Below are 56632 nucleotides of genomic sequence, written 5' to 3' on the forward strand. Positions count from 1 at the left end.
CGGCGCTGCTGTCCTACGATTCGCATGAAGTCATCAATACGGTGGCACTGGCGATCCGCCACGGCATTGCCGCCACAGAGCTACGGGATTCGATCTACACCCACCCGTCGATGACCGAGGGGTTCAACAGTCTCCTAGCGGCGCTTTAGGGCGATCCGGGGCCGGCCCTTACTTCATCGCGGCGACGATTTCGTCGGTGCGAGCCACCGCGTGGGCCAAAAATGCGTAGTTCACCAGCGCCGCCTGGTAGCCGTCACCATGGGTCGGGTGCCGCGGCCCCGCCGTAGCGTCGCGAACGACAGCCACCTCGAAACCCTGCTCGAGCAGATCGCGTAGGTGCGATTCCACGCAGATGTTGGCGAGCATCCCGCACAAGACGACCTTGTTGATCCGCCGTTTACGCAGCTGCAGGACAAGGTCGTTGGTTTGCGGGCCCCACACCTTGTGCGGGCTGGCGACCACGGTTGCCGAGTCCTCGATGAACGGCTTGAGCTCATCGAGCCAGTCAGCACCGGATGCGGTGAACCCGTCCAGGCTCAGCGCGCCAACGCGGGCAAAAGTGTTGGTAGAGAGCTCATCCGATTCGAGTGGGCCGTTGAAGAGCCAGGTGTGGTCGGATGGATAGAAGTAGTGCGGCGAGATGAACACCGCGAAGCCGTGCGCCTTGGCGGCCGTGAAGATTTCGATCAGGTGCTCGACTGTTCGGTTCTCGGTGACGCTGGCTTGCAGGACAGCCCAGTTCTTGCCACTGGGGCTCAGGACGTCGTTCTGTGGGTCGATGACAACGACAGCGGTGTCGGTGGGGTCGTATTTCACCACCCGACTTCATCACAATTGTGTCCGAGGGGGGACTTGAACCCCCACGCCCATTAGTAGGGCACTAGCACCTCAAGCTAGCGCGTCTGCCATTCCGCCACTCGGACAAGACCAACCAGAGTTGGCAGCTAAGGCTAGCGGATCGGTCCGCGCGCACCCAACTTAGCTCGCCGACGATGTGGCCCCAGGGTTCCGCTGCCCGAGCCGGGTAACCCGGGCAGTGGTAGGAAAGGTGGTTGTGACAGTTGAGACCGAAGTTCCCGACAATCCGAGCGACGATGTGGTCGAAGTTGTCAGCAGGTTGATCCGGTTCGACACCACCAACACCGGTGAACCCGAGACCACCCAGGGCGAGGCCGAATGCGCGCTCTGGGTCGCCGAGCAGCTCGCCGAGGTTGGCTATCAGCCCCAATATCTGGAATCCGGCGGACCCGGGCGGGGCAATGTGTTCGTCCGCCTCAAGGGCGCGGACAGTTCGCGTGGCGCGCTGCTGATCCACGGGCATCTCGACGTGGTGCCGGCCGAACCGGCCGATTGGAGCGTGCACCCGTTTTCCGGCGCGGTCGAGGACGGTTATGTCTGGGGCCGCGGCGCGGTCGACATGAAGGACATGGTCGGCATGATGATCGTCGTCGCCCGCCAGTTGAAGCGGGAGGGCATCGTGCCGCCACGCGATTTGGTGTTCGCGTTTGTGGCCGACGAGGAGCACGGTGGCCGCTACGGGTCGCACTGGCTGGTCGACAATCGTCCCGAGCTGTTCGACGGCGTCACCGAGGCGATCGGCGAAGTGGGTGGCTTCTCGCTGACCGTGCCGCGCCGTGACGGCGGTGAACGCCGGCTCTACTTGATCGAGACGGCCGAGAAGGGCATGCAGTGGATGCGCCTGACCGCCCGAGGTCAGGCGGGGCACGGCTCGATGGCCAACGACCGCAACGCGGTCACCCTGCTCGCCGAAGCGGTCGCCCGGATCGGCCGGCACCAGTTTCCGCTGGTGATGACCGACACCGTCGTCGAGTTCCTGGCCGCTATCAGCGACGAGACCGGCCTGACCTTCGACACCGACTCCGCCGATGTGGAGGGGGTGATCGAAAAACTCGGCCCGATGGCTCGCATGCTGAAGGCGATCGTGCGCGACACCGCCAACCCGACGATGCTCAAAGCCGGGTACAAGGCCAACGTGATCCCCGGGAGCGCCGAGGCCGTGGTGGACTGCCGTGTGCTGCCCGGCCGCCAGGCCGCGTTCGAGGCCGAGATCGACGAGTTGCTCGGCCCGGATGTGACTCGGGAGTGGATCAGGGATTTGCCGTCCTACGAGACCACCTTCGACGGCGATCTCGTCGACGCCATGAACGCCGCGGTGCTGTCGGTCGACCCGGACGGCCGCACGGTGCCCTATATGCTTTCCGGTGGTACCGATGCGAAAGCATTCGCGCGCTTGGGAATTCGCTGCTTCGGCTTCGCCCCGCTGCGGCTGCCGCCGGAATTGGATTTCGCTGCGCTGTTCCACGGCGTCGACGAACGGGTACCCGTGGATGCGCTGAGGTTCGGCGTCGAGGTGCTGGCCCACTTCCTGACCCATTGTTAGAACGAACGCCAAACGAGAGGATCGCCCATGAGCTCACCGTCCGACCCCTATGACGCGCTGCCCAAACTGCCGTCGTTCAGCCTGACTTCAGACTCGATCACCAACGGCCAACCGCTGGCCACACCGCAGATCAGCGGCATCCTGGGCGCCGGGGGAGAAGACGTCAGCCCGCAGCTGAGCTGGTCGGGGTTCCCCGAGGAAACCCGCAGCTTCACGGTCAGCGTCTATGACCCCGACGCCCCGACGCTGTCCGGGTTCTGGCACTGGGCGGTGGCCAACCTGCCGGTCGACGTCACCGAGCTGCCCGAGGATGCCGGAGACGGTCGTGAGCTACCCGGCGGGGCGCAGCAGCTGGTCAACGACGCCGGCATGCGTCGCTACGTCGGCGCCGCGCCGCCGCCCGGACACGGTGCGCATCGTTACTACGTCGCGGTGCACGCCGTCGACGTCGACAAACTCGACCTCAGCGAGGACGCCAGCCCCGCGTTCCTCGGTTTCAACCTGTTCCAGCACGCGATCGCGCGGGCTTACCTCCACGGCACCTACGAGCAGACCTGAGCGGAGTCGTTCCGACCCCATTGGCTTTCGGCTCCGAATCAATGTCGTGAAACCTCGCGCGTGTGTGCTCGTCCTGCCGGGCGGCAGGGTGCGCAGTGACGAGGCTTCCCGGTGGTGGCAGTTGGCCAACGTCCGGATGATGCTGGTCGCCGCCGCGTTGCGGCGCCGGCTGGGCCGCGACGTCGAGGTGCGACGTGTCCAGTACCGCGTCCGCGGGTGGAACAGTCCGCGTTACGACGCGGTCACCGACGCCAGCGCGGCGCTCGAGGCTGTCCGCCACCGGTTCGATCCGAAAAGCATTGTCTTGGTTGGCCATTCGATGGGCGGTCGAGTCGCGGCGCGGCTGGCCGCGGGGGGACAGGTCGGCGCGCTGGTCGCGCTGGCGCCGTACTGGCCCCGCAGTGACGTTGACCTGATTCCGGCATCGACCCGGTTGCTGGTCGTGCACGGCACCGCCGATACCCGCACCGACCCGGACAGCTCACGCATCCAGACGTGGCGGGCCCGGCAGCGTGGGCTCGATGCGCACTGGGTAGGCATCGAGGGGGTGGGCCATTTCATGGTGCGGCGGATGGGTGAATGGCACCGGCGCACCACGGATTTCGTCGCCGAATATCTTCAGTGCTGAGCGCCCTGACGGAAATCAGTAAGTGTTCAACATCGGACACATTTGCTTGAGCCAGTTGGCAATTGAGGTGCGATTAGCGTCGAGAGTGGCATCGCTGGGTTGGGCGCCTACCGTGGTGACGAAATGCTCGATCGCGGCTTTAACCGGGTCGGGAGGGCTGTACTTCTCTAGCGTGTCGGCAGCCTTGCGGGCGCTCTCCGGTTTCGACGCGAGCATGAGGTCGTCTTTGGCGCTGCCAAGGTCGTAACACGTGGACGTGTCGGGCGGCTCGGCGTTCGCCGTGCCACTCACGCAACCCGCAACAACCACGGCGATGGCAGTCGTTCCGACAATCGTCAATCGGTTGAATCGCACCGGAGGTCTCCTTGGGGAGGATCGATTGTGGTGCGGTCACCATACAGTTATCGCCGGCGCGCAGAACGGCGAATTAGCAGACCGTTCGTAGCCAACATCGTTTCCAAAATCGCAATAGGTATGCGGCGATTGCTTATCCGTGAAACGCAAAATTGCGCGCCGCCGGAGAAGAAGGTGCGGCCTAGGCCGGCGGGGTGTCCGGGTTGCCCGCCGCCGACCCGACCGCCGCGCTCAGTGACGCGAACCCGCCGTCATGGAGTCGCCTCGCGAGGCCGTCGTGAATGTGCTTGGGCCACAAGCCGCCTCCATAGATGAAGCCGGTATAGCCCTGCAGCAGTGACGCTCCCGCGGTGATCCGCTCCCATGCGTCGTCGGCGGTTTCGATGCCTCCGACGCTGACCAGCACCAGGCGATCGCCGACCCGGTCGTAGAGCCGGCGCAGCACCTGCGCTGCGCGGAGCGCCACCGGCGGCCCGGAGATGCCGCCCGGGCCGAGCTCGTCGACCCCCGGTGTGCGCAGGCCATCGCGCGACACCGTGGTGTTGGTCGCGACGATGCCGGCCAGGCCCAGCTCGACGGCCAGGTCGGCGATGTCGTCGACGTCGGTATCGGAGACGTCCGGGGCGATTTTCACCAGCACGGGTACCGACGTTTCGGCGAGAACGGCCGACAGGATGGGCCGCAGCGACTCGACCGCCTGCAGATCACGCAGCCCCGGCGTGTTCGGCGAGCTGACGTTGACCACCAGATACGACGCCAGCGGGGCGACCAGCCGGGCGCTGGCCCGGTAGTCCTCGACCGCCTCGGCGGCCGGTGTCGTCTTGGTCTTGCCGATGTTCACCCCGATCGGCACGTCGGGGTGGTGGCGGGCAAGACGGGTGGCCAGCGCCCCGGCCCCGTGATTGTTGAACCCCATCCGATTGAGCAAAGCCCGATCCTCGGGCAGCCGGAACAAGCGCGGAGCCGGGTTGCCGGGCTGTGGGTGCGCGGTGACGGTGCCGACCTCCGCGTACCCGAAACCCAGGGCGCCCCAGGTGGACAATCCCATACCGTCCTTGTCGAATCCGGCGGCCAGCCCCAGCGGTGCGGGGAAGCGCACGCCGAACACCGTGCTGGCCAACATCGGATCGGCCGGGCCCAATAGCCGGTGCAGCAGCCGCCGCAGTACGGCGGCGGCGGTGGCGCCGCGCAGGACGGCGAAAACCAGCGTGTGAATGCGTTCCGGCGGGATCAGAAAAAACAGCGGGCGCAGCAGGCCGTACCCGCGAAGACCGCCTTGGCGTCCGGCGTCCGCCGTCACAGTTCCGGCTGATCCGGCCGACGGTCATTGAATCGAGATTTCTTGCGGCGCAACAATACCCGTCTGCTGCCATCGGTATAGAGGCGCACCCGGGTCAGCTCCCAGCCGCGATATTCAGCTTCGATGGACAACCGGATCGATGCGTTGAGCCGGGTCACTTCCGGCGGCAGGCGCAACGGCACCCACTCGTAGTCGTCGGACATCTCCGTGTCCCAGCCCGCCGGCAGCCGACTCCACCGCGACGTGGGCCCGGCACTCAATGGGTGCCCGCCGCGCGCTCGATGACCTGGACCCCGGCACCGGACCCCGACACCACGTACAAGGCGTCCGAAGCTTCGTCAAAAGCCAACGAGTTGGGTTGCTGCACAGTTGGGTAACGCACCTTTTCGACGGGAATTCCGGTTGACAGATCGTAACCAATAACCATATTCGATGCGGTTTGAGACACCCAGGCCAAACCGCGCGAGCCGGCCAATCCGTACGGGGCCTGCCGCACCGGGTAGGCCTGCCGCAAGATCAGCGGGGTCCGCGGCGAACAACAGCCGTACACCAGCAGTTCGCCGCCGCGGGTGTCGACCACCAGGACCCGGCCCACCGGATCGGCGGCCATGGTCGTCGCGCCCTCACCGGCCCGCAGCGACTGCGCGACCCGACCGTCGGCGCCGATCGTCGTCACCGAAGTCTGTCCGCGATCCAGAACCACGGTCGTATTTCCTTGTGTGACAAGCCAATCGACCCGGGCGAAGATCTTGTTGCGGTTCTCGACCGCCGCGGTGCCCGCGCCGCCGGGCTGCGGGGAAGCCAGGGTGTACACGGCGCCGTCGGCGCTGCCCAACACCAGCTTGCCGTCGGCACGGCGCGCGATCGCGGTGAAATCCACGCTCGCCGAATCGGCGACATTCACCTGGCCGATTTGGCCGGTGGACAGATCGACCACGAAGTAGCCGCCGCGGGCGGCCAGGTAGGCCGAGCCGCGGCCGTCGCCGGTCAACGCGGTCGCCGGTCCCGGCATCACGATGGCACGCGGCGCGACCTGCCCTTGACCGAACAACGTGACGCTGGCGGGCGCTCCCGCATCGGCACCGGGAGCCAGCACCACCAGCTGGTGCGTGTCGTCATCGAAGACCGAGGCCGCCACGTGGCCGGACAGCGGTCGCACCGTGCCGGCCGGATTTTGCGACACCGGCGGCGACTCGGCCGGATGCGCCGCTTCGATGGTGGGCGGGGCGGGATCGAGCGAATTCGATGAACAGCCAGCGACCAGCGCCAGCAAAATAATCAGGCCAATGAACTGGCGCTGACCAGTTCGTTTCTCGTATCTATGCCGTGATAGCAACAACCAACCTTGGCTCGGCGAACATGAAATTCACATTCTAAGGAACGGTTCCGCATCCAATGTGGCCATGTTGGCAGCCTCCGGCCGTACTGGAGAGGTATGGTCGAATTATGACCGTCATCGCTGACCGGCATACCGCGGACACAGAGTTTGCTGTCGAAGACATCTCGACAGGAATCTTTGCCAGTGGATACGGGCAAGTCGGTGATGGACGCAGTTTTTCGTTTCACATTGAGCATCTCTCCCTCGTCGTCGAAGTTTACCGGCCGCGCCTGTCCGGGCCCGTTCCGCAGGCCGAAGAGGTGGTCGCTACGGCGGTCCGCACCCTGGTCGACATCGACCTCACCGACGAGCGCAGTTTGACCGCGGCGGTGCGCGACTCGGTAGCGCGCGCGGTACCCGTCGCGCGCTAGTCGCTTCCGGTAACAGCCCGTCACACCAGGTACGGTCGTCGTCGTGACTGCGGTTTTGGCGATGTCTTGGTGGCAGGTCATCGTGTTGTCTGTGGTGCAGGGGGTGACCGAGTTTCTGCCGGTCTCGTCCTCGGGGCACCTGGCGATCGTGTCTCGGGTCTTTTTCGCCAGCGACGCCGGCGCCTCGTTCACCGCGGTGAGCCAGTTGGGCACGGAGGCCGCCGTGCTGGTCTACTTCGCCCGCGACATCTGGCGCATCCTCAAGGCCTGGTTCGCAGGCCTGGCTGTCAAGGCGCGGCGCGATCTCGACTACTGGATGGGCTGGTACGTCATCGTCGGCTCCATCCCGATCTGCGTGCTGGGCCTGTTCTTCAAGGACGAGATCCGCTCCGGGGTGCGCAACCTGTGGGTGATTGCGACGGCGATGGTGGTGTTCTCGGCGGTGATCGCGCTGGCCGAATACCTGAGCCGGCAGACCCGTCACATCGAGCAGCTGAACTGGCGCGACGCCCTGGCCGTCGGCACGGCGCAATGTCTGGCCCTGATTCCGGGCGTGTCACGATCCGGATCGACGATCAGCGCCGGGCTGTTTTTGGGACTCGATCGGGAACTGTCCGCCCGCTTCGGCTTCCTGCTGGCCATTCCCGCGGTGTTCGCCTCGGGGTTGTTCTCGCTCCCGGACGCCTTTCATCCGGTCACCTCGGGCATGAGTGCCACCGGCCCGCAGCTGCTGGTGTCCACCCTGATCGCGTTCGTCATCGGTCTCAGCGCAGTGGCCTGGTTCCTGCGGTTTTTGGTGCGGCACAGCATGTACTGGTTCGTGGGCTACCGGGTGGTGGCCGGAACCGTCGTACTGATCCTGCTGGCGAATGGAACGGTGGCCGCGACGTGACCGTCATCCTGCTACGCCACGGCCGCTCGACCTCGAACACCGCGGGCACACTGGCCGGCCGCTCCGAGGGTGTCGACCTCGACGACAAGGGCCGCGAGCAGGCCGTCGGGCTGATCGACCGCATCGGCGACCTGCCGATCCGCGCGGTCATCACGTCGCCGCTGCTGCGCTGCCGGCGCACGGTCGAGCCGCTGGCCGAGGCGCTATGCCTAGAGCCGCTCGTCGAAGACCGGCTCGCCGAGGTGGACTACGGGGAGTGGACCGGCCGCAAGATCGGCGAGCTGGCCAAGGAGCCGCTGTGGCGGGTGGTGCAGGCCCATCCCAGTGCGGCGGTGTTTCCCGGCGGGGAGGGGCTGGCACAGGTGCAGGCGCGCGCCGTGTTCGCCGTCCGCGAACACGACCGGCGGCTCAGCGACGAGCACGGCGGTGACGCCCTGTGGGTGGCTTGTACTCACGGTGATGTCATCAAGGCATTGATCGCCGACGCGTACGGCATACACCTGGACGGCTTCCAGCGCGTCACGGCCGACCCGGCGTCGGTGAGTGTCATTCGTTACACCCCGTTGCGGCCGTTCGTGTTACACGTCAACCACACCGGTGGGCGGCTGGCCGCCGCGTTGCGGGCCGGACCCCCACCCAAGAGCGAGGCCGAAAGCGACAAACCGGAAGAGCCGCAACAAGAATCGACCGGGGCGGCATCATCGAGCGACGCGGTGGTCGGGGGATCCACAGATTAATACGGGCAATTTCTGATGCGGAGCCCTGGATCGAATCGCGTTGCGACGGCAACAGCCGGTATTTTGGAGGTGCCATGCCTCGTGCAATCCATGTATTCCGTACACCCGACCGCTTCGTGGCCGGGACCGTTGGTCAGCCCGGAAACCGCACCTTCTACATCCAAGCGGTGGGCGATTCCCGGGTGGTCTCGGTGGTGTTGGAGAAGCAACAGGTCGCGGTGCTTGCCGAACGCATCGGCGCGCTGCTGCTCGAGGTGAATCGCCGGTTCGGCACACCCGTCCCGCCCGAGCCCGCCGAGGTCGATGACCTCAACCCACTCGTTACGCCGGTCGATGCGGAGTTCCGGGTGGGAACCATGGGCCTGGGCTGGGACTCGGAAGCCCAGACCGTGGTGGTCGAACTCCTGGCGGTCACCGACGCCGAGTTCGACGCCTCGGTGGTGCTCGACGACACCGACGAAGGTCCGGACGCGGTGCGGGTGTTTTTAACCCCGGAGTCGGCGCGACAGTTCGCCACCCGATCCAATCGCGTGATCTCGGCGGGACGCCCGCCATGCCCCTTGTGCGACGAACCGCTGGACCCTGCGGGCCACATCTGCGCGCGCACCAACGGCTACAAGCGCAGCGCGCTGCTCGGGCTCAACGATGACCCCCAGGAATAACGAGAATGACGAACACGAGGTCTTGCGGAACGGCGAGCTGACGGTTCTCGGACGGATCCGCTCGGCCAGCAACGCCACCTTCCTGTGCGAGTCCACGCTGGGGGAGAGCAGCGTGCACTGCGTGTACAAGCCGACCTCCGGTGAGCAGCCGCTCTGGGACTTCCCCGACGGGACGCTCGCCGGCCGCGAACTCGCCGCGTATCTGGTGTCGAAGCAATTGGGTTGGAACATCGTGCCTTACACGATCATTCGCCACGGTCCGGCAGGGCCGGGCATGCTGCAGCTGTGGGTGCAGCAGCCCGGCGACGCGGTGGACTCGGCTCCCACGCCGTGGCCCGACCTGGTCGATCTGTTTCCCGCCGACAAAATTGAGCCGGGTTATCTGCCGGTGCTGCGGGCCCACGACTACGCCGGCGACGAGGTCATCCTGATGCACGCCGACGACATTCGCTTGTGGCGGATGGCGGTGTTCGATGTGCTGATCAACAACGCCGATCGCAAGGGTGGGCACGTCCTGCGCGACCTCGACGGCCACATCTTCGGGGTTGACCACGGCGTGAGCCTGCACGTCGAGAACAAGCTGCGCACCGTGCTGTGGGGATGGGCCGGCAAGCCGATCGACGCTAAGACCCTGAAGGCCGTCGCCGGCCTGGCCGACGCCCTTTGTGCCGATCTCGGCGACGTGCTGGCCGGGCAGATCACCCAGGCGGAGATCGCGGCGCTGCGCCAGCGGGCGCACACCCTGCTGGACAACCCGGTGATGCCTGTCCCGAATCGGCATCGCCCCATTCCCTGGCCCGCGTTTTAGGGTCCGGCATCTCCGTCGGCGATACTGAAGCGGTGAACCCCGCTGCCGACGAGATGACTGATGCCGCATTGGCCGCCGATCTCGCCGCCGACGCGGGGGAGTTGCTGCTGAAAGTGCGCGAGGAGATCGGTTTCGGTCATCCCTGGATGCTCGGCGACGCGGGCGACAGCTTGGCCAATGAGCTGATCCTGCGGCGGCTGCGGGCCGAACGTCCCGACGACGCGGTGCTCAGCGAGGAAGCCCACGACGATCTCGAGCGCCTCAACCATGACCGGGTGTGGATCATCGACCCGGTGGACGGCACCCGCGAGTTCTCCACGCCGGGGCGTGACGACTGGGCAGTACACATCGCGCTGTGGCAGCGCCCCACCGATGGCCAGCGCGAAATCACCGATGCGGCAGTCTCTTTGCCCGCTCGGGACAACATCGTTTATCGCAGTGACACCGTGACCGACAGCCAGGCGCGGGTCGGTGTTCCGCACACGTTGCGGATCGCCGTCAGCGCCACCCGGCCACCGGCCGTGCTGCACCGCATGCGGCAGAACCTGGCGATCCAGCCGGTGGCGATCGGTTCGGCGGGGGCCAAGGCGATGGCCATCATCGACGGCGATGTCGACGCCTATTTGCATGCCGGCGGGCAATGGGAATGGGATTCGGCGGCGCCGGTCGGTGTGGTGATGGCCGCGGGTATGCACGCGTCGCGGCTGGACGGCTCCCCGATGCGCTACAACCAGCCCGACCCGTACCTGCCCGACTTCGTGATGTGTCGTGCGGAGGTGGCGCCCATCCTGCTCGGCGCCATCCGCGACGCGTGGCGCTGACCGGCGACCGTTACCGGCCCAGGCGCCGTCGCCAGTCTTTGGCCGACAGCACTCTGACCATCGCTTCGACGAAGGTGCCCTTCTTGCGGCTGTAGGGGTACCAGAGCAGTTCCTTTTTCATCGCGACTCGCTCGGCGACGATGCTTTTCTGGCGGCAATATTTGCGGATGCCGTCCGCGCCACCGGAGCGCGAACCCAGCCCCGACTCCTTCCATCCGGGCATGGGGACCCCGAACTGCAGCAGGCCGGTGATGACGTTGTTGATGTTCACTGTCCCGGTATTCATTTGCCGCGCAATGGTATTTGCTTTGTCCGTATCTCGTGTCCACACGCTGCCGGACAGCCCGAGATTGGAGTCGTTGGCCTTCTCGATCGCCTCCGCGACATCGCGCACCTTCATGACCGGCAGGGTCGGACCGAAGGTCTCCTCGCGCATGCAGTCCATGTTGTGATCGACGTCGACCAATACCGTCGGCTCATAGAACAGGCCCCCGCCGGCGGGATCGCTCGACTTGCCGCCGACGAGGACCTTCGCGCCCTTACTGACCGCGTCGTCGACATGGCGGGACACAATCGCCAGCTGCTGCTCGGTGGTCAGCGACCCGACCTCGCACGAGTAGTCGTGTTCGGCGTCCATGCCCTGACGCAGCTGAGATGTCTTGGCCACCAACTTGTTCACGAACTCGTCGTAGACCGGCTCCTCGACGTAGATCCGCTCCACCGAGATGCAGACCTGGCCGGTATAGAAGAACCCTCCCCAGACCGCGCCGTCGACCGCCCGGTCAATGTCGGCATCGGCGCACACGATCATCGCGTCCTTGCCCCCGAGCTCCAGGCTGCACGGGATCAACCGCTGCGCGGCCGCGACGGCGATCCGGCGTCCGGTACCGACTGAGCCGGTGAACATCACGTAATCGACGACATCGACCAGGGCTGCACCGGTTTCGCCGAAACCGAACACGGCGTCGAGCACGTCGGGCGCACCGACTTGCTTCCAGCCTTCGACCGCAATCTGCCATGCCAGTGGGGTGATCTCCGAGGGCTTGGACAACACGGCGCAGCCGGCCATCAACGCCGCGGGTACGTCGAGCAGCGGCACCGACAGCGGACCGTTCCACGGGGTGATGACCCCGACAAGGGGATAGGGCTCGTAGACGATGGTCAGCTTCTTGGCCGCGTTGGCGGCGCCGTACGGGCGTACCGGCTGGTCGGCCAGAAATTCGGCAGCCTTGTCGGTCCACTAGTTGATGATCTGCACCGCGGCGATCTCGACACCGGTGTCGCCCCAGGACTTGCCCGTTTCGAGTTGGAGCGGGGTCAAGACTTCGTCGCGATGGTCGAGCATCCAGTCGCGCCACTTGCCCAGCCACTTCGCCCGGCCCGCGACTCCCATTTGCTGCCACGCCGGTTGTGCCGCCCGCAGCCGGTCGGCTATCACCCTGACTTCGTCGACCGTGGATACCGGGACGCTGCCGACGATTTCGCCGGTGGCCGGGCACTTGACCACTACTTTCTGACGGGCCGGTGTGCCAGCCGGGCTCGTTCGATCCATGGTGTCAATCGACATCGCAATCACCTCAGCCGCGGGCGATCATGGAAGTTGCCCGGTAAGGGCCAGCAAACCACAGATGTCACGGTGGCGATAGCGTTCGCGGTGCTCACGACGCAGGGCTATTCCGCCCTGCGTCGTCGTCACGCCTAGGTTGATTGCCCGCCTCCTCAGCGGGCCGTTCCGGCCCGCATCGTCACCGGGCCTAAAGTCGAAGCATGCAATCGTGGCCTTCCGCACAGGTTCCGGTGATGCCCGGACGCGGCCCGGAGCTACGGCTGTACGACACCTCCGATCGCCAGGTCCGCCCGGTGGCGGCGGGGTCGACCGCGACCATGTACGTCTGCGGGATCACGCCATACGACGCCACCCACTTGGGCCACGCGGCTACCTATCTGGCGTTCGATCTGATTCACCGGCTGTGGCTGGATCTGGGCCACGACGTCCACTACGTGCAGAACGTCACCGACGTCGACGACCCGCTGTTCGAGCGGGCCAAGCGTGACGGCATCGACTGGCGTGAGCTCGGCGATCGCGAGGTGGCGCTGTTCCGCGAGGACATGGCCGCGCTGCGGGTGTTGCCGCCACGCGAGTATGTCGGGGCGACCGAAGCCATAGCCGAAGTGGTGGAGCTCGTCGAAAAGATGCTCGCGTCGGGGGCGGCATACGTCATCGACCCGGAAGTAGGGGAATATCCGGACGTCTACTATCGCGCGGACGCGACGCCGCAGTTCGGCTACGAATCGGGGTATGACCGCGAGACCATGCTGCGACTGTTCGCCGAGCGCGGTGGCGACCCGGACCGCGCGGGCAAGACCGACGAACTCGACGCACTGTTGTGGCGGGCCGAACGGCCCGGGGAGCCCAGTTGGCCGTCACCGTTCGGCCCGGGCCGGCCCGGCTGGCACGTCGAATGCGCGGCGATCGCGCTCAGCCGCATCGGCAGCGGCCTGGACATTCAGGGTGGCGGCACCGACCTGATCTTCCCGCACCACGAGTTCACCGCCGCGCACGCCGAATGTGTAAGGGGCGAAAGACGATTCGCTCGGCACTATGTGCACGCCGGGATGATCGGCTGGGACGGGCACAAGATGTCGAAGAGTCGTGGCAACCTGGTGCTGGTGTCGGGGCTGCGCGCGCAAGGCGTCCCGCCGTCGGCAATTCGGCTTGGTCTGCTGGCCGGGCATTATCGCGCGGACCGGTCGTGGAGCCAGCAGCTGCTCGACGAGTCGGCCGCGCGGTTGCAGCGCTGGCGCACCGCGACCGCGCTGCCCGCGGGCCCGGACGCGACCGACGTCATCGCGCGGGTCCGCGGGTACCTCGCCGACGACCTCGACACTCCCAAAGCAATTGCCGCACTTGATGGTTGGACCACGGACGCGCTCGAATACGGCGGGCATGACGCGGATGCGCCGCGGCTGGTGGCCACCGCGATCGATGCGTTACTCGGGGTGGATCTGTAATCGAGGCGAAGGGTACGTTGGCGGCCATGACATCGCTGCAGGGCAAAGTCGTTCTCATCACGGGGGGTGCCCGGGGAATCGGTGCGGAAGTCGCCCACCGGCTGCACAACAAGGGCGCCAAACTCGTGCTGACCGATCTCGATAAGAGCGCGCTGGCCACGCTGGCCGCCGAACTCGGCGGCGACGAGCAGGTGCTGACCGTGGTCGCCGACGTGCGCGATCTGCCTTCCATGCAGGCCGCCGCCGATCAGGCCGTCGAACGCTTCGGCGGTATCGATGTCGTCGTGGCCAACGCCGGCATCTCCAGCTACGGTTCGGTGCTGCGGGTCGATCCGGAGGCGTTCAAGCGGGTGCTGGACGTCAACCTGCTCGGCGTCTTTCACACGGCGCGGGCCACGCTGCCGGCCCTGATCGACCGGCGTGGTTATCTGCTGATCGTCTCGTCGTTGGCGGCGTTCACGGCGGCTCCGGGGATGGCGGCCTACGACGTGTCGAAGGCCGGCAACGAGCATCTGGCCCATGCGCTGCGATTGGAGGTCGGGCATCTCGGCGTCGGCGTCGGTGTGGCGCACATGTCGTGGATCGACACCGCCCTGGTCCGTGACACCAAGTCCGACCTGCCCTCGTTCGGCGACCTGCTGAAGAGGCTGCCGTGGCCGTTGAACAAGACCACCTCGGTGGACAGCTGCGCGACTGCCTTTGTCAAGGGCATCGAGGGCCGTAAGGACCGGATTTACTGTCCGCGCTGGGTGGTCGCGTTCCGCTGGCTCAAGCCCGTGTTGTCCACCTCCGTCGGTGAATTTACGGTTCGCCGCGCCACCGTGACCGTGATGCCCCAGATGGACGCCGAAGTCGCTGCGCTTGGCCGCTCCACCAGCGCCTACAACCAGGAGCTGGACCACCAGGCCTAGCCGGCGCGGGTGGTCGCTACCCGCTTGCGCACCAGGAACCAACCGCCCAACAGCGCCGGCCCGATGACCACCAGCGATGCCACGGTATACGTGCCGATCGGTCTATCGAACGCCATCAGCACCACAATGCAGGCCAAGAACGCCAAGGTGACGTAGCCGCTGTACGGGGTGAACGGCATTTGGAATCGTGGGCGTTGCATCGTCCCGGCTTGTGTCAGCTTGTAAAACCGAAGCTGACACAACACGATCGTGGCCCAGGATGCGACGATGCCCAAAGCCGCGTCGCTGAGCACGATTTCGAAGGCTTCACCGGGGTTGAAGGCATTGAGCGCGATACCGCCGAGGCAGATGACGGCGGTCATGGCGATTCCGCCATACGGCACACCACGTTTCGTCATCCGCATGGCGAACTTGGGGCCGCTGCCGGCCATCGCCAGTGAGTGCATGACCCGGCCGGTCGAGTAGAGGCCCGCATTCAGGCTCGACAGCGCGGCAGTGATGACCACGATGTTCATCAGGTCGCCGGCGCCGTGGAAGCCGATCTTCGAGAAAAACGTGACGAACGGGCTTTCACCGGCTTTGAAGGCGGTGTAGGGCAGCAGCAGCGCCAGCAGCGCCACTGACCCGACGTAGAACACCGCGATGCGGGCGATCACGGAATTGATCGCCCGCGGCATGATCTTTTCCGGCTCTGCGGTCTCACCGGCGGCGATGCCCACCAATTCGACACCGGCATAAGCGAATACCACTCCCGAGGCCGTCACCGCGAGCGCTATCACACCGGTCGGGAACAGACCGCCATGGGCGGCCCATATCCCGGGTCCGGTGTCATGCCCTTCGATCTGGAATCGCCCGGCCAGGAACACAATTCCCACGACCAGGAATGTGATGAGGGCGAAAACCTTGATCAGCGCCGCCCAAAACTCCAGCTCGCCGAACCAGGCTACGGAGATCAAGTTCATCGACAGCACCACCACCAGGGCGATGAGCGCAAGCAGCCACTGCGGGGCTGCCCCGAAGGTCGTCCAATGGTGCAAGTAGGTGGCGATTGCGGTGGTATCGACGATCGAGGTCATCGCCCAGTTCAGGAAATACATCCAGCCGACCACGAAGGCGGCCTTCTCGCCGAAGAATTCGCGCGCGTAGGAGACGAACGAGCCCGACGTCGGACGATGCAGCACCAACTCGCCCAAGGCGCGCAGTATCAGGAAGACGAAGATGCCGCACACGGCGTACACCAGGAACAGCCCGGGTCCGGCCTTGACCAGCCGAGCGCCGGCGCCGAGGAACAGGCCGGTTCCGATCGCGCCACCGATCGCGATCATCTGAAGCTGCCGGGGCTTGAGGCCCTTGTGATAGCCGGCGTCCTCGTTGAAAGGTTCCGACGTGTGCGGATCGGGTTCAGGCGTTTCAGGCAGGGCGGTCATGGGGGTCCAATCGTCGTTGTTCACCCAACCCGCGGGGTCGCCCCGAATCGCCACGATCGGGGTCTGTTAATCCGGTTGGTTTGCCAGCGATCTTTTCGTAGTCGGCCCGGGACGGCAACAGGACAAGCTGCTCGGTCAGCGCCCGAATCCGGGGCGGCGGCGGCGCAGATACCGCTCGAACTCGGCGGCCAGCGCGTCGCCGTCGATCTTGCCCAGGGCTTCGTTCACGTCGACCTCGGCGTCGCCGCGTTGTTCCAGCGACACCACGTATTCGGCCAGGTCCTCGTCCTCGGTGGCCATCTCGGTGACGGCCTGCTCCCACTCCTCGGCCTGGGCCGGTAAATCGGCCAGCGGAACCTCGATGTCGAGCACGTCTTCGACGCGGCGTAGCAGCGCCACCGTTGCCTTCGGATTCGGCGGGTGCGACACGTAGTGCGGCACCGCGGCCCAGAACGTCACCGCCGGGATCCCGGCGCCCACGCAGGCATCCTGGAACACCCCGGCGATCCCGGTCGGTCCCTCGTAGCGCGTCTCCTGCAGACCGAAACGTTCCGCCGACTCGGGGGAATAGGCCGCGCCCGACACCGGCACCGGCCGCGTGTGTGGGGTGTCGGCCAGCAGCGCACCGAGGATCACGACGGTGTCGACGTTGAGCTTGTCGGCGATGGCCACCAGTTCGGCGCAAAACGTGCGCCAGCGCATGTTCGGCTCCACCCCGTGCATCAACACGATGTCGCGGTCGCTGCCGGGTGGCCGACAGTGGGTGATCCGCATCGCCGGCCACACCAGTTCGCGGGTGACCCCGTCGACTTGGCGGATGACCGGGCGGTTCACCTGGTAGTCGTAGTAGGCCTCGTCGTCGATCTCCACGATCGGATGGGCTTCCCAGATGGCATCCAGGTGTTCCAGCGCATCGCTGGCCGCGTCACCGGCGTCATTCCAGCCCTCAAACGCCGCCACGACGATGGTGTTGTGGAGTTCGGGCAGCGCAGAGGCTTGCGGGCCACGATCGGGCGGAGTCACAGATTCAGCCTAAGGCCTGCCCGCCACGCAGCGACCCCCCGCCGCGCGGCGGGGAGCTCGTCGAACCAGCACACCAGGGCATTTGCATAGGACGACTATCCTTGTGGCGTGACCGCTGCTAGCGACTACGACACGGACATCCTCGACACTTTGGCGCGGGGTGTCGTGGTTGGCGACGGCGCGATGGGCACTCAGCTGCAGGCCGCGAATCTCACGCTGGACGACTTCAGCAACCGGCGTGGACGCGGTCGAGACGAAATACGTTCGGCCGCAATCGAGGTCGAGCTAGGCGTCCACACGTCAGGTGACGACGTAGACTTTTCTGGTCGAGAGGCGTTGCAACGGACATTTTGGGGGGCCTGGGCCCTCCCTGGTATCCGCCACGCTCGGCAGAGTAAAGGACGCCTTCCGTTACGGAAGGAACGCACGTGAACGCCTTAGAGCCGAACATCCGCCCCGACTGCACCGACGAGCTGACGGCAACTCTCGGCCAGCGGATCATGGTGATCGACGGCGCGATGGGCACGGCGATCCAACGGGACCGGCCGGATGAGGCGGGTTATCGCGGCGACCGGTTCACGGAGTGGCCGACCGCTCTGCAGGGCAACAACGACCTGCTCACCCTGACGCAGCCGCAGATCATCGAGGGGATTCACCGGGAGTACCTCGAAGCGGGTGCCGACATCCTGGAGACCAACACGTTCAACGCGAACGCGATCTCGCTCTCCGACTACGACATGGCGGAGCTGAGCTACGAGCTGAACTATGCCGGTGCTGCCCTGGCGCGGGCGGCCGCCGACGAGTTCAGCACCCCGGAGAAGCCCCGGTACGTCGCCGGCGCCCTCGGGCCGACGACACGGACCGCGTCGATCTCGCCGGACGTCAACGACCCTGGGGCCCGCAACGTCTCCTACGACCAACTGGTCGCCGCCTACCTCGAGGCTGCCAACGGCCTGGTCGACGGTGGTGCTGACCTGATCATCATCGAGACGATCTTCGACTCGCTGAACTCCAAGGCCGCGGTGTTCGCCGTCGAGACGCTGTTTGAGGAGCGCGGACGCCGCTGGCCGGTGATCATCTCGGGCACCATCACCGATGCTTCGGGGCGGACGTTGTCCGGTCAGGTCACCGAAGCGTTCTGGAACGCGATCAGGCACGCCAAACCGATCGCGGTCGGCCTCAACTGCGCGCTGGGCGCGCCGGAGATGAGGCCCTACATCGCCGAGGTGGCGCGGATCGCGGACACGTTCGTCTCCTGCTATCCGAACGCCGGTCTGCCCAACGCCTTCGGCGAGTACGACGAGTCCCCGGAGGCTCAGGCCGGCTACATCAAAGAGTTCGCCGAGGCCGGCCTGGTCAACCTGGTCGGTGGCTGCTGCGGAACGACGCCGGCGCACATCGCCGAGATCGCCAAGGTCGTCGAGGGTGTTCCGCAGCGCGAGGTGCCGGAGATCCCGGTGGCCACCCGGCTCTCTGGCCTGGAGCCGCTCAACATCAATGACGATTCGCTGTTCGTGAACATCGGTGAACGCACCAACATCACCGGGTCCGCCCGGTTCCGCAACCTGATCAAGGCCGAGGACTACGACAGCGCGCTGTCGGTCGCCCTGCAGCAGGTCGAGGTCGGTGCGCAGGTCATCGACATCAACATGGACGAGGGCATGATCGACGGCATCGCCGCGATGGACCGGTTCACCAAGCTGATCGCCGCCGAGCCGGATATCAGCCGCGTCCCGGTGATGATCGACTCCTCGAAGTGGGACGTCATCGAGGCGGGCCTGAAGAACGTACAGGGCAAGCCGATCGTCAACTCGATCTCCATGAAGGAGGGCGAGGAGAAGTTCATCCGGGAGGCACGGCTGTGCCGCAAGTACGGCGCCGCCGTCGTCGTGATGGCCTTCGACGAGCAGGGGCAGGCCGACAACCTGGAGCGCCGCAAGGAGATCTGCGGGCGCGCCTACCGGATCTTGACCGAAGAGGTCGGCTTCCCGGCCGAGGACATCATCTTCGACCCGAACTGCTTCGCGCTGGCGACCGGTATCGAGGAGCACGCGACGTACGGGATCGACTTCATCGAGGCCTGCAGCTGGATCAAGGAGAACCTTCCCGGGGTGCACATCTCCGGCGGTATCTCGAACGTGTCGTTCTCGTTCCGGGGCAACAACCCTGTCCGCGAGGCGATCCACGCGGTGTTCCTGTTCCATGCCATCAAGGCCGGTCTGGACATGGGCATCGTCAATGCCGGTGCGCTGGTGCCCTACGACTCGATCGACCCCGAGCTGCGGGACCGGATCGAGGACGTCGTCCTGAACCGTCGCGAGGATGCGGCTGAGCGGCTCCTCGAGATCGCCGAACGGTTCAACAGCGCCGAGAAGGCCGACGATCCGGTGGCAGCCGAGTGGCGCAGCCTCCCGGTCCGGGAGCGGATCACGCATGCCCTGGTCAAGGGCATCGACGCCGACGTCGATGCGGACACCGAGGAATTGCGGGCCGAGATCGAGGGCGCCGGAGGGCGGCCGATCGAGGTGATCGAGGGCCCGCTGATGGACGGCATGAACGTCGTCGGTGACCTCTTCGGCGCAGGCAAGATGTTCCTTCCCCAGGTCGTGAAGTCGGCCCGGGTGATGAAGAAGGCGGTGGCCTACCTGCTGCCGTACATCGAGGCGGAGAAGGAGCAGAACGGCACCGCCGCGAGCAAGGACACCAACGGCACGATCATCATGGCGACCGTCAAGGGCGACGTCCACGACATCGGCAAGAACATCGTCGGGGTCGTCCTGCAGTGCAACAACTACGAGGTGATCGACCTCGGTGTGATGGTGCCTGCCCAGAAGATCCTGGACGCGGCCAAGGAGCACAACGCCGACATCATCGGGCTGTCCGGCCTGATCACCCCGTCCCTGGACGAGATGGTCAACTTCGCCGTCGAGATGGAGCGTCAGGGGCTGGAGATCCCGCTGCTGATCGGTGGGGCGACCACCTCGCGCGCCCACACGGCAGTGAAGGTGTCGCCGCGCCGCAGCGGTCCGGTGGTCTGGGTCAAGGATGCGTCCCGATCGGTGCCGGTCGCCGCGGCGCTCCTCGACGACAAGCAGCGTCCAGCCCTGCTGGAGGCCACCGAGACCGACTATGCAGCCCTGCGCGAACGGCACGCCCAGAAGAACGAGCGGCCGATGCTGACGCTGGAGAAGGCCCGCGCGAACCGGACGCCGATCGAGTGGGATGGCTACACGCCGCCGGCGCCCGCCCAGGGCCTCGGCGTGCGGGAGTTCCTGAACTACGACCTTGCCGAGCTGCGCGAATACATCGACTGGCAGCCGTTCTTCAACGCCTGGGAGATGAAGGGCAGGTTCCCCGACATCCTCAACAACCCGGTCTCGGGCGAGACCGCCCGCAAGCTCTACGACGAAGCCCAGGAGATGCTCGACACCCTGATCAAGGAGAAGTGGCTGACTGCCAACGGGGTGATCGGGTTCTTCCCGGCGAACGCGGTCGGCGATGACGTCGAGGTCTACACCGACGAGAGCCGCACCGAGGTGCTGACCAAATTGCACAACCTGCGCCAGCAGGGCGAGCACCGGGCCGGCATCCCGAACCGGAGCCTCGGCGACTACATCGCGCCCAAGGACACCGGTCTGGCTGACTACGTCGGCGCCTTCGCCGTCACCACGGGGCTCGGCAGCCAGGACAAGATCGTCGAGTTCAAGGCAGCCAACGACGACTACAGCGCGATCCTGCTGGAGTCGCTCGCCGACCGGCTGGCAGAGTCGTTCGCCGAAAGGATGCACCAACGGGTCCGCAAAGAGTTCTGGGGGTTCCAGCCTGACGAGCAGCTCGACAACGAGGCGCTCATCGGGGAGAAGTACGTGGGAATCCGGCCTGCCCCCGGCTACCCGGCCTGCCCCGAGCACACCGAGAAGGCGACGCTCTGGGAGTTGATGGACGTCCAGGAGCGGACCGGCATCGAGCTGACCGAGTCGATGGCGATGTGGCCCGGTGCGGCCGTCAGCGGCTGGTATTTCTCGCATCCGCAGTCGCAGTATTTCGTGGTCGGCCGAGTGTCCCAGGACCAGGTCGCCGACTACGCGAAGCGCAAGGGCTGGACCCTGAAGGAGGCCGAGCGCTGGCTCGGTCCCAACCTCGCCTACAACCCGGAGGACTGAGCCGTACGGCTGCCGTCCCGGCAGGGTCGCCGACTAGATGCGCAGGACCGGACCGAGGGCCGAGAGCGGGATGTGAGCCTGGACGGTGCCGCCGTCCATGTACCACTGCGGGAGGCCGGGCGAGAAGTTGATCGGCTCGTCGTGGCCAACGGGATAATCCGGCATGTAGATGATCAGCTCGTCGGGAGTTAGTGCCCACGCCTTGTATGCGCCGGAGTAGACCTTGTCGGGAGTCCAGCGGTCGATGACAAACGGGTAGCTTCCCGGGTCGTGTGGTGGCGGTGCTTGATTGAGCGCGGTTTCGATGAAGGGCTGCGCCAACGGCGGGATGGCGGTCAGCGGATTCGACGTCGTCAGATCCGACAGCTGCACCCGCCTGCCGCTGGCCATGTCGAACGTGAAGGTCCGGTAGGCGTTGTTGGGCTGAGGGCCGTTGGCGTGGTAGTCCTCATGGAACACCGCGCTCAGCAGGTTGCCGTGCTGGAAGATTTGGTAGTTCTCCTCGCCATAGCTGTCGGCGGCCATGTGCGCGTTGGCGTTACGCCAGTTGTTGACCAGGGTGTGCAGGTAGTCGCGCACCACGCCGCTGGTGGCCGGGTTGTCGATGAGCTCGCCGGGCAGTGCGACCTTGATGTCGCGGACGGCGTTGCGTTCCGACGTCACCGAGGTGTGGCAGTACTGGCCGTCCCAGTCGCCCCCGAGCTCGCCGCAGAACGACGGGGCTGACGCGCGTGCGGTGACCGTGCTGGGAAGTGTTGCCGCGACGGCCAATATGACCGTCGCGATGAGCCTTGGCATCACAGCAACTGAACCTTGCTGGCCCGCCAGCGACCGTCGACCTTCTCCATCGTCATCTTGATTCTGCTGCGGTCGATGCGTGGGTCGGGTGCCGCCGAGTTCGCCACGGTCTGGTCGATAAAGACCAGCACCACAACCTTATTCGTGGATTCGGATTGAATGGCCGAGTCGATGACCACGCCGTGCGCACTCGCCTTGTTGTCGATCAGCAATTGCCGAAGCTGCACGCTGGACTGCGTGTACATGTCCTTGAACTCACCGGTCGCGCCGTCGAGCACCTGCCTGAAGTTCTCGTCGACCTTGTTCGCGTCGATGCTCGTCAGCACTTGCGCGTAGGCGACGGCGGCTTGTTGGGCCTGTTGGCCGGCCAGCTTGACTTGATGCTCTTGCCACTGCTTCCACCCGAGGAAGCCGGAAACGGCAAGTGAGGCAATGAGTAACAGCGGAAGGACGCTGCGCCGAAGGTATTGGCGCCAGGGCCGCTTCGGGCGCTGTGCTTTGGTGCGCTTGCTTTTGAGCAGCACATTGTCTTCGTCGTCCTCGTCTTCGTCGTCCCCGTCGGTCGCTTCGTCACCGTCGTCGGCGGCCGCCGCGTCGACCTCCTCGGAGTCGTCGACCGGTGTCTCATCGGCGGCGGCATCGTCGGTTGTGGCTTCGGGTGTTTCGTCTTCCACTTCGGGGTCCTTCTTGGCTGTCACGACCATCATCATCTCCCTCCTTGGCTACGTGCGGACTTTTGACCTCTAGTGCGGCGGGTCGATCGGCAATGCCGGCCCGCCATAGGGGGTGGGAATTGTGAAGCGGCCGTTCGGTGTCGGATCGGTTCGGCGGCCCAGGTTCGCCCCGGGCGGTGGGCCGGCGGTGTCGTCGCCGCCGGGTCGCGGCGCGTTCTTGGCTCCGCGGATCGAGACGGCCGGGTCGTCGTCGCGGCAGTAGGTGTACATGAATGGCTCGTAGTAGTCGGCGGATGACGGTGGATGCGCGGGCGTCCCGTAGTCGCACACGTAGCGGGGATAGAGGTCGGCGATCGCCCAGACCCCGTTGTCGTGAAAGGCGCTTGACACCGCGTCCAGCACCGAGCCGCGGTAATCGGGAAACAGTGCGTTCAGCGCCGGCACCCGCAGGTAGAGCAGCTGCGACATGGTGGCCATGCTGCCCAGCAACTGCACCATGGTGTCGGAATTATCGGAGAACAAGTTGTCGACCGCTGACAGCGTGCGCGGCGTCTGTGCGGTCAACCGACGGTAGCCGGCCTGCATTCGGGCAACACCGGACAGCGTGTGGCTGAGTTCGGTTGCGGTGGCGGCCAGTCCAGTGTTTTTGTCGCTGGCCAGGGTGAGTACCACCCGGCTGGTCTTGATGATGCTGGTGGTCTGGGGGAGCACCGAATCAAGCGTCGACAGCAGGAAGGTTCCGCCGTCGACGATCGCGGCCAGTTTCGCCGGTCCCTCCTTGCTCATGCTCAGTTCCTTCTTGATCAGCTCGACCTTGCGCGGGTCGACCTGCGCCAGCAACCCGTCGGCGTCACCGAGTAACTTCGCCAAGCTGACCGGGACGGTTGTGTGGGCCACGGTGATCAGGCTGCCGTCGTGGAGATACGGCCCGGCGTCGGATTCGGCTTCGAAGTTGATGTATTGCTCGCCGGCCGGTGATAACGCCGACACGTGCACGACGCTGTTGGCCGGGATCCGCACCTTCGACGCGATGTTGGCGATGGCGTTGACTCCGGTGTCGGTGATCTGCAGCGACTCGACCCGGCCAATTCGCACACCGCGCAACGACACATCCTGATTGGGCAGCAGGCCACCGGATTCCGGCAACTGCACGGTGACCCGGTAGGACGACGCGAACGGTGTCACCCGTAGCGCGCCGATCAGTAGATAGGCGGTCCCCACCACCAGGGTCAGCACCAATCCGGCCACCGAGAGCCAGACCTGTTGGCGGTGAGCGGCCCGCACCGCGCGGACCACCGCGTTGGCGACGTCGTTGATCATGGCGGCGGTCCCGGCGCCGGCGGGGGAGGACCGGGGGCGACATCGATTTGCCCCGGGATATTCGGGTCCGGAATAACGGGAACCTGCGGCGAGTTCGGTCCCCGCCCGACCACGCGTTCTTGCAGACGCCACAGGGTGTACTTCAGGGTGCCGACGAGAAGGTTCATGTTGTAGTGGTGTGGTCCGTGCAGCCCGATGTCGCCCGGATATCCGATGTCGGGAAGGGATCCGAGTATCAGTTTGTCCACGCCCACGTGCACCGAAATCGCGCTTCCCGAAGTCGATTTGACCAACGGGGGAATCATCCGGTTCAACGCGTAAAGGCTGGTATCCGGGCTGACGGCAACGTCATTGGCGGCACCGGCGATCGTGTTCAGGTCGCGGATCACGCTTCGTCCGCTGGTGTCGGTGCCGCCGATCGACGGGAACCTGGCCAGCAACCGCGCGGTGTCGCCGGCCTGTACGGCCAGATTGGACAGCTCGGTGGTGTTGTCGGCCAGCGTCGCGGTGGCGGGCCTGGCCGCGGTCATCAGGTCGGTGATGGTGGCGTCTTTGGCATCGAGTTGGTCCGCCAGACGCGACAATTGGGTCAACGCGGTCGAGATCTGGTCGGACCTGGTGTCGAGCGTTCCGACCAGCTGGTTGGACTTGCGGATCAACTCGCCGAACGCCTGGCCCTGGTCGCCGGTGGCCTTACCGAAACCGTTGATGATGTTGGTAAAATTGCGCACCGCCCCGCCGTTCACCAGGATCGCTGCCGAGCTGAGTACCGACTCCACGGTGGCGGCGGCCGCCGTGGAGTCCAGGCCGATGGTGTCGCCGTTGTGCAGCATCGGATCGTCCGCGGGATCATTGGCGGGGGGCTTGAGTGCGACGAACACGTCGCCCAGTGGTGTGGCGGTGCGCAATTCGGCGGTACTGCCCCGCGGCAGCAGCACACCGCTTCTGATGCGCAGCGTGGTGACCGCGGTGTAGTTGCGTGCGACCATCGATTCGACCTGCCCGACGTCGGCGCCGGCGAGTTTCACCTTGGCGTTCATCGGAAGGTTGAGCGCGTTGGAGAACACGGCGGCCAGCAGGTAGCCCCCCGAGCCCAGCTCTGGCGTCGGAAGCGGAAGGCTGGCAAGACCATTCGTGGCGCATCCCGAAGAAATCACCACCGCGGCCGTGATCGCGGCGGCAGCCTTCGCACGTGCGCAGATCATTTCTGCCCCATCGCGGCCATGCCGTCCAGCACATAGGTCAACCCGAAATCCGGTCCGAAATCCTGGATTGTTCCCGTGCTACATCCGAGTTGCCGAAGGCCCATCAAGTTACAGATCTCTTTGGTGTATTGGCTGTCGAAGACCAATCGGTCGGTGAGGAAACGGGCACGCACGGCGCCGTTGGCCCGGTCGACCATGTTGTAGGCGTTGTCAGCCAGCATCGGTGCCACATCGAGCAGTTCGGCGAGGTCTCGCCGCTTGTCGGTCACCGTCTTCAACGTGGAGTTGCCGTTGAGCAGCGCCTGCTTGAAGGTATCGCGGTTGGCGTCGAGCAGGTCGCCGGCCCGTTGGATCAGCTGGTCGAATCTTCTTCCGGTATTGCCGCTCCCGATGTCCTCGTCGGCCATGATCTGGCTGACTTGGTGGATGGTGGAGGCGAATTCGCGCAGCTTGCCGTCATTGGCCGCCACCGCATCGAACAGCGTGCTGATGTTTTTGACGATCGTGGTGATCTGCTCGCGGGTCTGGGCGCCGCCGTCGCTGGATAGGCGCAGCGCTTTGGACAGTTCGTCAAGCGCCGATTTGATCTGCCCGCCATTGCCTTCGACGACCTTGGTGCCGTTGTTGAGCACGTCGGCGACCGGGCCGCCGCCATGGCCGTCCCCCCCGAGCGACTTGGTCACGCGATCGAGCACGTTGAGCACGCGGCTGAATTCGACGGGCGTCTTGGTCCGGGTCAAGCCGATGGTGTCGTGGTTTTCCAGTACCGCACCGCCGCGGTAAGGCGGGGTGAGCTCGATCTGCCGGTCGGTGAGGATCGAGGTGGACACCGTGACGGCTTGCGCGGTGGCGGGAACCTTGACGTGGCGATCGACGGTGAACTCGACTTCGACGTAGCCGCCCTTGGCATTGATCTTGGTGATCGTGCCGACCGGCATTCCCAGCACCGCGACCACATTTCCCTCGTAAAGTCCGGAGGCGCTGTCGAATTGGGCCGTCACCGTGATGGTGTCCTCATCAGGCGCCAGATACCACCAGCCGGTGCCGACTGCCGTGGCCATCAGGACCACCAGGGCGGCGCTGATGGCCACCGCCTTGGACCTGAGCTTGGATGCCGTCACTTGCAGTCCTTGAAGTATTCGATCATGCCGAACTGCTTGGCGCGGCCGCTGATTGCGCACATCCACGAGTCGACGAGCGGGACGTTGTTGGCGTTGAAGTTGACCGCGTTGCCGTCGCCGGTGAGGTTGGCCGCCTCACGGAAGAAGATCGGGCTGATTTGCAGCATGTTGGCCAGCAGGTCGTCGTGTTGAGCCATCATGCCGGTGAAGTCGCGGATGTCTGCGATCAGCGAATCCAAACCTGACCGGTCGTTGACCACGAGCTGGCTCATGGTGTCGACAAGGCTGGTCAGGGATTGCATCATGGCGTGGAAAACGGCTCGCCGCGCCACGAATTGGCCCAGCAGGTCCTGGCCCTGGTTGATGAGATTGCCGATGCCGGCTTGCTGGCGCCGCAATGTGTTGGTCACCCGTTCGGTGCTTCCCAGCAGCTGGCCCAGTTGGTCACGGCGCACCGCAATGATGGACGACAGCGAGTGGACGTTTTTCATTGCCTGCGGCACTACCGCGGGCAACCCCTCGAGCTGCTTGCCCAGCACCGCAAGGGACTGCGCGAACCTGTCGGAATCAACCTGCTCGAAAGTCGTGGTGGCATCCTGCAATGCCGATTGCAGATCGTAGGGAACCTCGGTATGCGACAAGTCAAAAGTGTTGTGGGGAAGCGAGGCCGAGCCGTTGGGCTCCAGTGCCAGATAACGCGAGCCCAGGATGGTGGTGACCTTGATCTTGGCGCGAGAATCCTTGCCCAGCACGATATTGTCGCGAATCTTCAGCCCGGCTTCGACGTGATCGCCATCGAGCTTCATGCTGGTCACGTCGCCCACCGGAATGCCCGCGATCACCACCGGGTTCCCGGGGCGCAGCGAGGCCGCTTGCAGAAACTCCGCGGTGTAGTGCCGGTATCCGGCGCCGAGCGCATGCACAGCCAGCATGGCTCCGATCACCACCGCAACCACCGCGACGGCGATAAACCCGAGCCACGTCTTGTGGTAACTCTCCAGCGGACGCTTCTTCATCCCCGAAAGTCGAAGCCAAACAGAAGAATCAGCCACCAGCCGTGCTCCTGCATCTCGGGGTGTGCCACATCTTGTTTCCCGGGGTGGCGGCGGCGACGATGATCGGCACGACATCGTTGAGGCCCGGGAAGAACCCCATGAAGTTCACGTCGCACACATAGGCGTTGCCGTAGGCTCCCTGATTGCCCACTCGGACAAGCCCTTTCAGCAGTAGCGGGATGTTGTCGCCGAAGAACGCCACCTGCGGCTCGACATCCATCAGGTGTCTGGCCACACCGGGTTTGCGGTCGACGAATTCGCGCAGTGCCGGGTATACGTCGGTGGCCGAGGCCGAGAGCCGGCCCATCACCCGGGACAGCGAACCCACCGAGGAGACCAGCTCCGGACGCCGCCGGTCGAGCTGGTCAACGACCGCACGGGTTTGGGTGATGACCCCGTCGAGGTTGTCGTTCTGTTGAGCAAGGTTGCCGACCACCTTGTTGAGGTTGGTGATCACGGCGCCGAGGGCCTGGTCCCGTCCGGCGAATGTCTCCGTGAGCGTGGATGTTTGGCTGATCAGCGTGGTCAGCGATGAGGTGTCGCCCTGCAGTGACGCGATGATGCCCTTGGTCAGGTTGTCGGCGTCTTGCGGGTTCAGCAGGCTGAACAGTGGTTCGTAGCCGTTGAGCAGCGCGGTGACATCAAAGGACGGTTCGGTGCGTTCCAACGGCAACGCACTGCCTGGCGGGAGCACGCTCTGATTGCCCTCCGGTCCTAAAGACAGCCCGAGGTAACGCTGCCCGACGATGTTTTGGTATGTCACGGAGGCGACGGTGTTGCCGTACAGGTGCTGATCGGTTTGCACCACGAACGCGACTTTCGCGAGTTTCCCGTCGAGCTCGACGTTTTCCACCCGGCCCACCCGCACGCCGGCCATCCGGACGTCGTCACCTTCGCGCAGCCCGTAGACGTCGGTGAAGACGGCCGAATACCTGGCCGTGTCCCCGCCGACGTCACGTCGCAGGCTCACATACACCAGCCAGGTGAGGGTCAATGCGACGACCATGAATAGGGTGAGGCCGATCAGCGGGGCCCGGAATCTCATTTCGGCCCTCCGGGTGGCGATTTCGGTCCCGGCTTCAAGGAGACGGTGGTGCCGCGGGCAACCGGACCCAGCAGCAACTCGGTGGCGTCGGTGGCGGGCTGGCCGGTGATCACGCTCAACATGTTGCGCTCGTATTGACTGCCGACCGGTCCCACGTTGCCTCCGAAAGACGATTGCGGTATCCACGGAGCTTTCGGCGCCACCGGCGGCACCCACGGAGCGTTGGGCGAAGGAGACGCCGGCGCCCCGGGTGACGGGTTATCGGGGTTGGCGCTGCCCGGCACCGGCGGTGACGGCATAATCCCCGGGGCCAGTGGGGGATTGGGATCGACCAGGTTGGGAATCGGGTTGATCAGCGGCGGGCCGACCGCGACCAGGTTTCCGTCCGCGCCGATAACGGTTCCCGGTGGCGGCGCCAGGTCCTTGGGCGGCTGATAGTTCTGCGGCAGAAGCACTTCCGGCATATCGGGCCGCACCGGAATCAGTGGCGCGGTGAAACAGCTGGGCCCCTTCAGCTCGCCGTAATGTGGACAGTCGGCGCGGGTGTAGGTGGAGCTAGGGGTAAACGACAGCATCGCGCGCATATTGCCGACGTCTCGTCCTGGCACCCAGACGTGGTCCATGAACTTGTTGGCCAGGTTGTCCAACTTGGTGACCGCGGGCACGAAGTTGTTGGATTTCATCGCCAATATGCCCAGCACCGGCGTGAAATCGGCGGTGATCTTGATGAGCTGGTCAATGTGGTTGTCGAACGATGTCCGGGTCGTGCCGAGCGTGTAGTCGGCGCCGGAGAGCAGCGAGGCCAACTGCCCGCGCGTCTCGGCGAAGGTCTGCATCGGCTCGACCGCCTGGTGCAAGGCGTCGAGAAGATCGGGTGCAGTCTGCGCGAGGCCACGCGCCGCGTCGACGAGCGCGGACACGGTCGAGGGGCCGGCGTGGGTGCTGACGATCGAATTGAGCTGATCGAGAAGGCGATTCACCTGTGCCCCGGCATTCAGCAGGGCGCCGCGGCGATGATCGGTGGCGGCACCCAGTGCGGCCAGGATCCCCACGGATCTGTCGTCGCGGCCGCGTCCGGCGGAGGCCAGCAGGTCACGCAACTTGCTGACGGTCGTCTGGAACAGCACGGTCGGAAGCGCGGTGTCTTCCGCGATATGCGCCCCTGCCCTGATCGTCGAACCGGAGCCATTACCCACCAGTTGAACCGACGACACGGCGAACACATTGCTGGGCACCACGCGCGCGGTCACGGATGCCGGAATCGACTTGGCGAACTCTTCTTTGAGGTCGATGTGAACGTAGTTGGGTTTTCCGTTGGAGGCGGGAACCACATCGTCGACCATCCCGACGAGCACGCCGTGATACTTGACGTCAGACTTTTGCGGCAGTCCGTCGCCGACGTTGATCAGGTCGGCGACCACCCGAACGTAGTCGTTCAGCCTGCCCGTGGACTTGACCACCATCGCGACGGTGAGCAGGGCCGCAACCACCCCCACCGCCGCACCGGTGGCAAGCAACTGCCGATCCGAGGGCCCGCGGCCGTCCAGCTCAAAGGAATTCGGCTTACCCATCTGCCTAACCACCGAACCTTGCGCCGGCGTCTACCCCCCACAACGCCATCGTGAGCAACATGTTCACGATGATCACGACGGTGATGCTGGCCCGCATGCCGTGCCCGGCGGCCACTCCGACACCCTCGGGGCCGCCGGTCGCGTAAAACCCGTAGTAGCACTGAATCGTGGACGCGATCCATACGAAGATGACGGCCTTGATCAACGAGTAGACGATGTCTTGGCCGGCCAGCATCAGCGTGAAGTAGTGCAAGTAGGAGCCGGTCGAGCCGCCGCTGCTGATCCCCACCACGGCCTGCGTGGTCAGATAGCCGATCGCCAGGCACGCCACATACAGCGGGACGATGGCCGCCACGGAGGCGATCAGCCGAGTCGTCACCAGATAGGGGATCGGACGGATCGCGATCGATTCCAGCGCGTCGATTTCCTCGGCGATGCGCATCGACCCCAGCTGAGCGGTGAAGCGGCAGCCGGCTTGCATAGCGAAAGCCAGCGACGCCATCAGCGGTGCCAGCTCGCGGGTATTGACCAACGAGGAGACGAAGCCAGTGGCCGGGCCGAGACCCAGCAAGTCGAGGAAGTTGTAGCCCTCGATGCCGACCAGTGCGCCGACGGTCATCCCGAGCACCACGGCCACGCCGGCGGTGCCGCCGCCCACCACGATGGAGCCGTTACCCCAGGTGATGTTCGACAGCAGTCGCAGGAACTCACCGCGGTACTGGCGCATGGCCAGCGGCACGGCGACCAGCGCCCGGATGAAGAAGACCAGCATGTGGCCGAGCCGAATGATCGGTACGGCGCCCCTGCGGTAAAGCCGGACGAGCGGGACGGTTACCGGCGCGAACGGAAGGTAAGGGGAGGCCGTCATGTCATAGCCCCGTCCTGGGCACCATCAGGATGTAGAGCTGGCTGATCGCGACGTTGACGATCATCAGCAGCAGCACCGCTTCGACGACGGCCGCATTGACCGAGTTCGCGACACCAGTGGGGCCGCCGACGGTCGACAAGCCTTTCTGGGCTGACACGACGGCCACAATGGCGCCGAAGATGACTGCTTTCACCAAGGCCAAAATCATGTCGTCGGTCGTCGCGAACGACGCGAACGTTGAGACGAAGCTGCCGGGCGCCCCGTTCTGGAAATACACGTTGAACATGTAGCTCGCGAAGAATCCGACGAAGCACACGACCCCGGTGAGTGCGACGCCGATCATGATTGCCGCGGCAAAACGCGGAACCACCAGACGCCGGATCACCGATACGCCCATCACCTCCATCGCGTCGGTTTCTTCGCGCATCGTTCGCGAACCGAGATCGGCGGTGATCGCCGACCCAACGGCCGAGGCCATCAGAACGGCGGCCACCAACGAGGCTCCCTGCCGAATGACCGCGAGTCCGCTGGCCGCACCGGCCAGCGAGGTGGCGCCCACCTGCCCGGCGAGCAGGGCGAATTGAATGGACAAGGTGACGCTGATCGGCAGCGAGACCAGAATCGTCGGCAACACGGCGGTGCCGGCCATGAATGCGCCCTGGCGGACAAACTCCTGCCATTGAAATCGGCCGGTCACCAGATCGAAGAAGAAGTACTGAATGGTGCGCACACCAAGGACGAATTGTTCGCCGACGGTGGTCAGCGAGGCCAGCGGATGACGTCTGACGTATCCGCTTGCCCAGTCCTGAATGGCGATGACGCCGTCTTGTTGCGCCGTCATCGAAGCGCAACCGGTAGTCCGCCTAGCAAACCCGGGCTAACGGTCATCGCGCACCAGCTACCGCCTTCATTGGCGTTCCCCCCACCAATAAGTGCCTGAGTGCAGAGTAGGTGGAGCCGGGTGCCGTGTAGCGCATCTTCAAGAAGCTAATGTCATCCGGCTCCGTGAACTGCAGTTTTCGATGTGTGCTGAGTCACACTAGCCTACTTGATAGGCACTTTCAATAGTGTAGAGTCAGTCACCTGAGTTCGTCGCTGGACGGCAACGTGGGGTTCCAATGTCGGATTGACGAAGGTGATGGCATGCCCTCAGCAAACACCGCCTCGCTGCGGGACCGACGCCGGGCGGAGTTGCTCTCCCAGATTCAGCTCAATGCGTACCAGCTTTTCACGCAGCGCGGCTTTGCCGCGGTGACGACCGAGGACATAGCTGCTGCCGCCGGAATTTCCATCAGTACCTATTTCCGGCATGCGCCCACCAAAGAGGGTCTGCTGGTCGATCCCGTACGTGGGGCAATCGCCGAGATCGTCGGGTCGTACGGTGCGAGACCGACCGACGAGTCGGCCGTTGAGGCACTGATTCAGGTGTTTGTCACGCGTGCCCGCGACGCCGATGAGCTAGACAACCTGGATACCTGGCGTCACGCCATCGCGACCGCGCCCCACCTGTTGAGTAAAACGATGCTGGTCAGCGAAACCGATCACGACAAGTTCATCGAACAAGTCGCTTCCCGGATGGGCGTGGACCCGACCGCCGACATCCGGCCCGCGTTGTTGGTTCACACCAGCTTGGCCACGGTCAAATTCATTCTCGATCGCTGGCTGACCGCGGATACCGTCGCGAGCCCACCGTTCAATGTCCAATTGGACGACGCGCTGCGGACCACGCTCGCCGGGTTCGACTAGCGCCGGCGCGCCTGAGCGAAACCGCCGTGACTTTGCTCGCTGCCTCGTGAAACAATCGCTGGCCGTGAAGACATTCGAGGATCTGTTCGCCGAGCTCGGCGAACGTGCCCGTACCCGGCCGGCCGGCAGCGCCACCGTCGCCGCGCTCGACGCCGGGGTTCATGGGCTGGGCAAGAAGATCCTGGAGGAGGCCGGCGAGGTGTGGCTGGCCGCCGAACACGAATCCAACGACGCATTGGCCGAGGAGATCAGTCAATTGCTGTACTGGGCGCAGGTGCTGATGATCGCGCGCGGACTGTCCCTCGACGACGTCTATCGGAAGCTGTGAGCATGTTGCGAGTCGCGGTTCCCAACAAAGGCACACTGAGTGAGCCGGCCAGCGAGATCCTCTCGGAGGCGGGCTACCGACGGCGTACCGATTCCAAAGACCTCACCGTCATCGACAACGTCAACCAGGTCGAGTTTTTCTTCCTGCGGCCCAAAGACATTGCCATCTATGTCGGTTCGGGACAGCTCGATTTCGGCATCACCGGACGAGACCTCGTACTCGATTCGGATGCGCCGGTGCGCGAATGCCTGGCGCTGGGTTTCGGGTCTTCCCGCTTCCGCTATGCGGGGCCCGTCGGGAGTGACTGGACGACGGCCGATCTGGCCGGCAAGCGGATCGCCACGGCCTACCCGAATTTGGTGCGGAAAGACTTGGCAGAGAGAGGGATTGAAGCCACGGTCATCAGGCTCGACGGTGCCGTGGAGATTTCGGTGCAACTCGGGGTCGCCGATGCCATTGCCGACGTGGTGGGATCCGGCCGAACCTTGAGCCTGCACGATCTCGTGGCATTCGGTGAGCCGCTGTGTGATTCGGAGGCGGTGCTGATCGAGCGCGCCGGCTCCGACGGCCAGGGCGCGGCGAAAGCGTCGCACGATCAGCTGGTTGCAAGGATTCAGGGTGTGGTGTTCGGGCAGCAGTATTTGATGCTCGACTACGACTGCCCGCGCTCGATATTGGACAAGGCCACGGCGATCACGCCGGGGCTGGAGTCGCCGACCATCGCCCCGCTCGCCGACCCGGACTGGGTCGCGGTCCGCGCGCTGGTGCCGCGTCGCGGCGTCAACGAGATCATGGACGAGCTCGCAGCCATCGGTGCCAAAGCGATTCTGGGCTCCGATATCAGGTTCTGCCGATTCTGATTCCCGCCAGCCCGGCCGTGGCTGTGTTAGCGTCCGCCCTGGGGGACTGCCCGCACGCTGGGAAGGGCTGTCCCTTCTTACCGTCGCCGGGTTGTTTCTCCTCAGGAGGGTTTCGTGACACACGTACTTATTCTGCTGCTGGCTTTGCTGATCGGCGTTGTCGCCGGGTCGCGTTCGTTGACGGCGCCCGCCGTGGTCGCGTGGGGCGCGTACCTGGGTTGGATCGATCTGCACGGCACCTGGGCATCCTGGATGGCCAACATCATCACGGTCGTTGTATTCAGCGTTCTCGCTGTCGGCGAATTGGTCAGCGACAAACTGCCGAAGACGCCGCCGCGCACCGCACCGCCGGCGTTCGGCGCCCGGCTCGTGATGGGCGGGCTTGCGGGCGCTGTACTTGGCGCATGGCCGCACTGGACGTTCACCGCGCTCGGGGCCGGCGTCGTCGGCGCGGTGCTCGGCACCCTCGGCTTCTATCAGGCACGTAAGCGGCTGGTGGCGGCGACCGGCGGGCGGGATCTGCCGATCGCACTGCTGGAGGATGCCGTCGCAATCCTGGGCGGGTTTGCCATCGTTGCGGTGACGGGTCACGTGCTGACCGAGTACCTCCTGACGGCTGTTAGGTGACAGAGCGTTTCGATGCGGTCATCGTGGGTGCCGGCCAGGCCGGGCCGCCGCTTGCCGGGCGGTTGACAGCTGCTGGGCAACGCGTCGCGATCGTCGAACGCAAACTGATCGGCGGCACCTGCGTCAACAATGGCTGCATTCCCACCAAGACGTTGGTGGCCAGCGCGCACGCCGCGCACCTGGCTCATCGCAGCTCCGAATACGGTGTCGCGACCGGATCGATCAGCGTGGACATGGCGAAAGTCAAGGCACGCAAGGACGGCATCATGCTCGCCGACCGTAAGGGTGTCGAGGACTGGCTGCAGGGCATGGACGGCTGCACCGTCTTCCGCGGCCATGCCCGCTTCGAAGATCCGCACACCGTGCGGGTCGGCGATGATGTCCTGCACGCCGATCGGATCTTCCTCAACGTCGGCGGGCGCGCGGTGGTACCGGATATCCCGGGCCTCGACGATGTCGAATACCTCACCAACGTGTCCGTCCTCGAACTCGACACGTTGCCACACCGTCTCGTCATCGTCGGCGGCAGCTACATCGCGCTGGAGTTCGCGCAGATGTATCGGCGATTCGGGGCCAGCGTCACAGTCGTCGAGAGGGGTCCGCGGCTGGCGGCCCGTGAAGACGAGGACGTGTCGGCCACCATCAAGGAAATCCTGGAGGCCGAAGGCATCGACATCGTCCTCGGCGCTGACGATGTACGAATCTGCAAGAGCGACAATGGATTCGAACTCACACCGCGCGCCGGCGCCGACTCCATCCAGGGCAGCCATCTGCTGTTGGCGGTGGGCCGGCGGCCGAACACCGACGACCTGGGGCTCGAGGCCGCCGGTGTGCAGATCGACGCACGCGGCTACATCGTGGTCGATGATCAGCTCAAGACCAACGTCGATCACATTTGGGCGATGGGCGACTGCAACGGCAAGGGTGCATTCACCCACACCTCCTACAACGATTTCGAGATTGTGGCTGCCAACCTGCTGGACGACGACCCCCGCCGGGTGAGCGACCGCATCACCACCTACGCGCTCTACATCGATCCCCCGCTGGGGCGGGCCGGGATGACCGTCGGCGAGGTGCGCGCGTCGGGACGCAAGGCGCTACTCGGTCAGCGGCCGATGACCAGGGTCGGCAGAGCCGTGGAAAAGGGTGAGACGCAAGGCTTTATGCAGGTTGTCGTCGACGCCGATAGTCACCAGATCCTCGGAGCCGCCATCCTCGGGGTCGGCGGCGACGAGGCGATTCACGCCATCCTGGACGTCATGTCGGCCAAGGCGCCGTACACCACGCTGTCGCGCACGATGCATATCCATCCCACCGTCAGCGAGCTCATTCCCACGATGCTGCAGGAGATGTCGCCGCTCGACTAGCCGGGATTCACCTGCGCTGGACGAGGATCGTCTGCGCCGTCGTCCCGATGAACCCAGCCCGGTCGAACACCTCGGCCGTTGTCACCCCGATGCCGTCGGGCCCGATCGACGCGCGGGCCCGCAGTGCGAAATCGTCTCCGTCCGGAAGCCGATGCAGATGAACAACGGTGTCGGTGTTCATGAAGACGAATCGGTCGGGATCAAGAATCCTGCCGACGCCGTTGGCGCAATCGACAATCCCGGCAAGCCGTTGCAGCGCTGTCATGGGCTCGGTGTCGACGATGTGGACCAGCGTGGTGAACCAGGCCACCGCGTCCTCGCCGTCAGCCTGTTGCTGGCGCCAGTCGATCGCGTCGAAGTAACCGCCGGCGTCGGCGAATGGGGCACCAAGCGGTTCTGTTCGCCCTTCCACCAGCGGGGGATACCGGTCGGACGCCACCTCGGCGGTGTCGCTGACCGCCAGTAGCCAGGCGCTGACCCGGGCCACGGCGCGGGGTGCTCCGTCGTCGCGCTCGGCAAGGAGCTCGGCGACGATCATGCTGATCCGCGAACCCGGACGTTCCACCCAGGCGTGGGCGCGCAACGGGCGCACCGGGATCGCCCCGAGGATTTCCAGGCTGAGCCGGCCGATCCGCAGGCCCGACCCCGCCGCCTGCTCCTCGATCAGCTTTGTCAGCAGCGCCAACGGGGGCGAGCCGTGCTGCAGTTCGGGGCCCCAGTTGCTGCGCGTGTCATCGGTGGGACTGAAGGCTTGAAACTGACCTTGCGCGGGCAGTCGACGGTAGAAGCAGCCGATCATGCCGCCGGTTCGGTCGGGCGCGAAATAGCTTGTGCCCGCGCGTGATCCGGCCAGCCGGGGTACGGCGGCGGTGTGCCGCCGAAAACCGGACAATGCTCGTGGTGCGGACACCAGTCGCATAACCGCGATTGGTGGGGACGGAAATCGCCTGTCTGGCCCGCGGATTGGATGGCGCGCCACATCGCCATCAGTGTCTTCTCGAAGCGCAGCAGCTCGTCGAGGTCGGGCGAGTAGTCCAGCACCTGGCCGTCGGCGAGGTAGATCAATCGCAGCCGGGTGGGCGGCACACCGCGGGTGCGCAGTAGCGCCACCGCGTAGAACTTCATCTGGAACATCGCCTTGAATTCGGCCAGTGCCCGCGCCGCCGGCGGTGACTTGCCGGTCTTGTAGTCCACCACGCGCAGCTCGCCGGTGGCGGCGACGTCGATCCGGTCGATGAAGCCACGCAGCAGCGTGCCGTCGGCCAGCTCCACCTCCACCCGCTGCTCGCAGGACTGCGGGTCGAATCGGGTGGGGTCTTCCAACCGGTAATAGCCGGCCAGCAGCGCGCGGGCTTCCGCCAACACTTGGGTCCGTTGGACGGAGTCCAGCTCGCCGACCCGGTCTGGCTCGGCGGCGATCACGTGCTCCCATGCGGGCTCCACGAGCGATGTCGCGGTCTCGGGGCCACGTGAGGCCGCGGGCAGGCCGTAGAGCTGCTCCAGCGCGGCGTGCACCACCGACCCGCGGATCTGCGCCGTCGACGCCGGCTCGGGCAGCCGGTCGATCGCCCGGAACCGGTACAGCAACGGGCACTGCTTGAAATCCGCCGCACGCGACGGTGACAGTGCCGGTCTGGAAGCCGCCCGTGCCTGGTCCTGTGGCTGGTCGGTCATATTCGCAGCCTAGAACTGGGTGCCGACAACCCCGAGCATCGGCTACGGCGAGTCGGCTGGCACGCTGAACGCCGTGTCGATCACCGGTCCATTCACTGTCGGCGAGCGCGTCCAGCTCACTGACGCCAAGGGCCGCCACTACACGATGGAGCTCACTGAAAACGCCGAGTTCCACACTCATCGCGGCGCGATTGCGCACAACGAGGTGATCGGGCTCGAGCAGGGCAGCGTGGTCAAATCCAGCAACGGTGCCCCGTACCTGGTGCTGCGCCCGCTGCTGGTGGACTACATCATGTCGATGCCGCGGGGGCCGCAGGTCATCTATCCCAAGGACGCCGCTCAGATCGTGCACGAGGGCGACATCTTTCCGGGTGCCCGCGTGTTGGAGGCCGGAGCCGGATCCGGCGCGTTGACCTGTTCACTGTTGCGCGCGGTGGGGCCCGAAGGACGGGTGGTCTCCTACGAAGTGCGCGCGGATCACGCCGAACATGCGCGGCGCAACGTGTCCGTCTTCTTCGGCGACGCCCCGGCCAACTGGCAGCTGATCCTCAGCGATGTCGTGGATTCCGAGCTACCCGACGGCTCCTTCGACCGCGCCGTGCTGGACATGCTCTCCCCGTGGGAGGTGCTGGACGCGGTGTCGCGGCTCGTGGTCGCCGGCGGCGTGCTGGTGATCTACGTGGCCACCGTCACCCAGCTGTCCAAAGTGGTGGAGGCGCTGCGGGCCCAGCAGTGCTGGACCGAACCGCGGGCGTGGGAGACGATTCAGCGTGGTTGGCATGTTGTCGGCCTGGCGGTCCGGCCACAGCACTCGATGCGCGGGCACACCGCGTTCTTGGTCGCCTCGCGCCGGCTCGCGCCGGGCACGATCGCTCCGGTGCCGTTGGGCCGCAAACGTCCGGGCCGGGACGGCTAGGCGTAATCCTCACTGCGCAGCAGTGAACGGCGCACCGACAGCAGCTCGAACTCGGGATGTGCGGCGACCAGACGTTCGGCGGCGTCGAGGACTTCGACCGCATGGCCCCGGTCACCGGACACCACGCCCATACCGATGCCCGCTCGCCGATACAGATCCTGCGAACCGGTCTCGGCGGCCGAGGCGCTGAACTTACGGCGCAGCTCGGCGACAACGGGACGGATCACCGACCGCTTCTCCTTGAGCGATCGCACGTCGCCCAGCAACACGTCGAATTCGAGCCAGGCGATCCACATCAGCCGGGCGGAGGTTGCGCGGGGGCGGGCTCGGGTGGCGGGGCTGGCTCGGGTGGCGGGGCGGACGTGGGTGGCGTGGCCGGGGCGGGTGGCGCAGCCGGCGCGGGTGACGGCGGTGGGGCAGGGGGCGGAGCCGGAGTCGGCGCGGGTCCAGCTCCCGGCGGAGGTGCCGGCGCGGGTCCCGGCGGTGGGGCTGGAGCCGGGCTTGGTGGTGGCGGCGTCGGGGCCGGCGAGTTGCCCAGGGCCAGAAGCATTTCCGCGGTTCGTCGGGATAACTGCCAGCCGCCCTGAAGAGGCGCGAACTCCATCGGGAAGGTGAACGTGCCGTTGTTCCCCTTAGCGGTGTTGACGGTGACGGTGGCTACCACGTTGGACGGATTCTTGTCCGACCACGCGATGTTGTTCGCCACAAACGACATCGGCAGGTAGCCGTTGTCACGCAGCGCGGTGGTGAATTTGTCCAGGGTGACCGCGCTCTCTGGCGATGCCCCTTCGACGAGGTTGATTTTGTTCATGCCCGGAAGGGCCGGGTCGACAAGTCGGTTCAGCACATCGACGAGAGCCTCGGGCACGGGCAGGGGAGCTGTCGGGGGAGCCGTGACGATCAACGGACTGGAGGTGGGCGATACCGCCGCCGAACTAGTTGACGGCAGCACCTTGGGTTGGCTGTGCGAACATCCCGCGAGCCCGAAGGCCGCCACGGCGGTGGCGGCGCTCAGTGCAACGGACAGGTATCGAGGCATCCACACGGGTCGGCCGGGCTATTCGGCCACGCCTGATTCTTGGACGGGGTGGGAAGTTGCGGTCGGGTCAACTGGTGCAATAGAAGTCACAGTCGGAAACATTGCGTTGATGACCGCGACCACGGCGATGCCTGTGGCGAGGGCTTTTGCGGTCACGGGGTGTCCTTTCGGTGGTCCCAAATCGACGCCGAGGTTACCAGTGGGAGCAATGACGCAACTTTTCACCGCATTTGACTACACGCATGAAGGGCCAATGGCCGGTAGCGTTGAAGGATCCACCGCATCAATTCGGGGCGGGAAAGGAGCGCAACATGGGTGACTCAGAGCGTTCTGAAGCATTCGGGGTCGATCCCGAAGCCAGCATGTCCAGCGGCGATGCTGCCGAATTGGAACAGCTGCGCCGCGAGGCGGCGGAGCTGCGCGAGGAATTAGAGCAAGCGGCCGGATCGCAGGGTGGCCCGCGCTCGGCGCGCGACGTGCATCAACTCGAAGCCCGCATCGACTCGCTCGCTTCCCGCAATTCGAAATTAATGGAAACTCTTAAAGAGGCCCGGCAGCAGCTGTTGGCGCTTCGAGAAGAAGTCGACCGGCTCGGGCAACCGCCCAGCGGTTACGGCGTTCTGCTTTTCGTCCACGAGGACGAAACGGTCGACGTGTTCACGTCGGGCCGCAAGATGCGTTTGACATGCTCGCCGAACATCGACCTGGTGGCCCTCAGAAAAGGACAGACGGTCCGCCTCAACGAAGCCCTGACCGTCGTTGAGGCGGGGAAGTTCGAATCGGTCGGTGAGATCTCGACTTTGCGAGAGGTGCTCAACGACGGGCACCGGGCGTTGGTCGTGGGCCACGCCGACGAGGAGCGGATCGTGTGGCTTGCCGAGCCACTGGTTGCCGAGGACTTGCCAGACGGTGTGCCCGACGCACTCAACGATGACACCAGGCCGCGCAAGTTGCGGCCTGGCGATTCTTTACTGGTCGACACCAAGGCCGGCTACGCGTTTGAGCGCATCCCCAAGGCCGAGGTCGAGGACCTGGTGCTGGAAGAGGTGCCCGACGTCACCTACCAGGACATCGGTGGCCTGACTCGCCAGATCGAGCAGATCCGCGACGCCGTGGAACTGCCGTTCCTGCACAAGGACCTGTACCGCGAATACGCGCTGCGGCCACCCAAAGGTGTGCTGCTCTACGGGCCGCCCGGCTGCGGTAAGACGCTGATCGCCAAGGCGGTCGCCAACTCGTTGGCCAAGAAGATGGCTGAGGTCCGCGGCGACGACGCCCGCGAGGCCAAGTCCTACTTCCTGAACATCAAGGGCCCCGAGCTGCTGAACAAGTTCGTCGGCGAGACCGAGCGGCACATCCGGCTGATCTTCCAGCGGGCCCGTGAGAAGGCATCCGAGGGAACACCGGTCATCGTGTTCTTCGACGAGATGGACTCGATCTTCCGAACCCGCGGCACCGGCGTCTCATCGGACGTCGAGACCACCGTGGTCCCACAGCTACTCAGCGAGATCGATGGTGTGGAGGGACTCGAGAACGTCATCGTGATCGGTGCCTCCAACCGCGAGGACATGATCGATCCCGCGATCCTGCGGCCCGGACGCCTCGACGTGAAGATCAAGATCGAGCGGCCCGATGCCGAAGCGGCACAAGACATCTTCTCCAAGTACTTGGTGGAGACGCTGCCGGTGCACGCCGACGACATCGCCGAGTTCGACGGTGACCGTGGGGCATGCATCAAGGCGATGATCGAAAAGGTCGTCGACCGGATGTACGCGGAGATCGACGACAACCGGTTCCTGGAGGTCACCTACGCCAACGGTGACAAGGAAGTCATGTACTTCAAGGACTTCAACTCCGGGGCGATGATCCAGAACGTCGTTGACCGCGCGAAGAAGAATGCGATCAAGTCAGTGTTGGAGACCGGGCAGCACGGGCTACGGATTCAGCATTTGCTCGACTCGATCGTCGACGAGTTCGCCGAGAACGAGGACCTGCCCAACACCACCAATCCCGATGACTGGGCGCGGATCTCGGGCAAGAAGGGCGAGCGGATCGTGTACATCCGCACCCTGGTCACCGGCAAGTCGTCGAGCGCGTCGCGTGCCATCGACACCGAATCGAACCTCGGCCAGTACCTCTAGGGATCGACCCTCGCGACACTTAAACCACGCACACGACACGCCGAGCGACGTCGCAGTGGTTTAAGTTTCGGCGAAATGTGACGCCAATGAGGCGTCGGCTCAGTCGAATTCGAACGAGTAGCTGTTTGTCAGGTCGTCCTGCGTGACGCGGGCGGGGCGAGTGGTCGTGTCCACCCGCAGTGTCTCGCTAAGCACGCGCGGCTGATAGCTCCATCCGTCGGGAAGCGTGAGCCGGCCGGCCAGTCCGGGCAGGTCGGCCCGCGACAGGTTGGGGTCGGCGACCTGGCTCCAGGTCTGCATGACCCAGCGTTTTCCGTCGGGATCGATGAGCTCGTAGATCTCTTCGCCGGCATTGAAGACGAAGACCGTATTGCGGGTCACTTCGTTGACGGTGTACGGGGCGGGGTTCATCGACGACAGCTGCACGGTGGCCTGCTTGATCATCTCGATCCCGCCGAACGTCATCCGCTCCTGCGCGCCCTGGGCCTGCTTTTCGATGCCGTTCATCAGCCAGTAGCGCGGACCGTTGAGCAACGCCGCGGCCGCTCCGTGCTCGGAGGCGATGGCCTGCGGGTCGAGCGCTGACCACAGCTCGGCCGGACAGTCGTTGAGCGGGAAGCTGTTGTAGACGGTGGCCTGCGGGCCGGAATCGCCGACCTCGACGAGAAGTACCTCGCCGTAACGCTTCCCGGCGAGGTCGGACTCTGGATGCGCTCCCTGGGTGGACACGAGGGTGAAACTAATGACCGCTTTCTGCGGCGTCAACAACGTCGGCGCTGTCGGATTCGTCCGCGACGTTGCCGAGGTAGCGGTTGCGTGCCGTCAGGGCGGTGTGCAGGTCCTCGACCAGTGGATCGAGGAACATCCCCCGGTATTCGGCGTCGTCGACCGCGCGCGCGCTGATGTACATGAACGTCAGCGCGCCAAGGAACAGGCACATGTGGATCAGCGAATCCGGCGCCGGGAACGTCAGGCCGAACACCGTCGACGTGGCGGAGGTGTTGTGCGTCCATTCCTTGAGCAGCGGCGGCGTGAGGATGATCAGGCCGAGAATCAGGTACATCGTGGCGCCGACCGCCGCCACCACCAGGATCTCGATCAGTTGCGAGGCGGCCAGCAGGAAGACCACGTTGAGGTGTTGCATTCGCGTCAGCGGGGAGCCGGCCGACGGGTCCCGCATCGCCGCAAACGGTGTGCCGGCGAGGTTCTCGCTGTCTTCGGGCAATGACGCCGACGACTTCAGCAGCGGCCTCACCCGTTCCACCGTCTTGGATACGACGAAGGCCCCCGCGATGCCGACCAGAAAAGCGATGGCCAGCGACAGCCGCTGTCCGTTGATGTTTGCGGCCATCAGCCAGACGTAGGTGTTGAAGAACACCAATGCGGTCAGCAGCACGATCGGCAGGGCCCGGACCGCCAGCGTGCCGACCGTCGACAGATGCTCCATCGTCATGCGCACCGCCCAGGCGAGTACCGACCCGACGCCGGAGCCGGTCAGCAGCAGCACCAGGCCCAGGATGACGGCGTCCCGGGTCAGTTGGATCGGGCCGGATTCGATGATTCCGCAGGCGACCGCGAAGGCCAGCGCTGCGGTCGAGACAGTCGCGCGGGTGCGCCCACTCACCATTCGGGACACCAACCAGCCGACCAGGGCGGCCAGCGGGAGAGCGGCCGCCAGAAACGCCAGGATCGCCCATTGGGCGGTTGTCGGTGTCCCGTCGATGAAGACGTCGTTGCCGTCGCTGACGAAAAAGACACCGAGTAGGCAGGCCTCAACCGCCGCCCAGGCCGCCAGCATCGCAGCGCACCGCGGCCAGAGCCGTCGCCATCGGCCCCGCCGGGTCAGCACCGACGGCAAGCCGCGCTCGAGGAACCACCGTTCAGCCGCGGCCGTCGCGGCTTTTTGGCTGTCCGGCGTGCGGCGCAGAGTTAGGTCCACACCGGCTCACCCTAGTGGCGCATCAACCCCCGTGCTGGCTGTTTTCGCGCAGGTCAGGATTTGTCCGGCGGCATGCTCGGCGATGGCACCGCCGGTCCGCGCCGTGGCGGCGCTTGGTTGTCGACGAGCGGCGTCTCGGCGAATCTGCATGCGCCGACGGCTGATTGCGCGCCCTGCGCCCTCGCCATCGCGCGCCGTATCGCGCGTGGTATCGCGGCCGGGCGGTTGCCCCAGCGCGGAACGCATCGCCGCCCCGCCTAGGCTGAACGCATGCAACGGATTATCGGGACGGAGGTCGAATACGGCATTTCGTCGCCGTCGGACCCGACCGCCAACCCCATCCTCACTTCGACTCAGGCGGTGTTGGCCTATGCCGCCGCTGCCGGCATTCAACGCGCCAAGCGCACTCGCTGGGACTACGAGGTGGAGTCGCCGCTGCGCGACGCGCGTGGTTTCGACCTGAGTCGCTCGGCGGGCCCGCCGCCGGTGGTCGACGCCGACGAGGTCGGCGCGGCCAACATGATCCTGACCAACGGCGCGCGGCTCTACGTCGACCACGCTCACCCGGAATACGCCGCGCCCGAATGCACCGACCCGCTGGACGCGGTGATCTGGGACAAGGCCGGCGAGCGGGTGATGGATGCCGCCGCCCGCCACGTCGCGAGCGTCCCCGGAGCCGCCAAGCTGCAGCTTTACAAGAACAACGTCGACGGCAAGGGTGCCTCGTACGGGTCGCATGAGAACTACCTGATGTCCCGGCAGACGCCGTTTTCGGCCATCATCGCCGGGCTGACCCCGTTTTTGGTGTCTCGGCAGGTGGTCACTGGCTCTGGCCGGGTCGGTATCGGCCCCTCGGGCGACGAGCCGGGCTTCCAGCTGTCTCAGCGCTCCGACTACATCGAGGTCGAGGTCGGGCTGGAGACCACGCTGAAGCGCGGCATCATCAACACCCGTGACGAACCGCACGCCGACGCCGACCGGTATCGCCGGCTGCACGTCATCATCGGCGATGCCAACCTGGCCGAGACGTCGACCTATCTGAAGCTGGGCACCACGGCGCTGGTCCTGGATCTGATCGAGGACGGTCCGCAACACGGCATCGACCTGAGCGACCTGGCGCTGGCCCGGCCGGTACACGCCGTGCACGCCGTCAGCCGCGATCCGTCGCTGCGGGTGGCTGTTGCCATGGCCGATGGGCGCGAGCTGACCGCCCTTGCGCTGCAAAGGATCTACCTCGACCGGGTGGCCAAGCTTGTCGACGGCCGCGACCCCGACCCTCGCGCATCCCACGTCGTCGAAACCTGGGCGCATGTACTTGACCTGCTCGAGCGCGACCCGATGGAGTGCGCTGAGCTGCTGGACTGGCCGGCCAAGCTGCGACTGCTCGAGGGTTTCCGGCAGCGGGAGAACCTGAGCTGGTCGGCGCCCCGGCTGCACCTCGTTGACCTGCAATATTCCGATGTCCGACTGGACAAGGGCCTGTATAACCGGCTGGTCGCACGTGGCTCGATGAAGCGTCTGGTCAGCGAACACGACGTGCTGGAGGCAGTGGACAACCCACCGACCGACACCCGCGCCTACTTCCGCGGCGAATGCCTGCGCAGGTTCGGCGCCGACATCGCCGCGGCCAGCTGGGACTCGGTGATTTTCGATCTCGGTGGAGATTCGCTGGTGCGCATCCCGACGCTGGAGCCGTTGCGCGGCAGCAAGGCGCACGTCGGAGCGCTGCTGGACTCCGTGAACAGCGCCGCCGAACTGGTCGCACAACTGACGAGCTGAGGCTGGTTAACCGAAGAACGTCGGGCTTGACCGGTAGGGTAGAGGCACGAGCGGGCATGTTTACGCGGCAGTGAACGAGCCCCGACTAAGCAGGAGGCGGCGATGGCGCAGGAGCAGACCAAACGTGGCGGGAGCGGCGACGACGACGATGACGCCGTTGACACCACGGCCGCGGGTCAGGAGCGTCGCGAGAAACTCACCGAGAAAACCGACGATCTGATCGACGACATCGAAGCCCTCCTTGAAACAAACGCGGAGGACTTCGTCAAGGCGTACGTCCAAAAGGGCGGACAGTGACCTGGCCTTTTCCCGATCGCCTGTCCACTAGCTCGGCTCTACCCGGATTCTCCACGGTAAATACGTCTTCATTCGCTGACCTGTTGCGCCGCCAGTCGCCGGAATTGCTCCCGGCAAGCCTGGGCGGCAGCGGTGGCCAATCCGGTGGTGATGCCTCGCAGCTGCCGCACGGGACCACGATCGTCGCCCTGAAATACCCCGGCGGTGTCCTACTCGCCGGCGACCGGCGTTCCACGCAGGGCAACATGATCGCCGGTCGCGACGTGAAGAAGGTGTACATCACCGACGACTACACCGCCACCGGCATCGCCGGCACGGCCGCGATCGCCGTCGAGTTCGCCCGCCTCTACGCGGTGGAGCTCGAGCACTACGAGAAGCTGGAAGGCGTTCCGCTCACCTTCGCCGGCAAGGTCAACCGGCTGGCGATCATGGTGCGCGGCAACCTGGCCGCCGCGATGCAGGGGCTGGTGGCCCTGCCGTTGTTGGCGGGCTACGACATCCACGCACCCGATCCGGAAAGCGCTGGCCGCATAGTCTCGTTCGACGCGGCGGGCGGCTGGAACATCGAGGAAGAGGGCTACCAGTCGGTGGGGTCGGGGTCGATCTTCGCCAAGTCTTCGATAAAGAAGTTGTATGCCCAAGTCACCGATCGTGATTCCGCCCTGCGGGTAGCCGTGGAGGCGCTGTACGACGCCGCCGACGACGATTCGGCCACCGGTGGACCGGATCTGGTTCGCGGCATCTACCCCACGGCGGTCGCCATCGGCGCCGAAGGGGCGGCCGACGTGCCCGAGAGCCGCATCGCCGAATTGGCTCGGGAGGTCATCCAAAGCCGCTCGCGCGCAGATACTTTCGGCCCAGATGGCGGTGAGAAGTGAGTTTCCCGTATTTCATCTCGCCTGAGCAGGCGATGCGTGAGCGCAGCGAGCTCGCGCGCAAAGGCATCGCGCGGGGCCGCAGCGTCGTGGCGCTGGCCTACGCCGGGGGCGTGTTGTTCGTCGCGGAGAACCCGTCGCGGTCCCTGCAGAAGATCAGCGAACTCTACGACCGCGTCGGCTTTGCGGCCGCGGGCAAGTTCAACGAATTCGACAATCTGCGTCGCGGCGGCATCCAGTTCGCCGACACCCGCGGCTACGCCTACGACCGTCGCGACGTCACCGGGCGGCAGCTGGCCAACGTCTACGCGCAAACGCTCGGCACTATCTTCACCGAGCAGGCCAAGCCGTACGAGGTCGAGTTGTGCGTCGCCGAGGTTGCGCACTACGGCGAGACGAAACCACCTGAGCTGTACCGGATCACCTACGACGGGTCGATCAACGACGAGCCGCATTTCGTGGTGATGGGCGGCACCACCGAGCCGATCGCCACCGCGCTCAAGGAGTCCTACGCCGAAAACGCCGACCTGCACGACGCGGTGCATATCGCGGTGGACGCGCTGCGGGCCGGGAGCGCCAACGGCAGCGACGAACCCAGCCTGGATGTGGCCAGCCTGGAGGTCGCCATTCTGGACACCAGCCGGCCGCGGCGCGCGTTCCGGCGGATCGGCCGATCCACCCTGGAAAACCTCCTGCAGGAGACGGATGCCCACGGCTCGGATTCCGATTCGGAGCCGTCGGATTCCGAAGGCGAATCGTCGGATTAGACGCGCGGGGCGCGGCTTCTTCACCGGCGTGGTTGGACAACCAGTACCCTCGATTATGTGCAGCGACGAATTATGGGCATCGAGACCGAGTTCGGTGTCACCTGCACATTCCACGGCCATCGGCGGCTGAGCCCGGACGAGGTAGCCCGCTACCTTTTCCGCCGGGTGGTGTCATGGGGTCGCAGCTCCAATGTTTTTCTGCGTAACGGCGCCCGTCTGTACCTCGACGTCGGCAGCCACCCCGAGTACGCCACCGCGGAGTGCGACAGCCTGGTGCAACTGGTCACCCACGACCGGGCCGGGGAATGGGTGCTGGAAGACCTCCTGGTAGACGCCGAGCAGCGGCTTGCTGACGAAGGCATCGGCGGCGATATCTACCTGTTCAAGAACAACACCGACTCGGCGGGCAACTCCTACGGCTGTCACGAGAATTACCTGATCGTGCGGGCCGGCGAGTTCTCCCGGATCTCCGACGTGCTGCTGCCATTTCTGGTCACCCGGCAGTTGATCTGCGGGGCCGGCAAGGTGCTGCAGACTCCCAAGGCGGCGACCTTCTGCCTCTCTCAACGTGCTGAGCACATCTGGGAAGGCGTTTCGTCGGCCACCACCCGTAGTCGTCCGATCATCAACACTCGCGACGAGCCGCACGCCGATGCCGAGAAATACCGCCGGCTGCACGTCATCGTCGGCGACTCCAACATGTGCGAGACCACCACGATGCTCAAGGTGGGTAGCGCGGCGCTCGTGTTGGAGATGATCGAAGCCGGTGTGCCGTTCCGCGACTTCTCGTTGGACAACCCCATCCGCGCCATCCGCGAGGTCAGCCACGACGTCACCGGCCGCCGGCCGGTGCGGCTGGCCGGCGGCCGTCAGGCCAGCGCGCTGGATATCCAGCGCGAGTACTACAGCCGCGCCGTCGAGCATCTGCAGACCCGGGAGCCCAACGCGCAGATCGAGCAGGTCGTCGACCTGTGGGGCCGGCAGCTCGACGCCGTCGAAAGCCAGGACTTCGCCAAGGTCGACACAGAGATCGACTGGGTGATCAAGCGCAAGCTGTTCCAGCGCTACCAGGACCGCTACAACATGGAGCTGGCCGACGCGAAGATCGCCCAGCTGGATCTGGCGTATCACGACATCAAGCGCGGCCGCGGTGTCTTCGACCTGCTGCAGCGCAAGGGCCTGGCGACGCGGTTGACCACCGACGAGGACATCGCCGAGGCCGTCGACAACCCGCCCCAGACCACCCGGGCCAGGCTGCGCGGCGAATTCATCAGCGCTGCCCAGGCGGCGGGCCGCGACTTCACCGTTGACTGGGTCCACCTCAAACTCAACGATCAGGCGCAGCGCACCGTGCTGTGCAAGGACCCGTTCCGGGCGGTCGACGAGAGGGTCAAACGGCTGATCGCCAGCATGTAGGCGCGAATCGTCTGTCGCGCTGAAGTTTTAAAAGCCACCCGCGGTGACGAAGCGGTGTGGCCTGTCGCTTGCCAGTGGCAAACTCGATAGTCCGGTTGCATCGCCATTGGGAGGTTAGTGAATGGTGGATCGATGACCCCCGGAGCGAACTATCAGGTCAGTCGCGCTGACTGGGCCGATGTGTGTCCGGATCACTGTGACAATCCATGAGCAACTGCTGGCCGCGGTCGGTGGTGAGCGGCAACTAGGAGCAGGAGACCGGCTGTGCCGGGCCTGCGTGAACATACTCGGGGTCGATGGCGCGGCGATCTCGCTGGTCTTCGATGGTGCCAACGCCGCAACGCTGGGGTCGAGCGGACTGCTGGCGCGGGCCTACGACGAGCTGCAGTTCACCCTGGGTGAGGGGCCGTGCCTGGAATCGGTGGCCCTTCGGGCTCCTGTCCTGGTAGTCGACCTGGCCGACCCCCACGACGTGCGGTGGCCGGCCTATGGGGCCGCGATGCTGGCCCACCAGATCCGGGCGGTGTACGCGATGCCGGTTCTGGTTGCCGGCGAATACGTGGGGGCACTAGATCTGTTTCGTGCCCAGCCGGGTCCGTTGGGCGCCGAACAAATGGCCGGTGCGGTGGCGGCCGCCGAGTTGGCAGCCATCCCGGTACTCGATCTGATGAATTCGGACCTGCAGGCCGCCGTGTCCGATCCCAGCAGTAACGCCTGGGCCGAACTGAATACCCTGTCGCGCGCCGAGGTCAGCCAGGCCACCGGCATGCTCATCGCGCAGCTCGACATCGACGCCGCAGCGGCCCTCGTCCGGCTGCGGGCACACGCGTATGCCACTGACCGCAGCGCCATCGATGTCGCGCGCGACATTCTGGACCGTCAGCTGATGCTGGAGGATGATTGATGTGGTCATCATGTGCAGTGGCGGCGCCCGTTGGCGCGGCACGCGGGGACATCCGAGAAGGAGCCGAAGATGACCGACATTGCCCGCGAGACCAGAGTTTTGGACGCTGTCGTCACGCTCGTCGATAGCCTCCTGGACGACTTTGATGTGGTCGATCTATTGACCGACCTCACCGAACGCTGCGCAGAGCTACTCGATGTTGCCGCCGCCGGGATCCTGCTCGCCGATCCGTTGCAGAACCTGCATCTGTTGGCGGCGACTTCGGAGAATGCGCGCGATTTGGAGCTTTTCCAGCTGCAGGCAGACGAAGGACCCTGTCTGGACTGTTATGCCAGCGGACAACCGGTTTCGGTGGCGGATTTAGCCGCAGATTCGGCGCGTTGGCCTCGGTTCGTTCCGGCGGCTGTTGAGGGAGGCTTCGCCTCGGTGCATGCGGTGCCGATGCGAGCGGCCGGAATCGTGTTGGGAGCCTTGGGCTTATTCGGTACACATTCGGGCGAACTCAATGATGCCGACCTGCTGGTCGGACAAAGCCTGGCGCACATCGCGTCTGTAGCGATCGTGCAGGAACACGCCCCAACTTCCGCTGCGGTGGCGCCACGGCTACGCAATGCGCTAATCGCCCGCGTGGTGATTGAGCAGGCCAAGGGCTTCGTACGCGAAAGACTGGACGTGCCGGTGGAAGATGCGTTCACATTGCTACGTCGTTACGCGCGGTCAAACGACGATCACCTGACGGACGTCGCGCGACGGCTGATCGCTCAGCCCGAGTCTCGTCCGGCAATACTCGCGGCGATGGCGGCGATGAATCCCTCGCCGTCGTAAACACTTTCAGTAATAGTTGAGTGTCAGGAGGAATTGTGGCGGGCGCGGGCGCGCCGCACAGATATCTCGACCAGTCGCTCGGCGACCAGATGCAGTTTGACGTTCTCGTCCTGGCTGATCTTCATCAGCCGAGCGAAGGCCTCCTCGGCGTCGACTCCAGATCGGCCGCGAATGATTCCGATCGCCTGATCGATGACCGACCGGTTAGTCAGCGCCTGCTGCAACCGCTCGGCCCGATGCTGGGCCGCCATCAGCAATCGCGCGTTGTGCACCGCAACAGCCGCGGGCCCCGCGAACTTGGTACCCAGCGTCACCGCGTGCTCGGCGAATGCGTCCAGGGTGTATGCGTAGGCGTTGATGACGCCGATCACCTGCTCGCGAAGGACGAGCGGCAGGGATAACGCCGAATTCACGCCCAGGCGCACAACCGCGCTGCCGAAGCGCGGCCACCGACTGTCATCACTGACCGATCCACTGACGCAAGGACGTGCCGAGCGCAGGGAAGTAATGCACGGCCCCTCCTCGTGGAGCTCGTACTGAAGTGTGTCGATCTTGCGGACGAACTCGTCAGTCACGGCCCACGACTGGATACGCAGTGGCACCACGGACGGGTGCGCCACGGTCACACCGGCACCGTCGGCGCCCGGGATCGCGTGGGCCGCGAATTCGGCTATCTGGGTGAGCGACTCGTCCACCGTCAGCGCGTCCACCACGATCGCGGCCAATCCGCTCAGCCCAGTCTGCAAGTCCTCTTCGTCGGCGTCATGCTGTGCCTGCGTGAGCTCGGGATCCGGCGGGAAAATTCGGCCGGGCTGGCTGTCGTACTCAGCCAACGCCACACCCCTTTCTAGGTTTCGCTGATGACCTGCTTACCACTCGACCGCAGCGCCGGTCAGTGTCCTCGGTAATGACATCGGGTTTCCTGCGCCCGAGTTAATGAAACTCCACTGCACCCCTAAGCTGCTATGCGTGGCGACCTCGAAAGTCGAACGGCTGGTAAACCTCGTCATCGCTCTACTGTCCACCCGCGGCTACGTCACCGCTGAAAAGATCAGAACAAGCGTGGCGGGTTATTCGGAAAGTCCCAGTGCTGAGGCCTTTTCCCGGATGTTCGAACGCGACAAGAACGAGCTGCGCGACCTCGGGATCCCCCTCGAGGTCGGCCGGGTGTCGGCGCTGGACCCCACCGAGGGCTACCGCATCAACCGGGACGCGTACTCGCTGCCACCGGTCGAACTGACCGCGGACGAAGCGGCCGCAGTCGCCGTCGCCACGCAGCTATGGGAATCACCCGAACTGATCACCGCGACTCAGGGCGCATTGCTCAAGCTGCGTGCGGCCGGGGTGGACGTCGACCCCTTCGATGACGGGGCCCCGGTGGCCATCGCCTCCCCGGAGGGAGTCCCGGGTCTGCGTGGGTCGGAGGGTATTCTCGGAATCCTGTTGTCCGCCATCGATTCCCGGCAGGCGGTGCAGTTCCCGCACCGGCCGTCACGAGCCGAGCCCTACACCACGCGCACGGTCGAGCCGTGGGGCGTGGTCACCGAGAAAGGTCGCTGGTATCTCGTCGGCCACGACCGCGACCGCGACGCCACCCGTACCTTCCGGCTTTCCCGCATCGGTGACGAGGTCGCGCCCGTCGGCCCGGCCGGCGCGGTCACGATCCCCGACGGCGTCGACCTGCGCAAGATCGTCGCTGAAACGGTCGCCGAGACGCCGACCGGCGGGCAGGCCCTGGTGTGGGTCGCCGACGGACGGGTCACCGCGTTGCGCCGCGCCGGGCGATCCACCGGTGCCCGGCAGCTGGGCGGTCGCGAGGGCGAGGTGATCGAGCTCGACATCAGTGCCACCGACCGGCTGGCGCGCGAAATCGCCGGATATGGGGCCGACGCCGTCGTACTCGAGCCGCAGACGCTGCGCGAGGACGTGCTGGCCCGGTTGCGCGCCCACGCGGAGGCGTCGGCATGACTCCCGTATCCACCCGGCTGGTCCGGCTGCTCAACATGGTGCCGTATTTCCAGGCCAACCCGCGGATCACCCGCGCCGAGGCGGCCGCGAAGCTGGGGGTGTCCGCCAAACAGCTCGAAGAGGACCTCAACCAGCTGTGGATGTGCGGCCTTCCCGGCTACTTCCCGGGTGATCTGATCGACTTCGAGTTCTCCGGCGACACCATCGAGGTGACGTTTTCGGCGGGCATCGACCGGCCGCTCAAGCTCACCTCGCCCGAAGCCACCGGCCTACTGGTGGCGCTGCGGGCGCTGGCGGACATTCCGGGCGTGGTCGATCCGGAGGCGGCGCGCAGCGCGATCGCCAAGATCGCCGCCGCGGCCGGCGCCATTGGGCACGACGCCACGAGTTCGGTGACGGCAATCGACGAGCCGGCGCCCATCGAGAACCGCGCCGCGGCCGCGGTACGCACCGCCGTGCAGTACAAACACGCACTGGCCATCGACTATTACTCCGCCTCACACGACGCCCTGACCAGCCGGATCGTCGACCCCATCCGGGTGCTGCTGATTGGCGGCCACAGCTACCTGGAGGCCTGGTCCCGCGAAGCCGAAGGCGTTCGGCTGTTCCGATTCGACCGGATCGTCGAGGCCACCGAGCTGGGCGAGCCGGCTGCCCCACCCCAACCAGCCCTGCAGGCGCCCCCGGACACATCGCTGTTCGACGGCGATCCGTCACTGCCGTCGGCCAAGTTACGGGTGTCTGCCTCGGCGTCGTGGATGTTCGAGTACTACCCGATGCGCGACGTACGCGAGTTGCCGGATGGATCCTGTGAGGCGGTCATGACGTATGCCTCCGAGGATTGGATGACGCGTCTGGTGCTGGGATTCGGGTCGGACGTGCGGGTGGTCGAACCGCAGTCACTTGCGGCGCGGGTACGCGATGCCGCCGCGGCGGCCCTGGAGTCCTACCAGGCGGTGACGTCCTGAGCCCACGGCGCGGGGACACCGGCAGTCGACTGTGCTGCGGTAGCATCGGGTGGACGTCTGGAGGTAATGAAAGTGGGCAGTCTTAGTCCCTGGCACTGGGCGATCCTCGCGGTCGTCGTGATTCTGCTGTTCGGTGCCAAGAAGCTCCCGGATGCAGCGCGCTCGCTGGGCAAGTCGATGCGCATCTTCAAGTCCGAGCTGCGTGAGATGCAGACGGAAGGCAAGTCGGAAGCGCCTTCCCTGGAAACCCCTGCTGCGACCCCACAGCCGGTGCAGTCGCAGCGGGTCGACCCGTCGGCGGCCACCGAGCAGGGCCACACCGAAGCGCGCCCCGCTTAGCCGGGCATGGGTCGCGGTGCGCGAGCGCCACTGACCGAGCGTCGTGAAAGCATTCAAGACTTCAGCGCGCACTGCTGCCTTGCTGAAGCGCCTCAACCCGCGCCATAGGCGCAGTCGGGTCAATCCCGACGCGACGATGTCGCTGGTCGACCACCTCACCGAGCTGCGCACCCGGTTGCTGATCGCGCTGGGCGCGATCATGGTCACCACGATTCTGGGATTCGTCTGGTACGGGCATCCGCTGTTCGGGGTGGAGAGCCTCGGCGAGTGGCTGCGCCATCCCTACTGTTCGCTGCCGCAGTCGGCGCGCGCGGACATCAGCGCCGACGGGCAGTGCCGGTTGCTGGCCACCGCGCCGTTCGACCAGTTCATGCTGCGGCTCAAGGTCGGGATGACGGCCGGGATCGTGATGGCCTGTCCGGTCTGGTTTTACGAGCTGTGGGCGTTCATCACGCCCGGGCTGTATCAGAAGGAACGCCGCTTCGCGATCGGGTTCGTGATCCCCGCGGCCGTGCTGTTCATCGGCGGTTCGGTGTTGGCGTACTTCGTGCTGTCCAAGGCGCTGGGCTTTTTGTTGACCGTCGGCAGCGACGTGCAGGTGACGGCGCTGTCCGGCGACCGCTATTTCGGCTTCCTGATCAATCTGCTGGTGGTGTTCGGCGTCAGCTTCGAATTCCCGTTGCTGATCGTCATGCTCAACATGACGGGCATGCTGACCTATCAACGGCTCAAGTCGTGGCGGCGCGGCCTGATCTTCGCGATGTTCGTGTTCGCGGCGGTGTTCACGCCCGGCTCCGACCCGTTTTCGATGACGGCACTGGGCATCGCGTTGTCCGTGTTGCAAGAGGGGGCCATTCAGATCGCCCGCATCCACGACAAGCGAAAAGCCAAGCGCGAAGCCCGAACCACGATCCCCGACGACGAAGCGTCGGTCATCGAGCCGGCTTCGCCGATCCCCGAGCAGGCACCCGAGCCGTCGTTCGTCGCGGGCCAACATGACGACGTCACGTAGATGACCGCACCTGGCGGCGGCGTGGCCGAGTTGACCGAGCTGCCTCGGTTCACCGCCGAACTGCCTTTTTCGCTCGACGACTTTCAGCGGCGGGGGTGTGCGGCCCTCGAGCGTGGCCACGGTGTGCTGGTCTGCGCGCCGACGGGTGCCGGCAAGACGGTGGTCGGCGAATTCGCCGTGCATCTGGCGCTGGCGGCGGGCGGTAAGTGTTTCTACACCACGCCGCTCAAGGCGCTGAGCAACCAGAAGCACACCGACCTGACGGCGCGCTACGGCCGCGACCGGATCGGCCTGTTGACCGGCGACGTGTCGGTCAACGCCGATGCGCCCGTGGTGGTCATGACCACCGAAGTGCTGCGCAACATGCTCTACGCGGATTCACCTGCGCTGCAGGGACTGTCGCATGTAGTGATGGACGAGGTGCACTTCCTTGCCGACCGGATGCGGGGTCCGGTGTGGGAGGAGGTGATCCTGCATCTGCCTGACGAGGTGCGGCTGGTCAGCCTGTCGGCGACGGTGAGCAACGCCGAGGAGTTCGGTGGCTGGATCCAGACGGTGCGCGGCGACACGACGGTAGTGGTCGACGAACACCGGCCGGTGCCGCTGTGGCAACACGTGCTGGTCGGTAAGCGTCTGCTGGATCTCTTCGACTACGAGAACCAGAAACCGGCCGCCGATCGTCATCCGCGCGTCAATCCCGAACTGGTGCGCCACATCGCGCACCGCCGCGAGGCCGACCGGATGAGCGACTGGCAGCCCCGCCGGCAAGGGGGAAGAGGGGGCGGGGGGCGGCCGGCCCGGCCACGCTTCTACCGGCCGCCGGCGCGGCCGGATGTGATCGCGTCGCTGGACTCCGAAGGGCTGTTGCCGGCGATCACCTTCGTGTTCTCGCGGGCCGGTTGCGACGCCGCGGTCCAGCAGTGCCTGCGCTCGCCGCTGCGGCTCACCAGCGAGGAGGAACGCGCCCAGATCGCCGAGGTGATCGACCACCGATGCGGAGATCTCGCGGAAGGCGACCTCGCGGTGCTCGGCTACTACGAGTGGCGGGAAGGGCTGCTGCGCGGGTTGGCGGCCCACCACGCCGGGATGCTGCCGGCCTTCCGGCACACGGTCGAGGAGCTGTTCACCGCCGGCCTGGTCAGGGCGGTGTTCGCCACCGAGACCTTGGCGTTGGGCATCAACATGCCGGCCCGCACGGTGGTGCTCGAGCGGCTGGTGAAGTTCAACGGCGAGGCCCACGTGCCGCTGACGGCGGGGGAGTACACGCAGCTGACCGGGCGGGCCGGCCGACGCGGCATCGATGTCGAGGGTCACGCGGTGGTGCTCTGGCATCCCGGCGAGGAGACCTCGGAACCGTCGGCGGTGGCCGGGCTGGCGTCCACCCGGACGTTCCCGCTGCGCAGCTCGTTTACGCCGTCGTACAACATGACCATCAACCTGGTGCAGCACATGGGCCCGGAGCAGGCGCATCAGCTGCTGGAGCAGTCGTTCGCTCAGTATCAGGCCGACCGCTCCGTCGTCGGATTGGTGCGCGGTATCGACCGGGGCAAGCGGATGGCCGACGAGATCGCCACCGAACTGGGCGGGGCCGAGGCGCCGATCCTGGAATACGCCCGGATGCGCGCACGGATTTCGGAGATGGAACGCGCGCAGTCCCGGGCGTCTCGGCTGCACCGACGGCAGGCGGCCAACGAGGCGCTGGCCGGACTGCGCCGCGGCGACATCATCACCATCAGCCACGG

At 65.6% G+C, this 56632-nt stretch carries 55 protein-coding genes, 1 tRNA gene and 3 pseudogenes (2 of these 59 only partly in view); 33 read left to right on the forward strand and 26 right to left on the reverse strand.

Annotation, left to right across the window (positions count from 1 at the left end; translation table 11 throughout):
• Window positions 1–149, forward strand: partial view of an FAD-dependent oxidoreductase gene (locus ACTXG5_RS17180; protein WP_445159940.1) — the end only. Its footprint begins 1243 nt before the window's first position; only the last 149 of its 1392 coding nucleotides appear in the window; the start codon falls outside the window, past its left edge; it ends in the stop codon at window positions 147–149.
• 19 nt (window positions 150–168) lie between these two features.
• Here the strand turns inward: ACTXG5_RS17180 and ACTXG5_RS17185 are convergent, their stop codons facing one another.
• Together ACTXG5_RS17185 and ACTXG5_RS17190 are read right to left on the reverse strand one after the other, a co-directional pair.
• The gene (locus ACTXG5_RS17185) at window positions 169–816 is read right to left on the reverse strand and encodes a cysteine hydrolase (RefSeq protein ID WP_445159941.1); all 648 of its coding nucleotides are present in this window, start codon (window positions 814–816) and stop codon (window positions 169–171) included.
• A 21-nt stretch (window positions 817–837) separates the two neighbouring features.
• A tRNA-Leu gene (locus tag ACTXG5_RS17190) sits at window positions 838–923 on the reverse strand.
• Between the two features lie 131 nt (window positions 924–1054).
• Here ACTXG5_RS17190 and ACTXG5_RS17195 point away from each other — a divergent pair.
• From ACTXG5_RS17195 to ACTXG5_RS17205, 3 genes are read left to right on the forward strand one after another with little or no spacing between them, the layout of a single operon-like run.
• A complete protein-coding gene (locus ACTXG5_RS17195; protein WP_445159942.1) occupies window positions 1055–2401 on the forward strand; it encodes a M20/M25/M40 family metallo-hydrolase in 1347 nt (448 codons plus the stop codon).
• Window positions 2402–2428: 27 nt separating this feature from the next.
• Window positions 2429–2959, forward strand: a complete 531-nt coding sequence (locus ACTXG5_RS17200; RefSeq protein ID WP_445159943.1) for a YbhB/YbcL family Raf kinase inhibitor-like protein — start codon at window positions 2429–2431, stop codon at window positions 2957–2959.
• Window positions 2960–3005: 46 nt separating this feature from the next.
• A complete protein-coding gene (locus ACTXG5_RS17205; protein ID WP_445159944.1) occupies window positions 3006–3587 on the forward strand; it encodes an alpha/beta fold hydrolase in 582 nt (193 codons plus the stop codon).
• A 15-nt stretch (window positions 3588–3602) separates the two neighbouring features.
• On the opposite strand, the gene ACTXG5_RS17210 is transcribed toward ACTXG5_RS17205, so the two are convergent.
• The 4 genes from ACTXG5_RS17210 to ACTXG5_RS17225 form a co-directional block, all read right to left on the reverse strand.
• The gene (locus ACTXG5_RS17210) at window positions 3603–3941 is read right to left on the reverse strand and encodes a hypothetical protein (RefSeq protein WP_445159945.1); all 339 of its coding nucleotides are present in this window, start codon (window positions 3939–3941) and stop codon (window positions 3603–3605) included.
• Window positions 3942–4122: 181 nt separating this feature from the next.
• On the reverse strand, window positions 4123–5241 hold the full coding sequence (locus ACTXG5_RS17215) for a quinone-dependent dihydroorotate dehydrogenase (protein ID WP_445159946.1): 1119 nt from the start codon (window positions 5239–5241) through the stop codon (window positions 4123–4125).
• Window positions 5238–5444: a DUF5703 family protein gene (locus ACTXG5_RS17220; RefSeq protein ID WP_445159947.1), complete on the reverse strand. Its 207-nt coding sequence runs from the start codon at window positions 5442–5444 to the stop codon at window positions 5238–5240. Before ACTXG5_RS17220 ends, ACTXG5_RS17215 begins: the two co-directional genes overlap by 4 nt.
• Before the next feature lie 53 nt (window positions 5445–5497).
• Window positions 5498–6577, reverse strand: a complete 1080-nt coding sequence (locus ACTXG5_RS17225) for a YncE family protein (protein ID WP_445159948.1) — start codon at window positions 6575–6577, stop codon at window positions 5498–5500.
• 110 nt (window positions 6578–6687) lie between these two features.
• Here ACTXG5_RS17225 and ACTXG5_RS17230 point away from each other — a divergent pair, with 110 nt between their 5' ends.
• The 6 genes from ACTXG5_RS17230 to ACTXG5_RS17255 all read left to right on the forward strand — a co-directional run bounded on the left by ACTXG5_RS17230 (window position 6688) and on the right by ACTXG5_RS17255 (window position 10910).
• Complete coding sequence (locus tag ACTXG5_RS17230) at window positions 6688–6990, forward strand: hypothetical protein (RefSeq protein WP_445159949.1); 303 nt, start codon at window positions 6688–6690, stop codon at window positions 6988–6990.
• 61 nt (window positions 6991–7051) lie between these two features.
• Window positions 7052–7882, forward strand: a complete 831-nt coding sequence (locus tag ACTXG5_RS17235; protein ID WP_445164469.1) for an undecaprenyl-diphosphate phosphatase — start codon at window positions 7052–7054, stop codon at window positions 7880–7882.
• Complete coding sequence (locus tag ACTXG5_RS17240) at window positions 7879–8619, forward strand: histidine phosphatase family protein (RefSeq protein WP_445159950.1); 741 nt, start codon at window positions 7879–7881, stop codon at window positions 8617–8619. Before ACTXG5_RS17235 ends, ACTXG5_RS17240 begins: the two co-directional genes overlap by 4 nt.
• A 74-nt stretch (window positions 8620–8693) precedes the next feature.
• Complete coding sequence (locus ACTXG5_RS17245) at window positions 8694–9281, forward strand: DUF3090 domain-containing protein (RefSeq protein WP_445159951.1); 588 nt, start codon at window positions 8694–8696, stop codon at window positions 9279–9281.
• Window positions 9265–10089, forward strand: coding sequence for an SCO1664 family protein (locus tag ACTXG5_RS17250; RefSeq protein ID WP_445159952.1), 825 nt, complete (start codon window positions 9265–9267; stop codon window positions 10087–10089). Before ACTXG5_RS17245 ends, ACTXG5_RS17250 begins: the two co-directional genes overlap by 17 nt.
• Before the next feature lie 53 nt (window positions 10090–10142).
• Window positions 10143–10910 (forward strand): 3'(2'),5'-bisphosphate nucleotidase CysQ, encoded by a 768-nt coding sequence (locus ACTXG5_RS17255; protein WP_445164470.1) that lies wholly within the window; start codon window positions 10143–10145, stop codon window positions 10908–10910.
• A 10-nt stretch (window positions 10911–10920) separates the two neighbouring features.
• Here ACTXG5_RS17255 and ACTXG5_RS17260 read toward each other — a convergent pair.
• Window positions 10921–12477, reverse strand: a pseudogene (locus ACTXG5_RS17260) (aldehyde dehydrogenase family protein).
• A 200-nt stretch (window positions 12478–12677) separates the two neighbouring features.
• On the opposite strand from ACTXG5_RS17260, the gene mshC reads away from it, so the two are divergent.
• Both mshC and ACTXG5_RS17270 read left to right on the forward strand, forming a co-directional pair.
• Window positions 12678–13922, forward strand: coding sequence for a cysteine--1-D-myo-inosityl 2-amino-2-deoxy-alpha-D-glucopyranoside ligase (gene mshC / locus ACTXG5_RS17265; RefSeq protein ID WP_445159953.1), 1245 nt, complete (start codon window positions 12678–12680; stop codon window positions 13920–13922).
• A gap of 26 nt (window positions 13923–13948) precedes the next feature.
• Window positions 13949–14833, forward strand: coding sequence for an SDR family oxidoreductase (locus tag ACTXG5_RS17270; RefSeq protein ID WP_445159954.1), 885 nt, complete (start codon window positions 13949–13951; stop codon window positions 14831–14833).
• Here ACTXG5_RS17270 and ACTXG5_RS17275 read toward each other — a convergent pair.
• Window positions 14830–16260, reverse strand: coding sequence for an amino acid permease (locus ACTXG5_RS17275; RefSeq protein ID WP_445159955.1), 1431 nt, complete (start codon window positions 16258–16260; stop codon window positions 14830–14832). The two genes, ACTXG5_RS17270 and ACTXG5_RS17275, sit on opposite strands and share 4 nt — an antisense overlap.
• Before the next feature lie 135 nt (window positions 16261–16395).
• A complete protein-coding gene (locus ACTXG5_RS17280; protein WP_445159956.1) occupies window positions 16396–17283 on the reverse strand; it encodes a PAC2 family protein in 888 nt (295 codons plus the stop codon).
• Window positions 17284–17391: 108 nt separating this feature from the next.
• Between ACTXG5_RS17280 and ACTXG5_RS17285 the strand changes: the two are divergent.
• Both ACTXG5_RS17285 and metH read left to right on the forward strand, forming a co-directional pair.
• Window positions 17392–17526, forward strand: a pseudogene (locus tag ACTXG5_RS17285) (hypothetical protein); the annotation flags it as partial.
• Window positions 17527–17783: 257 nt separating this feature from the next.
• Window positions 17784–21446 (forward strand): methionine synthase, encoded by a 3663-nt coding sequence (metH, locus tag ACTXG5_RS17290; RefSeq protein ID WP_445164471.1) that lies wholly within the window; start codon window positions 17784–17786, stop codon window positions 21444–21446.
• A 33-nt stretch (window positions 21447–21479) separates the two neighbouring features.
• Here the strand turns inward: metH and ACTXG5_RS17295 are convergent, their stop codons facing one another.
• Genes ACTXG5_RS17295 through ACTXG5_RS17340 form a run of 10 tightly spaced genes read right to left on the reverse strand, consistent with a single transcriptional unit; the run spans window position 21480 to window position 31944 of the window.
• A complete protein-coding gene (locus ACTXG5_RS17295; protein ID WP_445159957.1) occupies window positions 21480–22244 on the reverse strand; it encodes a mannan-binding family protein in 765 nt (254 codons plus the stop codon).
• Window positions 22244–22954: a tetratricopeptide repeat protein gene (locus tag ACTXG5_RS17300; RefSeq protein ID WP_445159958.1), complete on the reverse strand. Its 711-nt coding sequence runs from the start codon at window positions 22952–22954 to the stop codon at window positions 22244–22246. The genes ACTXG5_RS17295 and ACTXG5_RS17300 overlap by 1 nt, the downstream gene beginning before the upstream one ends.
• A 33-nt stretch (window positions 22955–22987) precedes the next feature.
• Entirely contained in the window at window positions 22988–24238 is a 1251-nt protein-coding gene (locus ACTXG5_RS17305) for an MlaD family protein (RefSeq protein WP_445159959.1), read from the reverse strand.
• A complete protein-coding gene (locus ACTXG5_RS17310) occupies window positions 24235–25443 on the reverse strand; it encodes an MlaD family protein (RefSeq protein WP_445159960.1) in 1209 nt (402 codons plus the stop codon). The genes ACTXG5_RS17305 and ACTXG5_RS17310 overlap by 4 nt, the downstream gene beginning before the upstream one ends.
• The gene (locus ACTXG5_RS17315; RefSeq protein WP_445159961.1) at window positions 25440–26564 is read right to left on the reverse strand and encodes an MCE family protein; all 1125 of its coding nucleotides are present in this window, start codon (window positions 26562–26564) and stop codon (window positions 25440–25442) included. Before ACTXG5_RS17315 ends, ACTXG5_RS17310 begins: the two co-directional genes overlap by 4 nt.
• The gene (locus tag ACTXG5_RS17320; protein ID WP_445164472.1) at window positions 26561–27580 is read right to left on the reverse strand and encodes an MCE family protein; all 1020 of its coding nucleotides are present in this window, start codon (window positions 27578–27580) and stop codon (window positions 26561–26563) included. The genes ACTXG5_RS17315 and ACTXG5_RS17320 overlap by 4 nt, the downstream gene beginning before the upstream one ends.
• A 28-nt stretch (window positions 27581–27608) precedes the next feature.
• Window positions 27609–28664, reverse strand: a complete 1056-nt coding sequence (locus ACTXG5_RS17325) for an MlaD family protein (protein ID WP_445159962.1) — start codon at window positions 28662–28664, stop codon at window positions 27609–27611.
• Window positions 28661–30235 carry an MCE family protein gene (locus tag ACTXG5_RS17330; RefSeq protein ID WP_445159963.1) on the reverse strand — a complete coding sequence of 525 codons (1575 nt, stop codon included), beginning with the start codon at window positions 30233–30235 and terminating at the stop codon, window positions 28661–28663. Before ACTXG5_RS17330 ends, ACTXG5_RS17325 begins: the two co-directional genes overlap by 4 nt.
• Before the next feature lie 4 nt (window positions 30236–30239).
• Window positions 30240–31103 carry an ABC transporter permease gene (locus ACTXG5_RS17335; protein WP_445159964.1) on the reverse strand — a complete coding sequence of 288 codons (864 nt, stop codon included), beginning with the start codon at window positions 31101–31103 and terminating at the stop codon, window positions 30240–30242.
• A gap of 1 nt (window position 31104) precedes the next feature.
• Window positions 31105–31944 carry an MlaE family ABC transporter permease gene (locus ACTXG5_RS17340; RefSeq protein ID WP_445159965.1) on the reverse strand — a complete coding sequence of 280 codons (840 nt, stop codon included), beginning with the start codon at window positions 31942–31944 and terminating at the stop codon, window positions 31105–31107.
• 302 nt (window positions 31945–32246) lie between these two features.
• Between ACTXG5_RS17340 and ACTXG5_RS17345 the strand changes: the two genes are divergently transcribed.
• From ACTXG5_RS17345 to ACTXG5_RS17365, 5 genes are all read left to right on the forward strand, one after another.
• Window positions 32247–32849 (forward strand): TetR/AcrR family transcriptional regulator, encoded by a 603-nt coding sequence (locus tag ACTXG5_RS17345; protein ID WP_445159966.1) that lies wholly within the window; start codon window positions 32247–32249, stop codon window positions 32847–32849.
• 46 nt (window positions 32850–32895) lie between these two features.
• Window positions 32896–33177 carry a phosphoribosyl-ATP diphosphatase gene (locus ACTXG5_RS17350; protein ID WP_445159967.1) on the forward strand — a complete coding sequence of 94 codons (282 nt, stop codon included), beginning with the start codon at window positions 32896–32898 and terminating at the stop codon, window positions 33175–33177.
• Window positions 33178–33179: 2 nt separating this feature from the next.
• Window positions 33180–34037, forward strand: coding sequence for an ATP phosphoribosyltransferase (gene hisG / locus ACTXG5_RS17355; RefSeq protein ID WP_445159968.1), 858 nt, complete (start codon window positions 33180–33182; stop codon window positions 34035–34037).
• A 114-nt stretch (window positions 34038–34151) separates the two neighbouring features.
• Window positions 34152–34664: a DUF4126 domain-containing protein gene (locus tag ACTXG5_RS17360; protein ID WP_445159969.1), complete on the forward strand. Its 513-nt coding sequence runs from the start codon at window positions 34152–34154 to the stop codon at window positions 34662–34664.
• Window positions 34661–36031, forward strand: a complete 1371-nt coding sequence (locus tag ACTXG5_RS17365) for an FAD-containing oxidoreductase (RefSeq protein ID WP_445159970.1) — start codon at window positions 34661–34663, stop codon at window positions 36029–36031. Before ACTXG5_RS17360 ends, ACTXG5_RS17365 begins: the two co-directional genes overlap by 4 nt.
• A gap of 7 nt (window positions 36032–36038) precedes the next feature.
• Here ACTXG5_RS17365 and ACTXG5_RS17370 read toward each other — a convergent pair whose 3' ends face one another.
• Window positions 36039–36830, reverse strand: coding sequence for a thioesterase family protein (locus ACTXG5_RS17370; RefSeq protein ID WP_445164473.1), 792 nt, complete (start codon window positions 36828–36830; stop codon window positions 36039–36041).
• The gene (locus tag ACTXG5_RS17375; protein WP_445159971.1) at window positions 36827–37705 is read right to left on the reverse strand and encodes a RecB family exonuclease; all 879 of its coding nucleotides are present in this window, start codon (window positions 37703–37705) and stop codon (window positions 36827–36829) included. Before ACTXG5_RS17375 ends, ACTXG5_RS17370 begins: the two co-directional genes overlap by 4 nt.
• A gap of 73 nt (window positions 37706–37778) precedes the next feature.
• Between ACTXG5_RS17375 and trmI the strand changes: the two genes are divergently transcribed.
• Window positions 37779–38621 (forward strand): tRNA (adenine(58)-N(1))-methyltransferase TrmI, encoded by an 843-nt coding sequence (gene trmI, locus ACTXG5_RS17380; RefSeq protein WP_445164474.1) that lies wholly within the window; start codon window positions 37779–37781, stop codon window positions 38619–38621.
• Here trmI and ACTXG5_RS17385 read toward each other — a convergent pair.
• Both ACTXG5_RS17385 and ACTXG5_RS17390 read right to left on the reverse strand, forming a co-directional pair.
• Window positions 38618–38917: a DUF503 domain-containing protein gene (locus tag ACTXG5_RS17385; protein ID WP_445159972.1), complete on the reverse strand. Its 300-nt coding sequence runs from the start codon at window positions 38915–38917 to the stop codon at window positions 38618–38620. The two genes, trmI and ACTXG5_RS17385, sit on opposite strands and share 4 nt — an antisense overlap.
• A 176-nt stretch (window positions 38918–39093) precedes the next feature.
• Window positions 39094–39660, reverse strand: a pseudogene (locus ACTXG5_RS17390) (hypothetical protein); the annotation flags it as partial.
• A 311-nt stretch (window positions 39661–39971) separates the two neighbouring features.
• Here ACTXG5_RS17390 and arc point away from each other — a divergent pair.
• A complete protein-coding gene (gene arc, locus ACTXG5_RS17395) occupies window positions 39972–41801 on the forward strand; it encodes a proteasome ATPase (protein WP_445159973.1) in 1830 nt (609 codons plus the stop codon).
• Between the two features lie 99 nt (window positions 41802–41900).
• On the opposite strand, the gene ACTXG5_RS17400 is transcribed toward arc, so the two are convergent.
• Window positions 41901–42530 (reverse strand): hypothetical protein, encoded by a 630-nt coding sequence (locus ACTXG5_RS17400; protein ID WP_445159974.1) that lies wholly within the window; start codon window positions 42528–42530, stop codon window positions 41901–41903.
• A 10-nt stretch (window positions 42531–42540) separates the two neighbouring features.
• A complete protein-coding gene (locus tag ACTXG5_RS17405; RefSeq protein ID WP_445159975.1) occupies window positions 42541–43740 on the reverse strand; it encodes a hypothetical protein in 1200 nt (399 codons plus the stop codon).
• Between the two features lie 270 nt (window positions 43741–44010).
• Here ACTXG5_RS17405 and dop point away from each other — a divergent pair, with 270 nt between their 5' ends.
• The 7 genes from dop (at window position 44011) to ACTXG5_RS17440 (ending at window position 50603) form a co-directional block, all read left to right on the forward strand.
• Window positions 44011–45519: a pup deamidase/depupylase gene (gene dop, locus ACTXG5_RS17410; RefSeq protein WP_445159976.1), complete on the forward strand. Its 1509-nt coding sequence runs from the start codon at window positions 44011–44013 to the stop codon at window positions 45517–45519.
• A 102-nt stretch (window positions 45520–45621) separates the two neighbouring features.
• Window positions 45622–45816, forward strand: a complete 195-nt coding sequence (locus tag ACTXG5_RS17415) for a ubiquitin-like protein Pup (RefSeq protein ID WP_445159977.1) — start codon at window positions 45622–45624, stop codon at window positions 45814–45816.
• Window positions 45813–46694 carry a proteasome subunit beta gene (prcB, locus tag ACTXG5_RS17420; RefSeq protein ID WP_445159978.1) on the forward strand — a complete coding sequence of 294 codons (882 nt, stop codon included), beginning with the start codon at window positions 45813–45815 and terminating at the stop codon, window positions 46692–46694. Before ACTXG5_RS17415 ends, prcB begins: the two co-directional genes overlap by 4 nt.
• Window positions 46691–47458, forward strand: a complete 768-nt coding sequence (prcA, locus tag ACTXG5_RS17425; protein ID WP_445159979.1) for a proteasome subunit alpha — start codon at window positions 46691–46693, stop codon at window positions 47456–47458. The genes prcB and prcA overlap by 4 nt, the downstream gene beginning before the upstream one ends.
• Window positions 47459–47515: 57 nt before the next feature.
• The gene (gene pafA, locus ACTXG5_RS17430) at window positions 47516–48874 is read left to right on the forward strand and encodes a Pup--protein ligase (protein WP_445159980.1); all 1359 of its coding nucleotides are present in this window, start codon (window positions 47516–47518) and stop codon (window positions 48872–48874) included.
• 196 nt (window positions 48875–49070) lie between these two features.
• Window positions 49071–49778, forward strand: coding sequence for a GAF domain-containing protein (locus tag ACTXG5_RS17435; RefSeq protein ID WP_445159981.1), 708 nt, complete (start codon window positions 49071–49073; stop codon window positions 49776–49778).
• Between the two features lie 69 nt (window positions 49779–49847).
• Window positions 49848–50603 (forward strand): GAF and ANTAR domain-containing protein, encoded by a 756-nt coding sequence (locus ACTXG5_RS17440; protein ID WP_445159982.1) that lies wholly within the window; start codon window positions 49848–49850, stop codon window positions 50601–50603.
• Window positions 50604–50626: 23 nt separating this feature from the next.
• Here the strand turns inward: ACTXG5_RS17440 and ACTXG5_RS17445 are convergent, their stop codons facing one another.
• Window positions 50627–51442, reverse strand: a complete 816-nt coding sequence (locus tag ACTXG5_RS17445; RefSeq protein ID WP_445159983.1) for a GAF and ANTAR domain-containing protein — start codon at window positions 51440–51442, stop codon at window positions 50627–50629.
• A 130-nt stretch (window positions 51443–51572) separates the two neighbouring features.
• On the opposite strand from ACTXG5_RS17445, the gene ACTXG5_RS17450 reads away from it, so the two are divergent.
• The 5 genes from ACTXG5_RS17450 to ACTXG5_RS17470 form a co-directional block, all read left to right on the forward strand.
• Window positions 51573–52571: a helix-turn-helix transcriptional regulator gene (locus ACTXG5_RS17450; protein ID WP_445159984.1), complete on the forward strand. Its 999-nt coding sequence runs from the start codon at window positions 51573–51575 to the stop codon at window positions 52569–52571.
• A complete protein-coding gene (locus ACTXG5_RS17455) occupies window positions 52568–53539 on the forward strand; it encodes a helix-turn-helix transcriptional regulator (protein ID WP_445159985.1) in 972 nt (323 codons plus the stop codon). The genes ACTXG5_RS17450 and ACTXG5_RS17455 overlap by 4 nt, the downstream gene beginning before the upstream one ends.
• 72 nt (window positions 53540–53611) lie before the next feature.
• Window positions 53612–53878, forward strand: a complete 267-nt coding sequence (tatA, locus tag ACTXG5_RS17460; RefSeq protein ID WP_445159986.1) for a Sec-independent protein translocase subunit TatA — start codon at window positions 53612–53614, stop codon at window positions 53876–53878.
• A 43-nt stretch (window positions 53879–53921) separates the two neighbouring features.
• On the forward strand, window positions 53922–54890 hold the full coding sequence (tatC, locus tag ACTXG5_RS17465) for a twin-arginine translocase subunit TatC (protein ID WP_445159987.1): 969 nt from the start codon (window positions 53922–53924) through the stop codon (window positions 54888–54890).
• A 21-nt stretch (window positions 54891–54911) separates the two neighbouring features.
• Window positions 54912–56632, forward strand: the 5' portion of a protein-coding gene (locus ACTXG5_RS17470) for a DEAD/DEAH box helicase (RefSeq protein WP_445164475.1). It continues 1042 nt past the right edge of the window; the window shows 1721 of its 2763 coding nt (coding positions 1–1721); its start codon is at window positions 54912–54914; its stop codon lies off the right edge, out of view.

The sequence above is a fragment of the Mycobacterium sp. Dal123C01 genome (assembly GCF_052566995.1).

What these genes read in the sequence shown, in the direction of transcription:
- ACTXG5_RS17200 (WP_445159943.1), top strand. Translation starts at nt 2,429, where the DNA reads ATGAGCTCACCGTCCGACCCCTATGACGCGCTGCCCAAACTGCCGTCG.
- ACTXG5_RS17220 (WP_445159947.1), bottom strand. Translation starts at nt 5,444, where the DNA reads ATGTCCGACGACTACGAGTGGGTGCCGTTGCGCCTGCCGCCGGAAGTG.
- ACTXG5_RS17230 (WP_445159949.1), top strand. Translation starts at nt 6,688, where the DNA reads ATGACCGTCATCGCTGACCGGCATACCGCGGACACAGAGTTTGCTGTC.
- ACTXG5_RS17235 (WP_445164469.1), top strand. Translation starts at nt 7,052, where the DNA reads ATGTCTTGGTGGCAGGTCATCGTGTTGTCTGTGGTGCAGGGGGTGACC.
- ACTXG5_RS17245 (WP_445159951.1), top strand. Translation starts at nt 8,694, where the DNA reads ATGCCTCGTGCAATCCATGTATTCCGTACACCCGACCGCTTCGTGGCC.
- ACTXG5_RS17250 (WP_445159952.1), top strand. Translation starts at nt 9,265, where the DNA reads ATGACCCCCAGGAATAACGAGAATGACGAACACGAGGTCTTGCGGAAC.
- ACTXG5_RS17255 (WP_445164470.1), top strand. Translation starts at nt 10,143, where the DNA reads ATGACTGATGCCGCATTGGCCGCCGATCTCGCCGCCGACGCGGGGGAG.
- mshC (WP_445159953.1), top strand. Translation starts at nt 12,678, where the DNA reads ATGCAATCGTGGCCTTCCGCACAGGTTCCGGTGATGCCCGGACGCGGC.
- ACTXG5_RS17270 (WP_445159954.1), top strand. Translation starts at nt 13,949, where the DNA reads ATGACATCGCTGCAGGGCAAAGTCGTTCTCATCACGGGGGGTGCCCGG.
- ACTXG5_RS17275 (WP_445159955.1), bottom strand. Translation starts at nt 16,260, where the DNA reads ATGACCGCCCTGCCTGAAACGCCTGAACCCGATCCGCACACGTCGGAA.
- metH (WP_445164471.1), top strand. Translation starts at nt 17,784, where the DNA reads ATGGTGATCGACGGCGCGATGGGCACGGCGATCCAACGGGACCGGCCG.
- ACTXG5_RS17295 (WP_445159957.1), bottom strand. Translation starts at nt 22,244, where the DNA reads ATGCCAAGGCTCATCGCGACGGTCATATTGGCCGTCGCGGCAACACTT.
- ACTXG5_RS17300 (WP_445159958.1), bottom strand. Translation starts at nt 22,954, where the DNA reads ATGATGATGGTCGTGACAGCCAAGAAGGACCCCGAAGTGGAAGACGAA.
- ACTXG5_RS17305 (WP_445159959.1), bottom strand. Translation starts at nt 24,238, where the DNA reads ATGATCAACGACGTCGCCAACGCGGTGGTCCGCGCGGTGCGGGCCGCT.
- ACTXG5_RS17310 (WP_445159960.1), bottom strand. Translation starts at nt 25,443, where the DNA reads ATGATCTGCGCACGTGCGAAGGCTGCCGCCGCGATCACGGCCGCGGTG.
- ACTXG5_RS17320 (WP_445164472.1), bottom strand. Translation starts at nt 27,580, where the DNA reads ATGAAGAAGCGTCCGCTGGAGAGTTACCACAAGACGTGGCTCGGGTTT.
- ACTXG5_RS17325 (WP_445159962.1), bottom strand. Translation starts at nt 28,664, where the DNA reads ATGAGATTCCGGGCCCCGCTGATCGGCCTCACCCTATTCATGGTCGTC.
- ACTXG5_RS17330 (WP_445159963.1), bottom strand. Translation starts at nt 30,235, where the DNA reads ATGGGTAAGCCGAATTCCTTTGAGCTGGACGGCCGCGGGCCCTCGGAT.
- ACTXG5_RS17335 (WP_445159964.1), bottom strand. Translation starts at nt 31,103, where the DNA reads ATGACGGCCTCCCCTTACCTTCCGTTCGCGCCGGTAACCGTCCCGCTC.
- ACTXG5_RS17340 (WP_445159965.1), bottom strand. Translation starts at nt 31,944, where the DNA reads ATGACGGCGCAACAAGACGGCGTCATCGCCATTCAGGACTGGGCAAGC.
- ACTXG5_RS17345 (WP_445159966.1), top strand. Translation starts at nt 32,247, where the DNA reads ATGCCCTCAGCAAACACCGCCTCGCTGCGGGACCGACGCCGGGCGGAG.
- hisG (WP_445159968.1), top strand. Translation starts at nt 33,180, where the DNA reads ATGTTGCGAGTCGCGGTTCCCAACAAAGGCACACTGAGTGAGCCGGCC.
- ACTXG5_RS17370 (WP_445164473.1), bottom strand. Translation starts at nt 36,830, where the DNA reads ATGATCGGCTGCTTCTACCGTCGACTGCCCGCGCAAGGTCAGTTTCAA.
- ACTXG5_RS17375 (WP_445159971.1), bottom strand. Translation starts at nt 37,705, where the DNA reads ATGACCGACCAGCCACAGGACCAGGCACGGGCGGCTTCCAGACCGGCA.
- ACTXG5_RS17385 (WP_445159972.1), bottom strand. Translation starts at nt 38,917, where the DNA reads ATGTGGATCGCCTGGCTCGAATTCGACGTGTTGCTGGGCGACGTGCGA.
- arc (WP_445159973.1), top strand. Translation starts at nt 39,972, where the DNA reads ATGGGTGACTCAGAGCGTTCTGAAGCATTCGGGGTCGATCCCGAAGCC.
- dop (WP_445159976.1), top strand. Translation starts at nt 44,011, where the DNA reads ATGCAACGGATTATCGGGACGGAGGTCGAATACGGCATTTCGTCGCCG.
- ACTXG5_RS17415 (WP_445159977.1), top strand. Translation starts at nt 45,622, where the DNA reads ATGGCGCAGGAGCAGACCAAACGTGGCGGGAGCGGCGACGACGACGAT.
- ACTXG5_RS17440 (WP_445159982.1), top strand. Translation starts at nt 49,848, where the DNA reads ATGACCGACATTGCCCGCGAGACCAGAGTTTTGGACGCTGTCGTCACG.
- ACTXG5_RS17455 (WP_445159985.1), top strand. Translation starts at nt 52,568, where the DNA reads ATGACTCCCGTATCCACCCGGCTGGTCCGGCTGCTCAACATGGTGCCG.